Raw genomic sequence first — 47,963 nt, forward strand, 5'->3', positions numbered from 1 at the left:
CCAGCACAATATCCACTAGGGCATATCGCTACAAAAAATATAGCAAACGCTACTGACCTTGGCAGCGGGTTACGCCACGGCAGCCGAGCGCACCAGCCCCATCTCGGCGCTGCTGAGCAGGGATTCGATGTCCATCATGATGAGCATGCGCTCGCCGACGCTGGCAATGCCGGTCACGAAGGCCGAGTCCACCTCGCCCTGGAACTGCGGCGCGGGCCGGATGGCCTCAGCCTGCAGGGGAACCACGTCGGCCACCGCATCCACGACGGCGCCCATCACCGTGCCGCCCACGTTGAGGATGATGACGACCGTGAAATCGGTGTACTCGGCCTGCGCGCAACGCAGCTTCAGCCGCAGATCGACGATGGGGACGATCACGCCGCGCAGATCGATCACGCCCTTGATGAAGTCCGGCGCGTGGGCCATGCGGGTGGGTTGCTCGTACGAGCGGATTTCCTGCACGCGCAGGATGTCGATGCCGTATTCCTCCTGCCCCAGACGGAAGGTGAGGTACTCCGCTGCGTTGGCGGCGGCACCCGTGGCATGGCGGGGAGAGCGGAAGCGGGGGTCGACAGCATGGCAGGTCCTTCACAGATGAGGTTTCAGCACACGCAGACGACCGTCTGGCGCGCGCGGCAATGGGCCAGCATATCAGCCGCGCTGTTACTTGTGCTGACATTTAGCCGATTTCACCTATTCAAAGAAGGCCATTGCTGTGCTAGCAACGGCCTGCCCCGGGCTTCGGCAGCGCTCATGGCGGTTGCCTGTGGCGGCCCACAGGAAAGCCCGGGGGCCATCGAGACCCGGGCCGGCTGCGCGCCCTGTACGGCGTGCCGACAGGACAGCCTCAGGCCGGCAGCAACGTGACGCCCGTCTTGGCCTGCAGCGCTTCGAAAGTCACGCCCGGCGCGAGTTCGACCACCTGCAGCCCCTTGGGCGTGACGTCCATCACGGCCAGGTCGGTGATGATGCGATCCACCACGCCCACGCCGGTGAGGGGCAGCGTGCACTGGGGCAGGATCTTGAGGTCTTCGGTGCCGTCCTTCTTGCGCGCCACATGCTCCATGAGCACGATGACGCGCTTGACGCCGGCCACCAGGTCCATCGCACCGCCCATGCCCTTGACCATCTTGCCGGGGATCATCCAGTTGGCCAGATCGCCCTTCTCGCTCACCTGCATGGCGCCAAGGATCGACAAGTTGATCTTGCCGCCCCGGATCATGGCGAACGACTGGTCGCTGCCGAAGATGGAAGAGCCCTTGATGGTGGTGACGGTCTGCTTGCCGGCATTGATGAGGTCGGCGTCCACGGCGTCTTCGGTGGGGAACGGGCCGATGCCCAGCATGCCGTTCTCGGACTGCAGCCACACTTCCTTGTCCCCCGTGAAATTGGCCACCAGCGTGGGGATGCCGATCCCCAGGTTCACGTAGAAGCCGTCTTCGAGTTCTTGTGCCGCGCGCGCGGCCATCTGGTCTTGGGTCCAGGGCATCTCAGGCTCCTTCTTTCTTGTTGACGGGCACCGTCACCGTGGGCACGGCTTCGCTGGTGGCAGCGGCCTGCGCGATCACGGCCTGGGCCTCGACCTTGGCAGCGGCCACATCGACGGGCGCGGCGGTCACGGTGCGCTTTTTCGATGCGCTTTTCAGGGTTGGGGTTGTGCACGATGCGGTGCACGTAAATTCCGGGCAGGTGCACATCGTCCGGCGCGATGTCGCCCGTCTCCACGACCTCTTCCACCTCGACGATGCAGACCTTGCCGGCCGTGGCGGCCGCGGGGTTGAAGTTGCGCGCGGTCAGGCGGAACTGCAGGTTGCCGGACTTGTCGGCGCGCCATGCCTTGACGAGCGACACATCGGGCACCAGCGAGCGCTCCATCACATAGGTTTCGCCGTCGAATTCGCGCAGTTCCTTGCCCTCGGCCACCATGGTGCCGACGCCGGTCTTGGTGAAGAAGGCCGGAATGCCGGCGCCTCCCGCCCGCAGCTTCTCCGCCAGCGTGCCCTGCGGCGTGAATTCCAGCTCCAGCTCGCCGGCGAGGTATTGGCGCTCGAATTCCTTGTTCTCGCCCACGTAGGAAGAGATCATCTTCTTGATCTGGCGCGTTTCCAGCAGCTTGCCGAGGCCGAAGCCGTCCACACCGGCGTTGTTGGAGATGACGGTGAGGTCCTTGACGCCGCTGTCGCGCAGGGCGTCGATCAGCGCCTCGGGAATGCCGCAGAGCCCGAAGCCGCCGACGGCCAGCATCTGGCCGCCGGCCACGACGCCCTTGAGCGCCCCGGCCGCGGTGGGAAAAAGCTTGTTCATTGGAGACTCCTCAACATCAGGTTGGATGGCCGCTACGATACTACGTACCCCGCTACGTAGTTCTCCCTAAATACTTCCATGGATGTCGCCGATTACCGCCTTGCTTTCGAAATGGCCCCGGTGGGTCTGGTCATTTCGCGCAACCGCACCATGGTCGATTGCAATCGCCAGGTGTGCGAGATGTTCGGCGCCTCGCGCGAGGTGCTGATCGGCCAGTCCTTCCGGATTCTCTATCCCAGCGCGGATGAATACGAACGCCTGGGCAAGCACATGGAGCCCATCCTGAATGCGCGGGGCCACTATGCCGACAACCGCATCATGAAGCGGGCCAGCGGCGAGGTGTTCTGGTGCCATGTCTCGGGCCGGGCGCTCAACCGCGAGGCTCCTCATGAATCGGGCATCTGGAGTTTCGAAGACCTCAGCTCGCAGCGGTCCGTCAAGGCTGAACTGACCGGCCGTGAGCGCGAGGTGGCGGCGCGGCTGCTGGACGGCCTGACCTCCAAGGAGATCGGCCGCGCGCTCGACATCAGCCACCGCACGGTGGAGATCTACCGCGCGCGCCTCATGCGCAAATACGCAGCCTCCACAGCGGCCGACCTGGTGCAGAAGCTGATGGCAGGATGACGGCCGGCAATCAGGGATACCCCTACTAACACTTGCTTTCATCTGCGCTCCCTGGGTGGGGTACCGCGGCAAGGAGGCCACGGATACCGTCTGCACACCCCAACCTGCCAGCCGGCGGTGCGGCGCATGGTGCGCGGCGCCGCGGAGCGGCGACCCATCCCGAGACCCCATGCCCACCAGTTTCCATTCATTCCGCGCTACCGCCGCTTTCGCAGCCCTCGCCGCATTGACCGCCGCCTCCCTGACCGCATGCGGCGGTGGTGGAGGTGGGGGCGATGTGACCACGCCGCCCGGCGGCACCCCAGCTCCAGCGCCCACGCCAGCCCCATCGCCATCGCCATCGCCGGCACCGTCACCCGCTCCAGCACCTGCCCCCACGCCCGCACCCGCACCTTCGAGCGGGAGTTCCGCCGCCTGCTACAACGCGGCGGATTTCAACGAAGGGACGGTGCTCGTCGAAGAGGGCCTCACGAAGATGGACGGGCAACCCGACCTCACGACCACCAGCACCACGACGACCGGAGGCCGGCAGGATTTCGCCGGCGCGAAACCGGTCATGTTCACGCCGCAGTCCACCGGCTCCCTGGGCAACAACCGGCTGTTCCGCGACCGCACGGCCAGCAGCGAACTGGCGTACGGCGTCGTATCCGACACGTCCACCCAGGTACTGACGCAGGTCTACGATCCACCCGTGTCCACGCCCTTGGACATGCAGCCCGGCCAGACCGTCCAGCGGGACCACAAGAACCAGTTCACGATCGTGCCCAAGGCGGGCTCGGCGCCCAGCTCCTATTCGGAAACCGTGGAAGACCAGTTCACGTACGTGGGCAGGGAGTCGCTGCAGACCGCGATGGGTACCTTCAACGTTTGCAAATTCAACAACGACTTCGTCACGGTGGGGCCGACCGGGCGCGTCGTGGCCAACTTCCAGACCTGGGTGGTCGCAGAAGGCCCTTACCAGGGCCGGACGATCAAGATCGCCACGTCCAGCTCCAACGGCAGGCCCTCGACTTACGAGGTAACGAAGATCACCTATACCCCCAAGTAAGGCGCGCAAGCGGGCCGCAGGACGGTGGCGGGCGGCCGGGTCGGAACCGGCATGCCTGCCCAGCTCCTTGCAGCCACGCGCTCAGTGGAGCTTCAGCCGTCCGGACACGCGCTGCTGCAGCAGCCGCGCCAGGGCGAGCACAGCCGTCTTGCCCAGGCCCAGGATGGCCCGGTGGTGATTCAAGTGCAAGGAGATGTACATCCACTTCGCGATGAGGCCTTCCACGAAGAAGTTGCGTCCCATCAGGCCGCCCATGAGGTTGCCCACGCCCTTGTTATCGCCCAACGACACCAACGAGCCGAAGTCGCGGTACACGAACGCCTCGGTCACTTCGCGCTCGCGCAGCATCGCGCCGAGCACCTTGGCCAGGTAGTCGGCTTGCTGGTGCGCGGCCTGGGCCCGCGCCGGAACGGTCTTGCCGCCCTCCCACGGGCAGGCGGCGCAGTCGCCGAATGCATAGACGCCGGGCACCGAGGTGCGCAGGCGGTCGTCCACCACGAACTGGTTCAGACCGTTCACGGCCAGCCCCATGCGGGCATTGGCATCAGCAGCCTTGATGCCCGCGGCCCACACGATCATTTCGGCGGGAATGCTGCCTTCGGAGGTGACCAGCGCGCCACGGCGCACCTCGGTCACACGCGTGCCGGTGCGCACGTTGACCTGCTTGCGCTCCAGCGCCAGCCGGGCCTGGGCCGAGATCTTTTCGGGCAGGCCGCCCAGGATGCGCGGGCCGCCTTCCACCAGCGTGATGTCGAGCCGAAAGCGCTGGCCATCGCCCATGCTTTCCTGCAGTTCGGCATGGGCCTCCAGCAGTTCGGCCGACAGTTCCACCCCGGTCGCCCCACCGCCCACGATGGCCACGCCCAGCGCACGGCTCTCGGAGAAAGAGGCACGGGCGCACGCGGCCAGCCAGTCGGCATGGAAACGCTGCGCATCGCGCACGTTCTCCAGCAGGTACGCGTGCTCCACGCCAGGCGTGCCGAAGGCATTGGAGCCGCTGCCGATCGCCAGCACCAGGCGCGTGTAGCTCACGGTGCGCCGGGGCACCACGGCTTCACCCTGCGCATCGCGAATCTCCGACAAGGTGATGCCTTTGCGCTCGGTGTCGAGGGTCGCCATCTCGCCCATGGCAAAACTGAAATGGTTGCGCCGGGCCAGCACGGTGTAGGACAGCCCTTCCTGGTGCGCATCGAGCGTGCCGGCGGCCACCTCGTGCAGCGTGGGCTTCCAGATGTGGAACGGGCTGCGGTCGACCAGCAGCACCTTTTCCCGCCCTACCCGGGGCCCCAGGCCCCGCCCGAGGCGTGCCGCCAATTCCAGGCCGCCCGCGCCGCCGCCAACGATCACGATGTCGAAATGCATTCCATCTCCCGCTTTTTGTGCGATGCAGCAAGTTTAGGGCGCGCAGGCCTTCCCCGCGCCCAAAAGGGCTCCTTTGCCGCACGCGGATGCGAAAAAGCCCGCGGCGTCGAAGCCACGGGCTTTTCCCGGAGAAAGCGCGCCGGCTCAGCAGAGCCGACGCGGCAGGTCAGGCCAGATCGAAGCGATCGAGTTCGGTGACCTTGGTCCAGGCCGCAACGAAGTCGTCCACGAACTTGCGTTTGGCGTCCGCCCCGGCATACACCTCGGCCTGCGCCCTCAGCAGGGCGTTGGAGCCGAACACGAGGTCCACGCGCGTGCCGGTCCACTTGACCTCGCCGGTCTTGCGGTCGCGGCCTTCGAACACCCCGGCGTCCTGGGCCGATGCCTTCCACTCTGTGCCCATGTCGAGCAGGTTGACGAAGAAGTCGTTGGTGAGCGCGCCAGGCGTTGCGGTCAGGACACCGTGGCGGGTTCCGTTGGCATTGATGTTGATCGCACGCAGCCCGCCGATCAGTACCGTCAGCTCGGGCGCAGTCAACGTCAGCAGCTGGGCCTTGTCGATCAGCAGCACCTCGGCAGGCACGCTGTAGCGGCGCTTCTGGTAATTGCGGAAACCGTCTGCCACGGGCTCGAGCACTGCGAACGATTCCACGTCGGTCTGGTCCTGCCGCGCATCGGTGCGGCCCGGGGAGAACGGTACCGTCACCTCGACGCCCGCGCTCTTGGCCGCCTGCTCCACGCCCGCCGCACCTGCCAGCACGATCAGGTCGGCCAGCGAGATGCGCTTGCCCCCTGCGGCGCCGCGATGGAAGTCGCTCTGGATGCCTTCAAGCACCTGGAGCACCCGGGCCAGTTGCGCCGGCTGGTTGACGTTCCAGTCCTTTTGCGGCGCCAGGCGGATGCGGGCGCCATTGGCCCCGCCGCGCTTGTCCGAACCGCGGAAGGTGGATGCCGAAGCCCAGGCCGTACCCACCAGTTCGGACACCGACAGGCCGGAGGCCAGGACCTGTGCCTTGAGGGCCGCCACATCGGACGCATCGACCAGCGGATGGTCCACCGCGGGAACGGGGTCTTGCCAGATCAGCACTTCCTTCGGCACTTCGGGGCCGAGGTAGCGCGCGCGCGGCCCCATGTCGCGGTGCGTGAGCTTGAACCAGGCCCGCGCGAAGGCTTCGGCGAAGGCCTGGGGGTTGTCCAGGAAACGGCGCGAGATTTTTTCATAGGCCGGGTCCATGCGCAGTGACAGGTCGGTGGTCAGCATGGTCGGCATGCGCTTCTTGGTGGGGTCGTGCGCGTCGGGAATGATGGCTTCGGCGTTCTTGGCCTGCCATTGGTGCGCGCCGGCCGGGCTCTTGGTGAGTTCCCATTCGTACTTGAACAGGTTCTCGAAGAAGTTGTTGCTCCACTGCGCGGGCGTGGTGGTCCAGGTCACTTCCAGGCCGCTGGTGATCGCATCGCCGGCCTTGCCGGAGCCGAAGCTGCTGGCCCAGCCCAGGCCCTGCTGCTCGATGCCTGCGGCTTCGGGCTCAGCCCCCACATGGTCGGCGGCACCGGCCCCATGGGTCTTGCCGAAGGTGTGGCCGCCGGCGATCAGGGCCACGGTTTCCTCGTCGTCCATCGCCATGCGGCCGAATGTTTCTCGAATGTCGTGCGCGGCGGCGATCGGGTCGGGATTGCCTTCGGGGCCTTCCGGGTTCACATAGATCAGGCCCATCTGGACCGCGGCGAGGGGGTTCTCCAGGTTCCGCCCCTGGCTGTCCGTGCGGTCGGTTTCCTGGCCGTGCATGGCGGGGTCGGCCACCAAGGTGCCGTCGCCGGGAGTGCCCTTGCCATAGCGGGCATCGCCGCCCAGCCACGTCTTCTCGCTGCCCCAGTACACGTCCAGGTCGGGTTCCCACGTGTCTTCACGGCCGCCGGCGAAGCCGAAAGTCCGAAAGCCCATGGTTTCCAGCGCGACGTTGCCGGTCAGCACCAGCAGGTCGGCCCAGGAAATTTTTTGACCGTATTTTTGCTTGATGGGCCAGAGCAGGCGGCGCGACTTGTCGATGTTGACGTTATCGGGCCAGCTGTTGAGCGGCGCGAAGCGCTGCTGCCCACGGCCCGCACCGCCACGGCCGTCGCCCGTGCGGTAGGTGCCGGCGGCGTGCCACGCCATGCGGATGAACTGCGGGCCGTAGTGTCCGAAGTCGGCCGGCCACCAGTCCTGCGAGTCGGTCATGAGCGCGCGCAGGTCTTTCTTCAGGGCTTCGTAGTCGAGCTTCTTGAACTCTTCGGCGTAGTTGAAGCTGCTGCCCAGGGGGTCGGACTTGGACGAATGCTGATGCAGCAGGTCCACGCGCAACTGGTTGGGCCACCAGTCCTTGTTGAGGGTTCCACCATTGACGGCGGCGGCATGGAACGGGCACTTGGTCTCTTGGCTCATGGGGCATTCCTCTTGCGGCTGATTGATGGGTGAATGCTAGAGAAAAGACTCCCGCCGGAAAAGGCAATTAATCACATGCCTGGAATAGTTTTTCGAAATGATCAGCCGCACCCGAGCCCTCGCCAACAAGCGCGCGGCAAGCGGCGGGCGTATGGCTCTCCCCGCCCTGCTCCTTGCTCTGGCAGGATCAGCCGTCGAGCGCTGCGCCGGTGTGCAGCGGCAGCCCCGATGCCTCCATTCCGGCGCGCAGGATGCGGCCATGGGTGGAGTCGGTCACATACAGCGTGCGCAGGTCCGCACCGCCGAACGCCAAGTTGGTGGTGGAGCTTCCCGGCACACCGCGCAGCACCTGCACCGGCTCGGCCCGGCCATTGAGTACCCAGACCCAGCCAAGACCGGGATTGGCCACGAGCAAAAGGCCCAGCGCATCCACCGCCAGTCCGTCCGGGCCGCTCGGGCCGTAGGAGGTGAAGAACTGGCTCACCTTGGCCACGCTCCCGTCGGGCAACAGCGGGACGCGCCACACGCAGTTGCCACGCGTCACGGCCAGGTAAAGCACGCGGCCATCCGGCGACAGTGCCACGCCGTTGGGACTGGGGACATTGTTCAGCAGCAGATCGAGCTGGCCGTTCGGACGCAGGCGGTACAGGCGGCCCGACGGGTCGTGCAGGCCGCTTTGCCCCTGGTCGGTGAAGTACAGGTTGCCTTCGGCATCGAACACCAGATCGTTCACGCCCTTGAAGCGCTCGCTGTTTCGGCGCTCCAGATAAGGCGTGATGGTGCCGCTCGCCACATCCAGTCGCACCAGGCCGTTCTTGTAATCGGTGATGAGCAACGTGCCGGCGTCCAGGAACTTCATGCCATTGGGTTCGCCGTCGTACTCGGCGACCAGGCTCCAGCCGCCCTGCGGGTCGATGCGGAAGATGCGCCCCCATGGAATGTCGGTCACATACAGGTGGCCGGCGGTATCGAACACCGGGCCTTCGAGGAATGAATCGGTGATGGTGCCGCCGCGGTTGGCATCGGCCCATGCGCTGCGCGCCCGGCGGCGGAACGCATCGGGCAACGAGGTGAACGGCTCCAGTTCACGGACCTGTGGGGCCTGTAGCAAGAACATGGGATCGGCTTTCTTTGAAAAAGGGCCCGTCCCGGCGAAATCCTGGGCCAGGGCGGTAAACGGAATGCGATTTTCAGACGGCTTCGAACCCGTACAGCTGCGCAGGGTTGTCCACCAGGATGCGGTCCACCGCCGCGGCCTGCGACCCTGTCCAGGCGTGCAGCAGATCCACCAGATCGGCATCGTTCACCGTGCCGGGCGGCTCGGTGGTGTGGGGCCAGTCGCTGCCCCATACCAGCCGCTCGGGCACGGCCTGCACCAGCGCGCGGCCCAGAGGCAGCGTGTCGGCGTAACTCGGGCCTCGCACCGTGGAACGCATGTAGGCGCCGGAGAGCTTGACCCAGGTGTTGCCCCCGTCGAGCAGCCTACGCAGCACGCCGTAGGCCTGCGCGGACGGGCCTTCCGTCGGGTCGATGCGGCCCAGATGATCGATCACCAGCGGCACGAGCAACGCCTGCAGCACCGGCCGAAGCGCGACGATCTGCTCCGCATCCGCGAAGACCTGGATGTGCCAGCCACCACAGTGCGGATGGCGCGCGACGCGGCTCGCCAGCGTGGTGAGCATCTCGGGCGTGGTCGCACCCCAGGACTGCGGCGATACGAAGTTCACCCGCAGGCCGCACACGCGGCGCGCGGCCAGGTGTTCCAGCTCGGCATCGCTCACGTCCGTGCCCACGACCGCCACGCCCCTCGCGGTGTCGCCAAGCTGCTCCAGGGCATCCAGCGTGCAGGCGTTGTCCGTGCCATAGGTGGAAGGCGTCACCACCACCGAACGCGCCGTGCCCAGGCGCTGCTGCAGCCGACGGTAGGCAGCCACCGGTGCATCGGGGGGCAAGCGCTTCCAGTGCACCGATGGTGCAAAGCGCGGATCGAAAATGTGCATGTGGCTGTCGCATGCCATCGCGGGCAGCAAGCGCAACGGGCGGCTCACTCCCATGGAATGCGGCACTGGGATGGGAAGCGCAGGCAGGTGCATGGTGCCCGTCAGTCCAGTTTGATGTCGCCCTTGCGTACCACCTCGCCCCACTTGGCGTCTTCCTTCTTGAGGAAGGTGACGAACTCCGCGGGCGTGGAACCGATCGCCTGGGCGCCCAGATCCGCGAGGCGCTGCTTCACCTCGTCTTCCTTCAGTACCTCGACCAGTGCCTGCTGCAGCTTGGCGGCCACCGGCTCGGGCGTGCCCGCAGGCAGGAACACGCCGTTCCATTCATAGGCCTCATAGCCGGGAATGACGGTCTCGGCCACCGTGGGCACATCGGGCAGGCGCTTGGACCGCTGGGGGGCCGATACCGCCAGTGCACGCAGTTTGCCGCCCGACACCAGCGGGTACGAGGCCGCGATGGTGCCGAACATGAAGTCCACCTGCCCGCCCATCACATCGGCAATGGCGGGGCCACCACTCTTGTAGGGCACGTGCACCATGTCCAATTGCAGCTTCTGGCGGAACAGCTCCGCCGCCAGCCGCTGCACGGTGCCGCTGCCGCCCGACGCGAAGTTCAGCTTGCCAGGCTCGGCTTTCGCCTTGGCGATCAGGTCATTCACGTTTTTGAAGGGCGAGTCGGCTTTCACGATCAGCGCGTTCGGAGCCAGCAGTACCAGGGACAGCGGCTGCAACGCCGTGCTGGCGTAAGGCATCTTGGGGAACAGGTGCGGATTGATGGAATACGGCGTGGCGTCGTACAGCATGGTGTAGCCGTCGGCAGTGGCCTTGGCCACATAGCTCGCGCCGATCGTGCCGCTGGCGCCGGCCTTGTTGTCCACGATCACACTGGCACCCAGCCGGGCGCCCAAGCGCGTGGCCAGCACCTGGGCCACGGCATCGGCAGCACCGCCGGGGGCGTAGGGCACGACGATCGTGATCGGGCGGTCCGGGAAAGCGGCATGTGCCACGGTGGCGGCAAGGGCGCAGGCGGCGATCAGGGGGGAGATGACAAAAGCACGCATGAGGTCTCCTGGTTCAATGGCAAAGCGACAGAGAAAAAGCAACCGCAACCCGCCGCGAGCCACGCGGCCCGGGCCCAGGACAGTTGCGTTGGAAGGCACGCCGGTGGTCAGTCGGCCTTGAGGTTCAGGTCGAGGGCAATCTGCGTATAGGTGGCCACTTCACGCCCGACCCGCGCCACGAAGGCAGCGCCGCAGGTCGACTCGGCGTCCAATCCCAGGCCACGCAGTTTTTCGGCGGCAGCCTCGCTCTTGGCGAAGTCAGCGGCCACGCGTTCCAGCGCCTGCGCGACCGGCTCGGGAACGCCGGCGGGCGCCAGCACGCCGTACCATGCGTCGGCCGAGTAGTTGCCACCCCCGATTCCGCGAAGGTGGCGACGTCGGGCAGCAGGCCGGAACGCTGTGGAGACGCCACCGCCAACGCCGCCAGCTTGCCACTGCGGATCTGCGGCAGGACCGAGCCCAGCGTGGCGAAGGAGCTGTCGAGCTGGCCGCCCATCAGGTCCGTCACCACCGGTGCGGCGCCTTTGTAAGGCACATGGTTGAGCTGCAGGCCATTGGCGCGGGCGAACATCTCGGTCGCGAAGTGGCCCGAGCTGCCGATGCCAGCCGTTCCGGCAGTGATGCGGCCGGGCTCCTTGCGGGCCTTGGCCATGTAATCGGCCAACGACTTCATCGGCAAGCCCGGCCCGACCACCAGCACCGTCGGGCTGGTCGCCACCGTGCACAGCGGACGGAAGGAGCGCACCGCATCGAACTTCACCCGGTTGCTGTACAGCCCGGGAATCATCGTGTGGTTGGTCGCACCGAACAGCAGCGTGTAGCCATCGGCCGGCGCGCTGGCCACCGCCTGTGCAGCCAGGATGGTGTTGGCACCCGGCTTGTTGTCGATGATGAATGGCTGGCCCAGCGCGCGGCTGGCGTGGTCAGCAAACGCCCTGGCCACCACGTCGGTGGGGCCGCCTGCCACAAATCCCACCACCAGCTTCACGGGCTTGGAAGGATAGCCACCGGCCTGCGCGAAAAAGGTGGCGGACACCATGCACAGCGCAACCGCCAGCGCCTTGCGCACCGGCGCTGCCAGCCTTCTGGTTTCGAAACTCTCGCTCATTGAATGTCTCCTGTCAGGGGCCGCACTGGCGGCGGCTTCTTGTTCTGGCGCAACCGGCATCCCACACCGGTCGGGGAAAAGCGGACACGCAACGCTGGCGTGCCCAGCCTCGGGTCTTGGCTACGAGGCTGCGGCAACGGCAGCCGGGGCGCGGGCCAACACCTCCAGCAGGTTCTTGGCAGCCCCCACGCCCATGTTCACGTAGGCATCGCCCGTCACGCCGCCGATGTGCGGGCTCAGGATGAAGCGTGGCTCGCCCTGGAACGGGTGGTTGGCCACCATGGGCTCCACGGCGAAGCTGTCCAGGCCCGCCGCCATCACCTGGCCCGATCGCACGGCAGCCAGCAGGGCAGCTTCGTCGACGAGTCCGCCACGCGCGGTGTTCACCACGATCACGCCGCGCTTGCACTGTGCCAGCGTGGCGGCATTCAGCATGCCGCGGTTATCGTCGGTCAGCGGGCAGTGCAGCGAAATCGCGTCGGACTCGCGCCAGATCGTCGCCAGGTCCACGCTCTGCACGAAGGCCGGCAGGTCCTTGGCGAAGGGATCGAAGCCGATCACGCGCATGCCCAGTGCATCGGCCATCCTGGCGAAGCGCAGGCCAATGGCGCCCAGGCCCACGAGGCCCACCGTGCGCCCACCCAGTTCCAGGCTCTTGTGCGTGGCCTTGTCCCAGTGGCCGGCGTGCATGCGGGCATCGAGTTGCACCACCGACTTGGCACAGGCCAGCAACAGGGCCAGCGCCTGCTCGGCCACCGCCGCGGCGTTGGCACCTGCAGCGGCCACGACCTCTACGCCACGGGCCTTGGCGGCCACCTTGTCGATGGTATCGGTGCCGCTGCCGTGCTTGGAGATCACCTTGAGCGATGGCGCCGCGTCCATCACGGCGGCGCCCACCTTGCCGTAGCGCACGATGATGGCCACCGGGTCATGCTGCCGACACAGCGCCACCAAGTCGTCTTCGGTGGGTGTCTTGCCGGCATAGACGACCTCGAAATCCTGAAGCAGATCGAGTGCCTGCTGCGCCAGATCGGCGCCGGTCACGAGGATGGCGCTCACAGCGATTCCCCTTCCTTCAGCACGCCGGCGGCGCGCAGCGCGGCGGGCAGCCATTTGGAGGCCGTATCGCCACGGGCAATCGCCTCGATGCGCGCGGCCTCATCGGCCACCTTCTTGTCGGCCAGCGCCATCATGGCGGGCGCCTTGGCACGCTCGATGACCACCACGCCATCGGCATCGCCCACCACCAGGTCGCCCGGGTTCACCACTGCGCCGCCGGCCGAGATGGGATGGTTGATGCGGCCCGGCACGTACTTGGTGGGGCCGGCAGGATTGAAACCAGCGCTGAACACCGGAAAACCGAGTTCCAGCAGTTCCAGCTTGTCGCGGATCGCACCGTCCACGATCACGCCGGCCAGGCCGATCTTCTTGCAGGCGCTGAGCATCAGCGTGCCCATGAGCGCGGCGGTCTGGTCGCCCTTGCCGTCAATGACCAGCACATCGCCCGGTTTCGCCAGCGCGATGGCCGCGTGGATCATCAGGTTGTCGCCCGGGCGCACTTCGACCGTGAAGGCGGGACCGGCCACCTTCATGTCCTGGTGGACGGGCGCCACGCGGGCATGCATGGTGCCGCGGCGTCCTGCCACATCGGACAGGATGGCGGCCTGGAAGGTCGCGGCCTTGGCGACGACCTCGGCGCTGACGCGCTCGATGTCACGAATGACTTCTGGGAGTTGGCTCATGGTGGTTCCAATGGGGTTGGGAAGAAATAGAAAAACGGAAGAAAACAATGGCCTGCAGCGACCTCACTCGGCCTTGATGTTTCCGTCCTGGATGACCTTGGCCCACTTGGCGGAGTCGGCCTTCTGCAGATCGCCCAGTTGCCGGGGCGTGCCGCCGACCAGCGTGACGCCCAGCTTGTCGGCCAGCGCGACCACGCCCGGGTCCTTCAGCGCGTTGCCGATCTCCTGGTTCAGGCGCTGCACGATGGCGGCGGGGGTCTTGGCTGGTGCAAACACCGCCTGCCACTGCTCGACGACAAAGTCGTTCATGCCGACTTCGCCCATGGTGGGCACGGACGGCAGGGACTTCAGGCGCTGCGCCGACGTGACGGCCAGCGCGCGCAGCTTGCCCCCCTGCACATGCGGCAATGCAGCCGCGGCAGGCGCAAACATGAATTGAACCTGTTCAGCCAGCGTGTCCTGCAGCGCCGGGGTGTCGCCCTTGTACGGCACGTGGATGAAGCGCGCGCCCGACTGCTGCTGCAGCAACTCCCCCTGCATCTGCAGGATGGTGCCGTTGCCGCCGGAGGCGAATGCCAGCTTGCCGGGCTGCGCCTTGGCCGCAGCCACCAGATCGGCCACGGTCCTGAACGGCTGGTTGGCGCCGACCACGAGGATGTGCGGAATGGTGCCGATGGTGATCACGGGCTCGAAACCGCCGATCGGGTCATAGGGCAGCCTTCCCATGAGGTGCGGCGCGATGGCCTGGGGACCGATGGAGGTGCCCAGCAGGGTGTAGCCATCCGGCGGCGCCTTGGCGACGAACGCCGCGCCGATGGTGCCCGTGGCACCGGCCTTGTTGTCCACGATCACGTTCGTGCCCAGCGCTGCGCCGACGCGCTGCGCCACATTGCGGCCGAGCACATCGGTGCTGCCGCCCGGCGGGTACGGAACCACCCAGGTGATGATCTTGCCGGCAGGCCAGTCGCCCTGCGCCAGCGCGGGGCAGGTGAGCAGCGGGCCGAGCAGCGCGGCGCCTGCGGTGGCCAGTAGGCTGCGGCGTGCGAGCCGCGCCTTTGGAGAAGAAAGGATCGAAGTGGTCATGGGCTTGTCTCTTGTGGGTCAGGCGAAAGAGGAAGGCGGCGTGAAGCCGTACAGCGCGGCGGGGTTGTCCACCAGCACGCGATGCAGGATGGCCGCATCGCCGGTCTGGCCGGCCCAGTCGACGAGCCGATCCACCTGTCGGGCGTCGTCCGGCATGGGGTGCGCACCGGACGATGCGGTGGCGTGGGGCCAATCGCTGCCCCAGACCACGCGCTCGGGCGCGCAGCGCAGGTAGCTTGCGGCCAGCGCATCGAGGGCAGGGTCTTCGGGCGAGTGGTGTTCGCTCACGATGTAGCCGCCGGACAGCTTGATCCACGCCTGTCCGCGCTGCAGCAGGTCCTGCAGCAGCGCGTGTGCGGGATGTTGCCCGGCCTGCGCCGGCGAAATGCGGCCGAAGTGGTCGAAGACCAATGGAACGGGCAGCCGGCGCAGCACCTCGCTCTGCGCCGCCAGCAGATCCGGCGCCATCAGCAATTGCAGGTGCCAGCCCAGCGGTGCGATGCGGCAGGCCAGCGGCATCAGCGATTGCACGGTGCCCGATACGCCGAGCGACAGGTTCAGGCGCACGCCGCGCACGCCGGCGTCATGCAGGTGCTGCAGTTGGGCGTCGCTCTCGCCGCCGTCGATCACCGCCACGCCACGTGCCTGCGGGCCCAGCGCCGCCAGGCCTTCGAGCATGCAGCGGTTGTCGGTGCCATAGGTCGAGGGTGTGACCAGCACGGTGCGCGCGGTGCCGATGCGTTGCTGGAGCGCGCGGTAGTCCTGCGCCAAGGCGTCCGGCGGCAGCAGCCTGGCGCCCGCTGCAGCGGGAAAGCGGCCGTCATAGACATGCACGTGGCAGTCGCAGGCGTCTTTCGGCAGCACCGTGCGCGGCGCGGCGCTACCGGCCGAGAAACGCACAGGCGTGGCAGAGCTTTCGCGGTGCATGGCGAGGGCTCGATGGGCGTGGGAAATCAAACGTTGCGGGGCGCCGCGTCAATCCAGGCTGGCGCCCGAGTCCTTGACGATCTTGGCCCAGCGGGGCACTTCGGACTTCAGCAGTGCGCCGAACTTTTCGGGGGTGCCGCCCAGCACATCACCGCCTTCGGAGCGGAGCTTTTCCGCCACGTCGGGCTGCGCCAGCGCCTGGTTGATGGCCTTGTTCAACTGCTGCACGATGGGGGCGGGCGTGCCGGCCGGGGCCAGCACGCCATACCAGGAAGCGGCCTCGAAATCCTTGTAGCCCGACTCGGCCAGCGTGGGCGTCTGCGGCAACTGGTCGGATCGCTTGAGCGAAGTGATCACCACCGCACGCAGCTTGGCATTGCGCACCTGCCCCAGCAGCGTGGGCACGGCCGACATGTACAGGTCGATCTGCCCGCCCACCAGGTCGGTCATGGCCTGGGCAGCGCCCTTGTAGGGCACGTGGCGCAACTTGATGCCGGCGGCGTTCTCTGCCAGTTCACCGGCCAGATGGGCGACGGTGCCGTTGCCGGAGTAACCCAAAGTGATGCCGTCCGGCTTGGCCTTGGCGGCGGCGACCACATCGGCGAACGTCTTGTAAGGCGAGTTGGCGGGCGCGGCCATCACGATGGGGGCCGACGACACCAGCGCCACCGGGACCAGATCCTTCAAGGGGTCGTAGGGCAGCTTGGCATACAGCGAGGGGTTGATGGCCAGGTTGCTGGTCTGGCCCATCACCAGCGTGTAGCCATCGGGCGCCGACTTGGCCACGGCATCCACACCCAGGTTGCCGCCCGCCCCAGGGCGGTTGTCCACCACCACGTTCCACTTGTGCTGCTCGGTCAGCTTCTGCGCCACGGTGCGCGCGATCATGTCGGTGCCGCCGCCGGGCGGGAACGGCACGATCAGGCGGATTGGCTTGTTCGGGTAGCCGGACTGCGCTTGCGCAGTGCCGGCAGAAAAGGCCAGAACCGCCATGCCCAGCAGGGCGATGGACAAAGGTGCGCCCAGGGCGCGCCGGGTCAGCGAGAAAGTTGGCATGGTTTGTCTCCGTTGTGATGGCGTGTCGCGCCTTGTTCCCAGGCGTTGCCAAGACTTTACGAAAACGTTTCAACCCATACAATATAGTTTCATACAGCGAAACATATTGCACCATGAGCAACGCAATAGGCGGCAACCCGAACGCCTCATCCACACCGCCGCAGGGGCCTGGCGAGGTCGCATCCGCCGCCCCGAGGTCCTCCTCTTCAGCCACGGCGAAAGAAACCGGTGGGGTCATCGCCGTGACGCGCGCCCTCCAGTTGCTGGAGGCGTTCTCCCTGGGCGAATCGCATCTGCCGCTCGCAGAGCTGAGCCGCCGCTGCGGGTTGCACAAGACCACCGTGCTGCGCCTGGCGCGCACGCTGGCGCAGTCCGGCTTCATGGTGCAGCGCGAGGACGGCGACTGGCGCCTCGGGCCGGCGGCGGGCTGGCTGGGGGCGCGCTACCAGGCGGGGTTTGACGTGCAGAACGTGCTGGAGCCGGCCTTGCGCGAGCTCACCCAGGCCACGGGCGAAAGCGCGGCGTTCTATGTGCGTGAAGGCAACGTGCGCACCTGCCTCGTGCGGGTGGAAGGCCCACAGGCGCTGCGCCACCATGCCCGCATGGGTGAAGGCCTGCCGCTCGACAAGGGCTCGCCGGGCCGCGTGATACTGGCCTTCTCGGGCGAACCTGGTGCGGACTACGAAGACATCCGCCAGCGTGGCTACCACTGGTCCATCGGCGAGCGGGAGCACGGCGTGGCCACCGTCTCGGCGCCCGTGTTCGGCATGCATTGGCGGCTGATGGGCTCGGTGTGCATCTCGGGGCCGGAATCACGCCTGCCCGAAGCCCGTCTGCAGGCGCTGGCCAAGACGGTCACCGCAGCGGCCACACGGCTGTCCTATGCGCTGGCGGGCAGTTCCGCGCCCCCCTCCTCCACCGGGATGCGCGCGACCCAGTGGCATCCGTGATAAGTTGCAGGCGACCATTCGCGCCAGCCACAACACAACGGAGACAACCCTTGAGCCGCTACCCCTTCCCCGACCTCGCTGCCCTGCCCGACGACATCCGCGCCCGCATTCTCGAAGTGCAGGAAAAGGCCGGCTTCGTGCCGAACGTGTTCCTGGCATTTGCTCGGCGACCCGCCGAATGGCGTGCGTTTTTCGCCTACCACGACGCCTTGATGCTCAAGGAGGAAGGCAGCCTGACCAAGGGCGAACGCGAGATGATCGTCACCACGACCAGCGCCGCCAACCAGTGCCTCTACTGCGTGGTCGCGCACGGTGCCCTCCTGCGCATCTACGAAAAGAAGCCGCTGGTGGCCGATCAGGTGGCGGTCAATTACCGCAAGGCCGACATCAGCCCGCGCCAGCGGGCCATGCTCGACTTCGCGATGAAGGTGTGCAGCCAGTCGCATGCCATCGAGGAAGCGGATTTTCCCGCCCTGCACGCCCACGGCTTCGATGACGAGGACATCTGGGACATCGCGGCCATCACGGCATTCTTCGGCCTGTCGAACCGCATGGCCAGCTTCGCGGGCATGCAGCCCAATCCCGAGTTCTATCTGATGGGCCGCGTACCGCGCCCAAAATAGCGCCCTCGAAATGCGTTGACCCGCCCCAGGCGCCTCCGCCATACTGGGACAAAGCAATCACACGGCAAGAGCTGCAGCCAGCAGCCGCCTCGGCTTTGCAATACCCGCAAGAGGGGGAGGAAAACCATGGAACTCGCGTTTCGGAATGCGTGCGCGTCTGCGTCTGCAACCGCCTTTGCCATTGCGTTGGCATGCAGCGCCGCACTGCCCGCACAGGCCCAGTCAGACACCTCGCGGCGGGTGTCCAACCCACCCCTGCTGGAGTTGCAGCGCAAGGCGCCTCGCAGGCTCCAGCTGGCAGCGGGCCCGGCCACGCGCGCCGTGTCCCACGAAGCCTCGCTGGACCTGAACGTCGTCTACACCGACGGCAAGCTCTGGAACCCGGCCGAGCAGCGCTTCGACAAGGTGCGCCTGCGCAGCTACCAGGGCACCCGCGTCGATCCCAAGGCGCCTTTCGTCTCGCCCATGCTGGAGATCCGCCCCGGCGACACCATCCGCATCCGCCTGAACAACCAGTTGCCGCCCGACCCGAGCTACACCACGTTCACCGGCGGGGTCAATACGCCGCACTGCTTCAACGGCACCAACCTGCACACCCACGGCCTGTGGGTGAACCCGGCAGGCAATGGCGACAACGTGCTGATCTCCATCAACCCAACGGTGAGCTTCGAGTACGAATACAACATTCCCTCGGACCATCCCGCCGGCACCTTCTGGTACCACACGCACCGCCATGGCTCCACCGCGCTGCAGGTGGCCAGCGGTATGGCGGGCGCACTCGTCATCCGCGGCGACCGGCCGCCCACTCCCACGCAGACGGGCGATGTGGACACCCTTCTGCGGCCCACTGCCCGCCAATCGTTCAAGGAACGGGTGCTGGTGCTGCAGCAGATCCAGTACGCCTGCCGCGACAAGAACAACCGCATCCAGTTCAACCCGGACGGAACCTACCGCTGCAACGAAGGCGACGTCGGTGGCATCGAGCACTACAAGGCCGTGGACAAGGAGGACAAGGACCAGTTCGGCCCCGGGTCCTGGCCGGCCTCCGGGCGCTACACCAGCATCAACGGCGAGGTGCTACCCACCTTCGAGGGCGCGAAGGCCGGGCAGATCGAACGCTGGCGCACCATCCATGGCGGCGTGCGCGACACCATCAACCTGGAGTTCCGCAAGCTGCGGCCGGGCGCACGCAGCGCACAGGCGCTGCGCGCCAGCGAGCACGATGCCTACATCGAACAAAATTGCACGGGCGCCCCGCTGCCCCAGCACCTGATCGCAGCCGACGGGCTGACCACCGCTGCGGCGATCCCCAGCACGCAGACGGTGTACCAGCCGGCTTACCGCTGGGACACCTTGATGGTGTTTTCCGAGGCGGGCGGCTACTGCGTGATCGACGCCGCCTCGCCCGCTTCGGCCAGCGTGAACCAGGCGCCCCCGTCGCGCCAGTTGCTGGGCACAGTGAGCAAGGTCGCCCCTGGCAATCCCGTTCCTCAGAACATTTCGGCGTACCTCGCAGCGGAACTGGCTGCCGCTGCCGCCATCAACCTGCCCTCGGACGTGCGGGCCCAGGTCAGCGCTGAATTGAAGGATGGACTGAAGCTCACCAGCTTCGTGCCCCACCCCACCGTGCAGGACAGCGAAGTCACGGGCACGCAGACCCTCGCATTCAACATCGACCTGAACGCCCAGCCGATCCAGTTCCAGGTGAACGGCAAGCCCTTCGATCCGAACCGCGTCGACCGCGTGCTGACCTTGGGCGGGGTGGATGAATGGACGCTGCAATCGGACTTCGTGAGCCACCCGTTCCACATCCATGTGAACCCGTTCCAGATCGTCAAGATCCTCGACCCGGACGGCAAGGACGTGTCCGGACCGGACGGCGACGACAAGGCGGACGGCACCGTCGACCCGCAATACCGCGCGCTCAAGGGCGTGTGGAAAGACACGCTCTGGGTGAAGAACATCGCAACCAAGGAAAAGCCCAATGGCAAGTACACGCTGATCGTGCGAACGCGCTACCAGCGCTACATCGGGGACTACGTGCTGCACTGCCACATCCTGGACCACGAAGACCAGGGAATGATGCAGATCGTGCGGGTGGCCTTGCCGGACGGCGCTGGCGGGGCCAGCAAGGGCCACCACTGACCTCAAGGCCCGACGCCCCCCCGACACCGGAGAACCTCCACATGATCAGCGAAAGAAACGCACTGAAAACCGCGGTCGCCGCCGGCCATCACCCCGTTCTCGGGCCTGATGCCCCGAGGGAACTGATCTTCAGGATGCACCGGCAACCTCGACCGCATCTGCCCGTCCGGGAACGCGCGTGGCCGACGGGAGATCACCGCGCTTCGCGGTGCACCCGCTGCGCGCCTTCACCGCGGCGCAGCCACAGCGCAGCCAGCGGTTTCTCGTCTCCCTGGCAGGTGATGCCCCCTGCCCCCGGCGGGGCAGCCGGTATGCCTGCTGATCGGTTGTTCTATCGACGGCATCCCCCACGAGTGCGGGCGAGCCGCCCTTGCCATTGAACTCTTTCCCACCAAATGACCATGCCTGCAGCATCCCGTTCCACACCTGCCACGGCCTTTCCACGCACCCAACGCATCGGGATCTTGGTGTTTCCCCAGTTCGAGCCGCTCGACGTGTGGGGCTTCATCGAGGCGTTTTCCATCGCGCGCTTCATCGGTACCTCCTATGCCAACGCGCCGGCCCTGCCGTTCGAGATCGTGCTGATCTCCAACGAGTGCAGGCCGGCCGCGAACGGTGCCAGCCCTGCGCCGGTTCCCGCGCCGGTGGCCAGCTTCAACGGCCCCCGCGTGGCGCCGGATCTGTTCCGCGACGAGGCGCTGGAGCAGCCGCTGGACCTGCTCATGATTCCCGGCGGACAAGGGGTCGGCACCTTGCTGATGGACCCGGACACCGCAGCCGTCCAGGCCTTGGTGCAATGGGTGCAGGCCATGGACCAGCACGTGGCCGTGGTCACTTCGGTCTGCACCGGCGCGGCCATCCTGGCGCAATCCGGCCTGCTGGATGGGCGGCCGGCCGCCACCAACCACCAGGCCTTCGGCTGGGTGGCGGGTTTCGGTCCCGCGGTGCTGTGGGACAACGTTTCGCGCTGGGTGGATGCGGGCAAGTACGTGACCTCGGCGGGCGTGTCCGCAGGGACCGACATGGCCTGGCACCTGGTTGCTCGCCTGGCTGGCCGTGCCGTGGCCGAAACGGCCGCCCTCGCCGCCGAGTACGACTGGCACCGCGATCCGGCGCAACCCATCTTCTACCCCCAGCAGGCTGCGGTGCCTTCTTCCTGAGCCCTCTGCCGACGTCAGCAGAAGGGGGGAGCGCTAATCCCCCGCGTCGGCGCGCAGCATGCCCCACAGCATGCGCACCAGTTCGTCCTCGAACGCGGGCTGGCCCAGCAGGGGCGAGTCCTCCAGCGCGGCGCTGCGGATGGCGCCCATGATGGCGCGCGTGGCAACGAACATCATGGCCGGCGTGGGAGCGCGCACCGAGGTGTCGCCCACCTCGATCAGCGGGCCAGCGCCAGGGCATTGCGCTCCGCCCCTTCGCGCAGCGCGGCCGTCACGCGGTCGTGGTGATCGATGCGCCAGCCCAGCCGCACCATGCCGCGCCGAACCCGCGAATGGCCGCCGGTGCCGAAGGCCGCCACCAACAGCCGAACCACGTCGCGCAGCACGGCCTGCACCTCACGCCGCTGGGCCACGGCCTCGTCCAACAGCTCGCGCAATTGCTGCTGCACGCGGTTGCGCTCGCGCTCCACCATGGCCAGCACGATGGCCTCCTTCGAGGGGAAATACTGGTAGAGCGTGCCGATGGAAAAGCCCGCCACCTGCGCGACCTTGTTGGTGGTGACGCCCTCCTCGCCTTCCTTTTCCACGATCTGGGCGGTGGCGCCGAAGATGGCCTCGATGGTCTGGCGCGCCCGCGCCTGCGTGGGCTGGCGGCGCATGCCGGAGGAACTGTCGGGGGATGGAGATTTCTTCAAAGGCGGCTTTCGAGCGGTGGACGCGGCACGGCAGGGCCAAGCCCTGGAAACTGAATGGTGCTCAGAAACGGTGGCGGCGGCAAGGGTGCCAGCGTCACTTGGCCCCAACCATCCGCCCCTTCAGCCGGCGGATGCCGTCGATTGCCGCTCGATCAGGCGAAAGCCAAGATCAAAGATGGTTTGCGGGCCCGCGTTGCCCCGGCAACGGTCGATGACCAGTTGCGCCGCCAGCCGGCCGATCTCCGGGCCATCGACATGCACAGTGGTGATCGAAGGCAGCATGTGCTCGCTGAAGTCGGCATTGCCAAAGCCGCAAATGGCGAGGTCCTGCGGCACCCGCAGCCCGCGGGCCGCGGCCTCGACGAGCACGCCATGCGCCAGCGTGTCCGAACTGCACGACACGGCCTGCAGCCGCGGCTCTTGCTCCAGCAGCTCCGCCAGGGCCCTTCGCCCCAGCGCCAGGCTGCTGGGTGCGGGTACCGTGGCGGTCGGCACGTCTCGCCCCAGGGTGGCGACGAAACCCTCGCGGCGCAGCATGGCTCGGTGATCGCCGCCCGTGGCAATTCCCACGCGCTGCCAGCCCCGGGACAGAAAGAACCCTGCCACCGCGCTGCCCACTTTCAGGTGCGAAAAGCCCACCACCATGTCCACGGGGCGGTCGCTCAGGTCCCAGGTTTCCACCACGGGAATGCCGGATCGGCGCAGCCGGTCGCGCGCGCGCTGCGATTGCACCAGCCCGGTCATCACCAGCCCGTCGGGCTGGCGGCCGATCATGGTGTTCAGCACGGCCTCTTCGCGCTCGGCGTCGTAGGCGGTCTGGCCCAGGATGAGCTGGTACCCCTCGGCAGCCAGCGTGGTCGTCAGGCTTTGCACGGTGGGCAGGAACTGCGACACCGACAGCGCCGGTACCACGGCCGCCACCATCAGGCTGCGGCGGGACTTGAGCCCCCCCGCCAGCAGGTTGGGGATGTAGCCCGTCGCCTCGACGGCCTGCTGCACCCGGGCCTTTGTCTTCTCGGACACCACCCCCGGATTGCTCAGCGCACGCGAGGCGGTGATCAACGACACGCCAGCGGCCTTGGCCACGTCGTGAAGCGTGGCCGCCTTGAAGTTGGAGGGGGCGTTCATGGGGGTTTCGGAGCACACCGGTCGGGCGAAAGACGAGGACCATACCGCATTCCACGGCACCGCCCGTGGCGAGTGCACCGCTGCATTCCAGAGCACGTCCCGGACGCCAGCGGCGGTCACGGACAAGGGGAAAACCCCCAGCAGAAAAGCTTGCCGACCGGAAATGACAACGATATCATTTCCAATGCGCGCACACAGCGCACCTGGAAAAATCATAAAAACATGTCGATCCTGTAATGTTTTTGGCGGGGCTTCACCTTCCAACCAAAAATGACAACGTTCGCATTTCCATTAGGAGACAAATCATGAAACGATTCCTGGCAGCCATTTCCCTCGGCATTCTGGCTCTCGGCGCCCAGGCACAGGCCTGGCCCGAAAAACCCGTGACCCTGGTCGTGCCCTTCCCGCCTGGCGGCTCGACCGACCAGGTCGCACGCGCCGTGGGGCCCCGGTTGACGGAGAAGTTCAAGCAGTCCTTCCTGGTGGACAACAAGCCCGGCGCCACCGGAACGATCGGCGCCACGTTCGTGCAGCGGGCCGCGCCCGATGGCTACACCTTCCTTGTGACCTCCCTGGGGCCGCTGGTCATCGTGCCGCACCTGCTCAAGGGCCTGCAGTACGACGCGCTGCATGGTTTCGACCTGATCACCGTGGCGGTGCAGTCGCCCAACGTGCTGGTGGTGCCGGCCAACTCCCCGCACAAGACCGTGGCCGACGTCATCGCCTACGAGAAAGCCAACCCCGGCAAGATGAGCTTCGCCTCGGCCGGCAACGGCTCGAGCGACCACCTCACCGCCGAGCTGTTCTGGCAGCAGACGGGCACCAAGGGCGTGCACATTCCCTACAAGGGCGGCGCACCGGCCCACACCGACCTGATCGGCGGTCAGGTGGATGCCTCGTTCCAGAACATCAACGCCGTGTCGCAATACATCAAGGCCGGCAAGATGCGCGCGCTGGCCATCACCAGCGCCAAGCGCTCGCCGGTGCTGCCCGACGTGCCCACGCTGGCCGAAGCGGGCGTGCCCAATGTCGAGGTCGCTTCGTGGCAGGCCATCGTCGCACCCAAGGGGCTGCCACCGGCCGTGCGCGAAAAGGCCCATGCCGCGTTCGTCGAGGCGCTCAAGGACCCGAAGGTGCGCGAGCAGTTCACGTCGATCGGCTTCGAGATGGTCACCAACACGCCCGAGCAGTTCGCCGCCTTCCAGCAGCAGGAGTTCGCCCGCTGGAAGAAGGTGATCGAGACCGGAAAGATTTCGATCGACTGACCCTCGCCCTGCCTGCCTGGCGCCTGCCCCCCGGTTTGCCCGAATGACCTGCACTGCACCATGACCGCTTCCTCGTCCCCCTCCTCTTTCAGCGACAGCATCGCCTGGGTCCGCATCTCATCGTGCTACCTGCCCCTGGCCAACCCCATCAGCGATGCCAAGGTGCTGACCGGACGGCAAAAGCCCATGACCGAGATCGCCATGCTGTTCGCCGAGATCGAGAGCAAGGACGGCCACCGGGGCCTGGGCTTCAGCTACTCCAAGCGGGCGGGCGGGCCGGGGCAGTTCGCGCACGCCCGGGAGGTCGCGCCGGCGCTGCTGGGCGAAGACCCGAGCGACATTTCCCGGCTGTGGACCAAGCTCTGCTGGGCCGGCGCGTCGGTGGGGCGCAGCGGCATGGCGGTGCAGGCCCTCGGCGCCTTCGACGTGGCGCTGTACGACCTCAAGGCGCACCGCGCGGGCCTGTCGCTGTCCAAGCTGCTGGGCTCGCAGCGCGACTCGGTGCGCTGCTACAACACCTCGGGCGGCTTCCTGCACACGCCGCTGGACCAGCTGCTGCGCAACGCCAGCGCCTCGCGCGAGCGGGGCATCGGCGGCATCAAGCTGAAGGTGGGCCAGCCCGACCATGCGCTCGACATCCAGCGCGTGGAGGCGGTCCGCAAGCACCTGGGCGATGCCATGCCCATCATGGTCGATGCCAACCAGCAGTGGGACCGCCCCACCGCGCAGCGCATGTGCCGCGTCTTCGAGCCCTTCAACCTCGTGTGGATCGAAGAGCCGCTGGACGCCTATGACTTCGAAGGCCACGCCGCGCTCGCCGCCCAGTTCGACACGCCGATCGCCACCGGCGAGATGCTCACCAGCGCGGCCGAACACGGCGAGCTGATCCGCCACCGCGCGGCCGACTACCTCATGCCCGACGCACCCCGCGTGGGGGGCATCACGCCGTTCCTCAAGATCGCCGCGCAGGCCGAGCACGCGGGCTTGAGCCTGGGCCCGCACTTCGCGATGGAACTGCACGTGCACCTGGGCGCGGTCTATGCCACCGAGCCCTGGGTCGAGCACTTCGATTGGCTCGAGCCGCTGTTCAACGAGCGCCTGGAAATCCGCGACGGCCGCATGATGGTGCCCACGCGCCCGGGCCTCGGCCTGAGCCTGAGCGAGCAGGCCCGCGGCTGGACGCGCGAAACAGCGGAGTTCGGCACCCGCGCGTGAGCCCGGCGCCATCGACAATCGAGCGGCATGCCGCATGCAAAGCCCCCAGAACATCGCCCCACCCACGACGACTGCCCCATGACAGATTCCGCTTCACCCACCCGCCCGCCCCTGACCGTGCAGATGCACGCGGCAGACAACGTGGCCATCGTCGCCAACGACGGGGGCCTGCCCGCAGGCACGGTGCTGGCCTCGGGTCTGACGCTCGTCGACCGCGTGCCCCAGGCCCACAAGGTCGCCCTGGAAGACATCCCACAGGGCGCCGCCGTGCGCCGCTACAACGTGCCCATCGGCTACGCCATCCAGCCCATCCCCGCCGGCAGCTGGGTGCATGAGCGCCTGCTGCACATGCCCGAGGCCCTGTCGCTGGAGGGCCTGCCCCTGGCCACCGTGCGCCCCGAGCCCCTGCCCCCGCTCACCGGCTACACCTTCGAGGGCTACCGCAACGCCGACGGATCGGTGGGCACCCGCAACATCCTGGCTATCACCCAGACCGTGCAGTGCGTGGCCGGCGTCACCGAATTCGCCGTCGCGCGCATCAAGGCCGAACTGCTTCCCCGCTTTCCCAATGTGGACGACGTGGTGGCGCTGGAGCACACCTACGGCTGCGGCGTCGCCATCGACGCGCCGGACGCCGTCATTCCCATCCGCACCCTGCGCAACATCAGCCTGAACCCCAACTTCGGCGGCGAGGTGATGGTGGTCAGCCTGGGCTGCGAGAAGCTCCAGCCCGAGCGCCTGCTGCCCCCGGGCAGCATCCCGCTGGTGGACGAGCGCAGCGTGGCCGACGTGGGCACCAGCGCCGAACCCAAGCTGGACGTGGTTTGCCTGCAGGACGACGCCCATGTGGGTTTCATGTCCATGATCGACTCCGTCATGCGGCAGGCGGAAAAGCACCTGGAGCGCCTGAACGCCCGCCGCCGCGAGACCGTGCCCGCCGCCGAGCTGGTGGTCGGCGTGCAGTGCGGGGGCAGCGACGCCTTCAGCGGCGTCACCGCCAATCCGGCCGTCGGCTTTTGCACCGACCTGCTGGTGCGCGCGGGCGCCACCGTCATGTTCTCGGAAGTGACCGAGGTGCGCGACGGCATCGACCAGCTCACCTCGCGCGCCAGCACCCCGGAAGTGGCCCAGGCCATGATCCGCGAGATGGCCTGGTACGACGCCTATCTGGACAAGGGCCGGGTGGACCGCAGCGCCAACACGACGCCGGGCAACAAGAAAGGCGGCCTCTCCAACATCGTGGAAAAGGCCATGGGCTCCATCGTCAAATCGGGCAGCGCCCCGATCTCGGGCGTGGTCTCGCCCGGGGACAAGGCCACGCAGAAAGGCTTGCTGTATGCCGCCACGCCGGCCAGCGACTTCATCTGCGGCACGCTGCAGCTCGCGGCCGGCATGAACCTTCACGTGTTCACCACGGGGCGGGGCACGCCCTACGGGCTGGCCGAGGTGCCGGTGATCAAGGTGGCCACGCGCAGCGATCTGGCGCGGCGCTGGCACGACCTGATGGACATCAACGCCGGGCGCATCGCGGACGGGCAGGCGACCATCGCGGACGTGGGCTGGGAGATGTTCCACCTGATGCTGGAGGTGGCCAGCGGGCGCAAGAAGACCTGGGCCGAGCAGTGGAAGCTGCACAACGCCCTCGTGCTGTTCAATCCCGCGCCCGTGACCTGAGCGGCCCGGCGGCACCGGCCGCCGAATGCGATGACGGCCGCGTCACGCGCCGACCAGCGCGCGCACCCAGGCCGGCAGGTCCACGGCTTTCTTGCGCGGAAAGTCCACCCAAATGGTCGTGGCACCGCCCGCCGCGCACACCACGCCCGGCCGGTCCACGCGTTCCATCGTGCCCCAGGTCTCGAACGTGGTGCGCCCCGGGTCGCTCACATAGAGCTTAAGCAGCACCTCGGCCGGGTACTCGAGCTGCTGGTAGAAATTGCAGAAGGCATTCACGATCACTGGCCCCTGGCCCTGCGGGTCGGGATTGCAGCCCGCCGCGACCAGCCAGTCGATGCGGGCCGTCTCCAGATAGCGGAAGTACACGGTGTTGTTCACATGGCCCATGGCGTCCATGTCGCCCCAGCGCACGGGAAAGCGCATCGTGTGCACGAGCGTCTTGGCTTCGGGAATCTCGATCTTCATCGGCGGCCTCGGTTGGTGCCGGGCGTGCGGGGCGGAATGCGCTGCAGACGGCCCGGCGAAGACTAGCGTCCACCCGCACAGCGTATCGCACGGCAGTCCCTGCACAGCGACCTTTTCCCAAACATGAGCACGGCGGCCAAAGCGGGACGGTCGCTCGACCACCTCACGGCTGAAACGCAGCATCCACGCGGTCCCGAGGCCTGGCTGCAGGCGATCGGGCTGCCCCGGAAAACCTGAGCGGTAGGCGAGTAGCGCGTCCGGTCTAAAACTGAATAATCCTCAGAAAACGGAGCCCGGCGGTGTTGCCGGGCCACCGCCGTTTCTGGAAAGCCGCCTCCCATGTCCGAGATCCCCGCCTCCCCCGACCCCGCAGCCGCCGCCGCAGCCACCCTCCCCGTGCGCAAGCTCGAAGTGGACCTGCAAAAGGGCTTCGCCCGCCACTGGCATGGCGGCGATGCCTTCCGCACGCAGTTCTTCAATGCGCTGTCGATGAGCTTTCCGGTGGGCGAGCAATTCTTCATCGATTCCGTGCGCGATGCCACGCCGTTGCTGGGCAATCCCCATGGGCCGCTGGCCACCCGCTTCCAGGCCCTGTTGCGCGGCTTCATCGGGCAGGAAGCCACGCACCGGCATCTGCATGGGCTCTACAACGCCGAGCTGGAGCGCCAGGGCCTGCAGAACCACTGGCAGCACTGGGCGCGCGGACGCATCGCCCGCCTGCACCTGCGCACCAAGAATCCGCTGCACGCCCTGGCGGTCACCTGCGCCTACGAACATTTCACGGCCCTGCTGGCCGATGGCACGCTGCGCCATGGGCGCTGGCTCGATGGCGCCGACGCCACGCTGCAGACCGTGTGGCGCTGGCATGCGGCCGAGGAGACCGAGCACCGTGCCGTCGCCTTCGATCTCTACCGCGCGGCGGGCGGCAGCAACGCCTGGCGGGTGCGCTGGTACTTGTATGTGGCGCTGGTATTCACCGTCGATGCGATGCGCCAGACGGTACTGAACCTGCAGCGCGACGGCACGCTGTGGCGCCCCTCAACGGCCTGGAGTGCGCTGCGGTTCTTCTGGGGACGCGATGGCGTGGCCTGGCGCTCGGTGCCGGCGCTGGTGCGCTACCTGCGCAGCGACTTCCACCCCGATCAGGAGCACGCATCGCCCACGGCCGCGGCGCTGGCCCAGCAATGGCTGCAGGCGAACGCCGAGCGCTTTCGCGTGGTGGGGCGCAGCTGATCTCATTACTATTATTTTTATAGCAAAACGCCCTAGTTCCCATTGCGCTGGAGGGCGATTTGGCTTGAAGACCCGCGAAGGCTCATCGCGCGGGTGAACCGGCAAATTCGCCGCGCTGCAGCTGCGACACATCGTTGCCCCGCGCGTCCCTGGCGCCGAGGTCCGCGCCCTTGGCGGCCAGGGCCTGCAGCAGTTCGGTCCGCTGGAACAGGGCGGCGTACATGGCAGCGGTCTGGCCGGCGTTGTTGCGCTGATCGGGGGCGCAGTCGGCCTGCACCAGCCGCCGCGCGATCGCCACCTCGCCCTTGAAGATCGCGCCCATCAGGGCAGTGTTGCCGCGCAGGTCCTGCACGCAGGGGTCGGCGCCGGCCTTGAGCAACTGCTCCACCACCTCGCGGTGCCCGTGGTAGGCCGCGAGGATGAGCGCGGTGTAGCCTTTTTCATCGCGGACATTGAGGTCGTAGCGGGCGGCGATGAACTCGCCGAGCATGTCACGCCGGCCCTCGCGGGCCGCATCGAAGAAGTAGCGGCGCAACTGCCGCTGGACCTGGGCCGGATCGGTCGGGGCTGCCGGCTCGGCCCCCGCCGCGGCTGCGGGTGGCGACGCAGATGCCGCCGCTGCCGTGCCTGGGACCGCACTGGGGGCCGCGCTGGGGGCCGCACCCGCTGCGCCAGCCGCCATCGCGCCCATGCACAGCACTGCCAGCACCCAGGGGCGCGATCGATGGGAAAGGGACATGCCGATCTCCTGGAAATGGGGGGACGGTCGTGGGAGGGGCACCGCCAGCGGCGCCCCTCAATGGATGCAGCACGCGGGCGCCAGAACGGCCCCCACGCGTGCATCGCATGCCCCGCGTCAGTCCTGCAGCGCCGAGGCCAGTTGCTTCACGCGGGCCAGGTCGCCCTTGGCCACGCGGGCCACGCCCGTGCCGTACTCGGGATCGGCCTTGTACAGGAACGACAGGATGATGTGCTTGCTCTCGGCATCGGCGCCGGCCAGCGATTCGCCGAAGCTCTGGATCAGGTCCTCGCGGTCCTTCTTGCCGTAGCTGCGGTACAGATCACCGGCCTGCTTGAAGTTCTGCTCCTTGCCGATCTTGGCCTGCTGCGTGGTGCCGGACAGCGGCAACTGGCTGTAGCGCGCCGCCGAGACCTGCGGGCGGGGCTCCAGGCGGCTGGGCTCGTAGTTCACGCCGCTGGTCGTCTGCCCGAAGTTCAGCGTGCCGTCCTGGTTGCCGTTGTTCACGCCGACGCGGGGGCGATTCACCGGCAGGCTCAGGCCGTTGGTGCCCACCCGGTACAGCTGCGTATCGGCGTATGAGAACACGCGGCCTTGCAGCAGGCGGTCTTCCGAGGGCTCGATGCCGGGCACCACGTTGGCGGGCGCCATGGCGACCTGCTCGGTTTCCTGGAAGAAGTTGTCCACGTTCTTGTTCAGCACCATCTGGCCGATCTTGCGCTCAGGCACATCGGGCCAGATCTTGGTGGCGTCCAGCGCGTTGAACTCGAACTTGTTCAGGTCCTCGGGCTTGAGCACCTGCACGTACAGGTCCCACTTGGGGAAATCGCCCTGCTTGATCGCGTTGACCAGGTCGTTGGTCATGTGGCTGTAGTCCTTGGCCTGGACGGCGGCGACCTGCTTGGGGTCGAGGTTCTTCAGCCCCTGCAGGCTCTTCCAGTGGAACTTCACGTAGTGCACCTGGCCCTGGCTGTTGACCAGCTTGTAGGCATGCACTCCGTTGCCGTCCATGAACCGGTAGCCGGCGGGCGTGCCCTCGTTCGAATAGAGCAGCGTGAGCGTGCGCGTGGCCTCCGGCACGTGCGAGAAGAAGTCGAAGCGGCGGGAATCGTCGTCCAGGTTGGTGCGGGGGTCCGGCTTGAACGCATGCACCATGTCGGGAAACTTGATGGCGTCGCGGATGAAGAAGGTGGGGAAGTTGTTGCCCACCAGATCCCAGTTGCCCTGGCTCGTGTAGAACTTGGTCGCGAAGCCGCGGGGGTCGCGCAGCGTCTCGGGAGAATGGTTGCCGTGCACCACGGAAGAGAACCGCACGAACACCGGGGTGCGTTCGCCGGCGCTGAACACCTTGGCCTGGGTCAGCGAAGACAGGTCTTCCGTCGCCACGAACTCGCCGCGCACGCCGGTGCCGCGGGCATGCACGACGCGCTCCGGAATGCGCTCGCGATCGAATCGCTGCAGCTTCTGGATCAGCTGCACGTCCTGCAGCAAGGTGGGGCCGTTCGGGCCGGCGGTCTGCGAATTCTGGTTGTCGCCCACCAGGGCGCCGTTGTCGCGCGTGAGGGCGGATTGGGCGAACGCCGCAGGCGCTACCAGCACGCCTTGCAGCACCAGCGCTGCGGTGAAGATTTTTCTGGTTGTCATGGAAACTCCGCTCCAGTCGTTAAGGGAAGCGAATGATCCACGTGGCGGAATGTCGCTCACAAGGGGGGTTTGGCTATGGCCGCGATGAATATTGCCGATGGGCCCCTCACAACCCTTTGGATGGAATGCCGTCAATGCCGGAAAGCGCGCGGACGGGCGCTATTAAAAAAATAGCAATTTACGAATCAAAACACCCCGCCGGTCGCTTTTTATTACATATCCGAAGCGCTTTCCGGGGTCTTTCGGTTAATTGCAGTCAGTCGAGCCAGCCCAGCAACGCCGCCTTGACCGCGGCCGCCGTCTTGTTGGGCGTCTGCAGTTTGGCAGTGGCGTTTTTGAGGTGAAACCGCACCGTGTTTTCGGAAACGTCCAGAATCTGCGCAATATCCGCCATGGTTTTCCCATCCGCCGTCCATTTGAGGGCTTCCAGTTCGCGCGGGGTCAGGAACGCCTTCTGGCGGGTGCCGTGCAGGGCTTTCATGGCACGGCCCATGGCCTCGTACGAGGCGCTTGCAAGGAACGACATGCGGGGCTCGTTCGCCTTGAGTTCCTCCTCTGCCAGGGGGACACGGGAGCGCACCAGGGTCAGAACGCCGCGCAGGCTGCCCACGCTCTGGTTGGCCTGCGACCAGCCGACCTTCAACCCATGGGACTGCGCTTCACGCCACAACTCGGGCGCCGAGGCGAAAAGCTCGTCGCTCCAGACCACGGGCCGCTCGGATTTGCGGCAATGGGCCACGGTGGGGTCGATATGGTGGTATTCGGCGACGGAATATCGCCTTTGCCACGCTTCCGGAAAATCGTCCACCTGGACCACCTGCGGGCGGGAGATGGGGACGGGAATGTAGAGGGTATACGCGCATCGCTCGAAACCCAATTCCGTCGCCGCGGACTTGATTTTGCCGAAGATTCTGTTCTTGCACGTCTCATTGGAGAAACATTCAGAAACCTTGTGCTGCCACGACTGCACTGCCATCACCACCCCTTTTTGATTAACTATTTATTAATCAGTCTACCCAGCAATGTTTTGGGAGGGCGCCCTTTTGCCATGCCGATTGGGATGCGCAATATGAAAACCGTGCATAACCCCACCCGATTCCAAGGACGCGCGGGGGGGCTGAACAGGGCTCAGCGGTGGGCCTGGATGGTCGCCAGAATGCCCAGGGTGAACATGCCGCACGCGGCCCATTGGGCAGGCGCCGGCCAGTGGCCGTCCCAGGCGAAGGAATAGAAGAGAGCGAACAGGGTCTCGCTCACGATCAGCTGGCCGCACAGGCTGGCGGACAGGCGCTGGCTGGCCACATTCCAGAGGATGGTGGCCAGCCAGGTCGCGCCCAGCCCGATCGCAAGGCAGACCAGCACAAAGGCGCCGAAACCTGGCTGCGCCGCCAGTTCTGCCAGAGGCGTGCCCTTCACCCCCCACAACAGCCATCCCCCCAGGCCCGTGGCCACGCCCAGCCAGTTGGCCCATTGGGTTGCGCCCACCTCCGGGTGGCGCTGCACCCAGGCCGAATTGAGGATGGCGAACGCCGTCCAGAAGACCAGTGCCACCAGCACGATGCCGATGCCGCGCCACCAGTACGCCCCGCCACCCGCAGCTGGCGATCCGCCCTCCCCGTGCGGCGCGAACGCCATCAGCGCCAGGCCCGCCAGGGTCAGGGCCAGCCCCGGCACCAGGGCCACCCAGCGCAGCCCCTTCGGCTTGCCCAGCAGCATGACCCACACCGGGATGGTGCCGATGATGAGGGCCGGCACCTCCACCCCCGCATCGCGGATCGCCAGCACCAGCAGCAGGTAGTAGCCAGTGAATCCCAGCACGCTCAGGCCCAGGGCGGCCCCGGCCTGGCGGGCGGTGGGCCAGCGCACCGCTCGGCGCGTGCCGGGGCGCAGGCCCCAGAGCAGCATGCCCACGGCCATGGCGCCGTAGGCCACGAAACGGCCAGCGGTGAGGTCCACCGACGCGAACCCGGCCGCCATGCGCGGCGCGACGAACACCAGCCCCCAGAGCGCGCCCGCGGCGAGCCCTGCCAGGATTCCAGTCAGCATCGGCCGGCGGTCAGACCGCGAAACCGTCGTCGGCGGCGATCACCGCGCCGTTCACGAAGTGGCTCTGGTCGCTGGCCAGCATCACGATGAGCGCATCCAGGTCCTTGGGCTGTCCCACGCGCTTGCGCGGCAGCATGTCCAGGAGCTTGCGGCCCTGCTCGGTCTGCCAGTGGTGGTGGTTGATCTCGGTGTCGATGTAGCCCGGGCACAGGGCGTTGACCGTGATGCCGAAGCGGCCCCATTCGAGCGCCATGGCACGCGTCATGTGCACCACGGCCGCCTTGCTCATGCAGTAGGCACCGATCTGCGGCAGCACCTTGAGGCCGGCCATCGAGGCGATGTTGATGATGCGCCCGCCGGTGAAGCTGCCCGGCGCCGCCCCGCGCGAGCGCGCCAGCATGCGCTTGCCGACCTCCTGAGCCACGAAGAAGGCGCCCTTCACGTTGGTGTCGAAGATGAAGTCGAAATCCTCGGGTTCCACGTCCTGCAGGCGCTGGGTGGTGGAGACGCCCGAGTTGTTGACCAGGATGTCGATGGAGCCCATCTCCGTCTCGGCGTGGGCCACGGCCGCCTTGATGGAGTCGTGGTCGGTCACGTCCAGCTCGATCACATGGGCGTCGCCGCCCTCGCCTTCGATGCGCGCGCGCAGCTCCTTGAGCTTTTCCACGCGCCGGCTGGCCAGCACCACGCCGGCCCCTGCGGCGGCCAGCGTGCGGGCGAACTGCGCGCCGAGCCCGCTCGATGCCCCGGTCACGAAGGCGACGCGCCCTTCCAAATCGATGCTGTAAGCCATGGGATGTCTCTCTTGTCAGAAAATAGAACGATCGTTCGATTGTCGGTTTTCCGTGAATACAATCTGTCCGACCGACGGACTGCGCGCAGGCCAGTCGCCCGCGGCGGATCACCCATTATCAAACCACCACGAGACACCCATGACCCCAGAAGAAATCCTCGCCCAACACGGCCCCCGCGAAGCCATGGAGTACGACGTGGTGGTCGTCGGCGGCGGCCCCGGCGGCCTGGCCACCGCCATCCGGCTCAAGCAGCTCGCCACCGAAAAAGGCCAGGACATCTCGGTCGTGGTGCTGGAAAAGGGCTCCGAGACCGGCGCGCACATCCTGTCGGGCGCCATCATGGACCCGAAGGCGCTGACCGAGCTGATCCCCAACTGGAAGGAACTGGGCGCGCCGCTCAACCAGCCCGTCACCGACGACGCCATGATCTTCCTGGGCGAAAAGTCGTCCTGGCGCACCCCCAATTTCCTGCTGCCGCAGTGCTTTCAGAACCACGGCAACTACATCGTGAGCCTGGGAAACGTGGTGCGCTGGCTCACCACCCAGGCCGAGAACCTGGGCGTGGAGATCTTCCCCGGCTTTCCGGCCGCCGAAGTGCTCTACAACGAAGACGGCTCGGTCAAGGGCGTGGCCACCGGCAACCTGGGCGTGAGCAAGGAAGGCGAGCCCACCGCCGACTTCCAGCTGGGCATGGAACTGCACGCCAAGTACACGATCTTCGCCGAGGGCGCGCGCGGCCACCTGGGCCGCCAGCTCATCAGCCGCTTCAAGCTGGACCAGGGGCGCGACCCGCAGGCCTACGGCATCGGCGTGAAGGAACTGTGGGAAATCGACCCCAAGCGCCACCAGCCCGGCTTCGTCATGCACACGGCCGGCTGGCCCATGGACAGCGACACCTACGGCGGCGCGTTCCTCTACCACGCCGAGGACAACAAGGTCACGCTGGGCTTCATCACCGGGCTGGACTACTCCAACCCCTACCTGAGCCCTTTCGAGGAATTCCAGCGCTGGAAGACGCACCCCAACATCCGCTACTACCTGGAAGGCGACGAGGCCAAGGGCATCAAGCCGGCCAAGCGCATCGGTTACGGCGCACGCGCCATCACGGCCGGCGGCCTGCTGTCGCTGCCCAAGACGGTGTTCCCGGGCGGCGCGCTGGTGGGCTGCGAGGCGGGCTACCTCAACGTGAGCCGCATCAAGGGCAGCCACGCGGCCATCAAGACCGGCATGCTGGCGGCTGAAGCGGCCTACGACGCGGTGCAGGCGGGACGCCAGCACGACGAACTCACGGCCTACCCCGAGGCGTTCGAAAAGAGCTGGCTCTACGCGGAGCTGAACAAGGCGCGCAACTTCAAGGCGTGGTTCAAGAAGGGCCTGGCCACCGCCACACTCATGAACGGCATCGAGCAGTTCGTGCTCAAGGGCAACATTCCCTGGACGCTGCATCGCGACAAGCCCGACCACGCCTACCTGAAGCCCGCGGCCGAGTGCAAGCCCATCGTGTACCCCAAGCACGACGGCAAGCTCACCTTCGACCGGCTGTCCAGCGTGTTCATCAGCAACACCAACCATGCCGAGAACCAGCCGGCACACCTGACGCTCAAGGACCCGAGCGTGCCGGTCAATATCAACCTCGCCAAGTACGCCGGCCCCGAGGCGCGCTACTGCCCCGCCGCCGTGTACGAGTTCGTGCCCGACGAGGCCAAGGGGGGCAATGCCCAGCGGCTGCAGATCAACGCGCAGAACTGCGTGCACTGCAAGACCTGCGACATCAAGGATCCGACGCAGAACATCGTCTGGGTCACGCCCGAAGGGGGCGGCGGCCCGAACTACTCCGGCATGTGAAGCCTCCCCCGCCCTCGCCAGGGCGACCCGAAGGGCCTGCGTTGCAGGCCCTTTTTTCGTGGCGATTCCGACGGCCTTTGCAGGAACGCGCCTACAGGACCCTCCTGACCCGCGGGCGAGACTGTCTGGCCTTTCCGCGCCGCGCACTGCAGCGCAGTATCAAGAACCACCACGCCATCGAAGCAGGAGACCCCATGGCCCGTTCCCCCGCCCCACGCTACCGCACCCACCGTCGCCCGCTCTGGCCCCTGGCCTTGGGCGCAGCCGCCGTGGGGGCAGCGCTGGCATTCTCGGCCAGCGCATCCGTGCGGGCCCCGCGGGGCATCGAGGTGGTGGAGGATTTCAACGTGGACCGCTATGCCGGGCACTGGTACGAGCTGGCCCGCATCGACCACCGTTTCGAAAAGGGCCTGGTCCAGACCAGCGCCCACTACAGCCGGGGCCCGGACGGATCGGTGCAGGTGCTCAACCGCGGGTTCGATCCGGCCCGCAAGCGCTGGCGCGAATCGCGCGGCCGGGCGGTGTTCATCGGCCGCCCCGACCAAGCATCGCTCAAGGTGTCGTTCTTCGGCCCCTTCTACGGCGGCTACCACGTGGTGGCGCTGGACGAGGACTACCGCTGGGCCATGGTCGTGGGCGCGAGCCTCGACTACCTGTGGATCCTGTCGCGCACCCCCACCCTGCCCCGCGGCGTGCGCCCCCGCCTGCTGGCCCAGGCACGCGCGATGGGCGTGGACATGGACCGCATCGTCTGGGTGCCGCAGGACGAGGACGGTGCTGTGCGCATCGCAGCCTGACGCGGCACAGCGCCAACGTCGCACCCCATTGCTCCCGAATTAATAGCATCCAAGGCAATAAGATCTAGGGCAATCGGCACTTTTCAGCACAAACCGATTGCCTTGGCCCGTCCAAGCCCCCCGGCACCTCCACGGTCACTGCGCGAACAAAGGCAGGTCGGCCCGCTTGAGCGTGCGCAGCACGAAGCTCGACCGGCTGTGGCGAATGCCCTTGATCTTGTAGAGCTTCTCGCGCAGCAGCCGCTCGTAATCGCGCGTGTCCTTGACCACCACGCGCAGCAGGTAGTCGTAATCGCCCGACACCAGGTGCGCCTCGATGACCTCGGGAATGCTGGCCAGGGTTTCGCCGAACTTCTCCAGCGTGTTGTCCGAATGGCTGTCGAGCGTGACCTGAACCAGCACCGTGTCGTTCAGATCGAGCGCCTTGGGGTTCAGGCGCACGGTGTAGCCCTCGATCACGCCCGCCTCCTCCATCTTCTTGATGCGGCCCCAGCAGGGCGACGGGCTCAGGCCCACGGCGTTGCCGATCTCCTGCAGGCTGGCGCGGGCGTCGGCCTGCAGGACGGAGAGGATTTTTCTGTCGAGGCGGTCCATGCACTGCATTGTTCTCCCAATTCACATATTTCAGAAGAATTTTCTGCAAATCTGGCATTTTTGAAGAAATTCAGAAAATCCATCCAGTGCCCGCACCGCATACTTCATCGATCAAGGCGCCCTTACCGGGGCGCACGAAACAGGCAGGGCCCCGGCGGATTACCGTTCGCCGGGGCGCTTGGCTTTCGAAAGCATGGCCTTCTGGATACACGGCAAGCCCCCGCGCACACCGCGGTCGGATCGCCCGGCGCGCACCGGCGCTGCAGTTAGAATCCGCCCGGTCAGGAGAGAGCGCCGCCCCGTCACCGGGATTGCCGGCGCCGCCGAAGGCGCAGGGTGACCCCGAACGCTCAGGCAAAAGGACTGGCAAAACGCCCGCAGGGATGCGGGCGTTCCCCTTGCTGGAGAGAGGTCCGCCGCGTGCGCGGGCCCACCGAAGGAGCAAGCCCCGCGCCGCCTTGGCACGTGGGTGAATCTCTCAGGTAAAGCGGACAGCGGGGCAAAGGCGTGGCCATGGGGCCGCGTTCCCATTTGCCCTTGCTGGAGATTGCCATGTCCGCCGCCGACGCCGCCCTGCTCACCACCCCGCTGAATGCCCTGCACCTCGAACTCGGGGCCCGCATGGTGACGTTCGCCGGCTATTCCATGCCCGTGCAGTACCCCGCCGGCCTGATGGCGGAGCATCTGCACACGCGCCAGGCCGCCGGCCTGTTCGACGTGTCGCACATGGGCCAGTTGCGTCTGGTGGGCAGCGATGCCGCGGCCGCCTTCGAATCCCTCATTCCCGTGGACGTGATCGACCTGCCCGTGGGCAAGCAGCGCTACGGCCTGCTGCTGAACGACGAGGGCGGCATCATCGACGACCTGATGTTCATCAAACAGGGCGAGGGCGACATCTTCGTGATCGTGAACGGCGCCTGCAAGGCCGGCGACATCGCCCACATCCAGGCCCGCATCGGCCAGCGCTGCGAGGTCGTCCCCATGCCCGACCATGCGCTGCTGGCGCTGCAGGGCCCGCAGGCCGTCGCGGCGCTGTCGCGGCTGGCGCCCGGCATCGAGCAGCTCGTCTTCATGACCGGCGGGCGCTACGATATCGCGGGCTGCGAGGCCTTCGTCACCCGCAGCGGGTACACGGGCGAGGACGGGTTCGAGATCTCGGTGCCCGCATCGCAGGCCGAAGCGCTGGCGCGCGCCCTGCTGGCGCAGCCCGAGGTGAAGCCGATCGGCCTGGGCGCGCGCAACTCGCTGCGCCTGGAGGCGGGCTTGTGCCTGTACGGCAACGACATCGACACCACCACCACGCCCCCCGAAGCCGGCCTGAACTGGGCCATCCAGAAGGTGCGCCGCACGGGCGGTGCGCGGGCCGGCGGCTTTCCCGGCGCTGCCAAGGTGCTGGCGCAGATCGACGACCCGGCCACCCTGGCGCGCAAGCGCGTGGGCCTCACGGCGCTGGAGCGCGTGCCCGTGCGCGAACACACCCCGCTGCAAAGCGCCGAGGGCGAGGCCCTCGGCGAGGTCACCAGCGGCCTGCTGGGGCCGAGCGTGAACCAGCCCATCGCCATGGCCTACGTGCCCCCGGCGCTGGCCGCCATCGGCACCCGCGTGCAGGCCATCGTGCGCGGCAAGCCGGTGCCCATGCAGGTGTGCGCGATGCCTTTCGTGGCGCCCCGCTACTACCGCGGCTGAAACGGGCAGCCGGGGCCACCGCCAAGGCGGCGGCCACCGCTACATTCCAGATTCCTTTTCTTCATTTTTCAGGAGCCCCCATGACCGTTCAATACTCCCGCGATCACGAGTGGATCGACGCCGCCGATGCCAACGCCGCCGTGGTCGGCATCACTGTCCATGCCCAGGATGCCCTGGGCGACGTGGTGTTCGTGGACCTGCCCGAAGTCGGCAAGACCTTCTCGCAGGGCGGAGTGGCCGGCGTGGTCGAGTCCGTCAAAGCCGCCGCCGATGTGTACATGCCCGTCTCGGGCGAGGTGGTGGAAGTGAACGAGGCGCTGCGCGCCGACCCCTCGCTCGCCAACTCCGATCCCTTGAACGCCGGCTGGTTCTTCAAGGTCAAGCTGTCCGAGCCGGCCCAGTTGTCCGGCCTGATGGACGAAACGGCTTACACCGATTTCGCCAAGAACGCCTGAGCCTTTTCCTTCCCCTTTCTTTTTCCGTCCACGGTCCTCTTCCATGCTGATGCAATCCGCCCTGCCGCTTGGCGCGCTTGAAAACGCCACCGAGTTCCTGCCCCGCCACATCGGCATCGACGGGGCGGACGAACAGCACATGCTCTCCGCCATCGGCGAGGCCTCGCGCCGCGCGCTGGTGGACGGCATCGTGCCGCGCTCCATCGCACGCAGCCGGGCCATGGACCTGCCGCCCGCCACGACGGAAGCCGCGGCACTGGCCGAGCTGAAGGCCATCGCCGCACAGAACCAGGTGCTGCGCAGCTTCATCGGCCAGGGCTACCACGGCACGCACACGCCCGGCGTCATCCTGCGCAACATCCTGGAGAACCCCGCCTGGTACACGGCCTACACGCCGTACCAGGCCGAGATCTCGCAGGGCCGCATGGAGGCGCTGGTCAACTTCCAGACCATGGTGTGCGACCTCACGGCCATGCCCATCGCCAACGCCTCCATGCTGGACGAGGCGACCGCGGCGGCCGAGGCCATGACGCTGGCCAAGCGCTCGGTCAAATCGAAAAGCACGCGCTTCATCGTGGCCGGCGACGCGCACCCGCAGACCATCGAGGTGATCCAGACGCGCGCCGCGCCGCTGGGCATCGAGGTGGTGCTGGCCAATTCGCTGGCCGAGTGGAATGACGCGCTGGACGGCGACTACTTCGCCGTGCTGGCGCAGTACCCCGCCACCAGCGGCCGCATCGACGACCTGGCGGCCGATGCCGCCAAGGCGCATGCCAAGGGCGCGGCCTTCATCGCCGCGGCCGACCTGCTGGCCCTCACCCTCATCACGCCGCCCGGCGAATGGGGCGCGGACATCGTGGTGGGCACCACGCAGCGCTTCGGCATGCCCATGGGCGCGGGCGGCCCGCACGCCGCCTTCATGGCCTGCCGCGACGAGTACAAGCGCTCCCTGCCCGGCCGCCTGGTCGGCGTGAGCGTGGACGTGCACGGCAAGCCCGCCTACCGCCTGGCGCTGCAGACGCGCGAGCAGCACATCCGCCGCGAAAAGGCCACCTCCAACATCTGCACGGCCCAGGTGCTGCCTGCCGTGGTGGCCAGCATGTACGCCGTCTACCACGGGCCCCAGGGCCTGATGCGCATCGCCCAGCGCGTGGCCGCCTACACCGCCATCCTGGCCAAGGGGCTGGAGCAACTGGGTGCGCCGCTGCGCCCGCAGGCCGCCTTCGACACGCTGTCGCTGCACACCGAAGGCGCAACGCAAGCCATTGCGGCCCGCGCCGTCTCGCTGGGCGCCAACCTGCGCGTCTATTTCGAGAACTACCTGTGCATCTCGCTGGACGAGACCACCACGCGTGCCGACATCGAGCTGCTGTGGAAGGTGTTCGCCCGGGACGGCCAGGCGCTGCCCACTTTCGCCGCCTTCGAAAAGGGCGTGGAGCCGCTGATCCCCACGGGGCTGCGCCGCACCAGCGCCTTCCTCACGCACCCGGTGTTCAACACCCACCATTCCGAGACCGGCATGCTGCGCTACATCCGCCAGCTGTCCGACAAGGACCTGGCGCTGGACCGCAGCATGATCCCGCTGGGCAGCTGCACCATGAAGCTGAACGCGACCAGCGAGATGATCCCCATCACCTGGCCCGAATTCGCGAATGTGCACCCCTTCGCCCCGGCCGACCAGCAGCGGGGCTACCGCCTGCTCGACGAGCAACTGCGCGCCTGGCTGTGCGAGGCCACGGGCTACGCCGGCATCAGCCTGCAGCCCAACGCGGGCTCGCAGGGCGAATACGCCGGCCTGCTGGCCATCAAGGCCTACCACGCGGCCCAGGGCGAGGGCCACCGCAACATCTGCCTGATCCCCAGCAGCGCGCACGGCACCAACCCCGCCAGCGCCCAGATGGTGGGCATGCATGTGGTGGTGACGGCCTGCGATGCCAACGGCAACGTGGACCTGGCCGACCTGCGCGCCAAGTGCGAGCAGCACAGCGCGCACCTGGCCTGCGTGATGATCACCTACCCCAGCACGCACGGCGTGTTCGAGACGCAGGTGAAGGAACTGTGCGCGCTCGTGCACCAGCACGGCGGGCGCGTGTACGTGGACGGCGCCAACATGAACGCCCTGGTGGGCGTGGCCGCCCCCGGCGAATTCGGCGGCGACGTGAGCCACCTGAACCTGCACAAGACCTTCTGCATCCCGCACGGCGGCGGCGGCCCCGGCGTCGGCCCCGTGTGCGTGGTGGCCGACCTGGTGCCCTACCTGCCGGGCCACCGCACCGCGGCCGCGCAAGGCGCCCTGGGTGCCGACGCGAACGCTGCCAACGGCGTGGGCGCGGTCAGCTCCGCCCCGCTGGGCAATGCCGCCGTGCTGCCGATCAGCTGGATGTACATCCGCATGATGGGCGCCGAGGGCCTGCAGGCCGCGACCGAGACGGCCATCCTGTCGGCCAACTACATCAGCGCGCGCCTGAAAGACCACTACCCCACGCTGTACGCGAGCGCCAACGGCCACGTGGCCCACGAATGCATCCTGGATCTGCGGGGCCTGAAGGAAACCAGCGGCGTGATGGCCGAGGACGTGGCCAAGCGTCTGATCGACTACGGCTTCCATGCGCCCACGCTGTCGTTCCCGGTGCCCAACACGCTGATGGTGGAGCCCACCGAAAGCGAAACGCTGTCCGAGCTGGACCGCTTCATCGACGCGATGATCGCCATCCGCGAGGAGATCCGCCAGATCGAATCTGGCGCCTGGCCGCAGGACGACAACCCGCTCAAGCACGCGCCCCACACGGCCGAGAGCCTGCTCGCCCCGGAATGGACGCGGCCCTACGCCCGCGAGACCGCGGCCTTTCCGGTGGACGCCTTGCGCCGCAGCAAGTACTGGTCGCCGGTCGGCCGCGTGGACAACGTCTGGGGCGACCGCAACCTGTCGTGCAGCTGCATTCCGGTCAGCGACTACGCGTGACGGCGAGGGGTGCGCCGGCCGCGCCACGGGCCCGGCCGGCCTGGCCCTCAACATGGGGTGACAGGGCCGCGGGCAGACTCTTTAAGATCGCGGGCTACCTTTTTTCAGGAGATGCTTTCGTGCGAAATTCCTTGTGCGCCCTGCTTGCCGGGCTTGTGATCGTTCCCGCCGCCATGGCGCAGACCGCCCCCGTCACCCTGCCCAGCGGGCTGGTGTACGAGTCGCTGAAAGAAGGCACCGGCACCTCGCCCAAGGCCACGGACACCGTCAAGGTGCACTACAAGGGCACGCTGCCGGACGGCAAGGAGTTCGACAGCTCCTACAAGCGCGGCGAGCCCACCGAGTTTCCGCTCAACCGCGTCATTCCCTGCTGGACCGAAGGCGTGCAGCGCATGAAGCCGGGCGGCAAGGCCAAGCTGACCTGCCCGCCGGCCATCGCCTACGGCGAGCGCGGCGCGGGCGGCGTCATTCCCCCCAACGCCACGCTGAACTTCGAAATCGAACTGATCTCGGTCCGCTGACCCGTCCGAGGGCCCGCCATCCATGCTGCTCCAGGTCGGCGAGCTGGCCCGGCGCACCGGCCTCACGGTGCGCACGCTGCACCATTACGACGAGGTGGGTTTGCTCAAGCCCTCGGGCCGGTCCGAGGCGGGTTACCGCCTCTATAGCCCGTCCGACGTGCAGCGGCTGCACGGCATCCAGACGCTGCGACAGATGGGCCTGCCGCTCAGCGACATCGCGGCCCTGCTGGCGGGCGACGACATGGCGCCCGAGCAGATCATCGGGCAGCAGATCCGCGCGCTGGACCAGCAGATCGCGCAGGCCACCGAGCTGCGCGGCCGCCTGTCGCTGCTGCGCGACGGGCTGGAGGCCGGCGCCGAGCCCGACATGGGCGACTGGCTGCAGGCGCTGGCGCTCATGGCCACCTACGGCAAATACTTCAGCGCGGCCGAGCTCAAGCACATCTTCTCCCATTGGCACCGCATCGAAGCGGACTGGCTGGTCGTCAGGGACCAGGTGCGCCAAGCCATGGACGAGGGCCTGCCGATCGATGCGCCCGCAGTCCAGGCGCTGGCCTACCGATGGATGGCGCTGATGCTGCACTGGATGGACGGCGACATGGACCTGCTGGAACGCTGGGGCCACATGTTCCGCACCGAGCCCAGCACCCAGGGCCGCAACCATGCGCCGCCGGGCGACATGATCCGGTACATCGAAGGCGCCATCCAGTTGCGCATGGACCTGCTGCTGCGCTACCTGGACCGTGACGACCTGCGCCGGCTGGGCCAGGTACACCACACGCAATGGCAGCACCTGGAACAGGAAGTGCAGCAGTTGCTGGACCAGGGCATTCCCCCAGGCCATCCGCGCGCGCGGGCGGCCGCCGCGCATTGGGACACCCTGTTCGGCACCCTTTGCCGCCAAGACGCCGGGCTGCGCGCCAAGCTGATGCGCGCATCAGCCAGCGAGCCCCTGCTGCGCGCCGGCTCTCCCTTGAGCGAGCCCGTGCGCAACTACCTGCACGCCGTGCCGCGCCTGCCAGCCGCCGCGCCATCGCCCTGAAAAAAATGGCTTGACCCTCACGCTACGTGAGGCTTCACAGTCGGCCCCCATCGCTGCCCCTGCGCAGCCAACGGACCGACCCATGACCCCTTCGCCCCACCACCCGCGCGCCGCATTGCTGCAGGACTCCAACTTCCGCTGGATGGTCAGCGGCACGGCCCTCACTCTTCTGGGCGACCAGTTCACGCTCATCGCCCTGCCCTGGCTCGTGCTGCAGATGACCGGCGACACCCTGGTGCTCGGAACGGTGCTGGCACTCATGAGCGTGCCGCGCGCGCTGTTCATCCTGATCGGCGGCGCCCTGGTGGACCGCCACTCGCCCAAGCAGGTGCTGATGCGCACCAAATACGCCAACCTGGCCTTGCTGGGCCTGCTCAGCGGGCTGGTGCTGACGAGTGCGCTCACGCTGTGGATGGTCTATGCCCTGTCGCTGGCCATCGGCCTGGCCACCGCCTTCAGCATCCCGGCCGGCACGGCCATGCTGCCGCACGTGGTGCCGCGCACGCAGCTGCAGGCGGCCAACGGCATCAGCATGGGCCTGCGGCAGCTCACGATGTTCCTGGGGCCGCTGCTGGCCGGCCTGCTGATCGCCCTGTTCGGCGACGGCAGCCGTGCGGACGGCGCCGGCACCATGGCCAACGCAACGGGCATCGGCATTGCCTTCGGGCTCGATGCGCTCAGCTTCGGCGTGTCGGCCTGGACGCTGTCGAAAGTGCGCCTGCTGGCCACGGCGCCAGCCACATCCGCCAGTCCCGACCGCCCCGCCGGACAGGGCACCGCCCCGCCCGCGGTGCTGGCTTCGGTGGCGCAGGGCCTGGCGCACTTCTGGCGCGACCGCGAATTGCGCACCTGCTTTCTCTACTGGAGCGCCGTGGCGGTGCTCATCATGGGGCCGCTGCACATCGCCATGCCGGTGCTGGCGAGCAGCCTGCCCCACCTGGGCGCCGCCGCGTTCGGCGCGCTGGTGGGCGCCCACGGTGCCGGCACGCTCGCGGGCATGGTGGCCTCGGGCATGCTGCCGCGCCTGCGCTGGGGCAGCCTGGGGATGACGCTGCTGGCATTCGACGCCACCATCGGCCTGCTGTTCATGCCCATGGGCGTGATCGGCGCCCTCTGGCAAGGGGTTGCGCTCATGCTGGCCATCGGCCTGCTGGGCGGCTTCATGCAGGTGCGCATCTTCACGTGGATCCAGCAGCGGGTGCCGCCGGCACTCATCGGCCGGGCGATGGCGCTGTTCATGTTCATCTTCATGGGGCTGGCGCCGATCTCCGCCGCCGCCACGGGTTGGGCCATGAAGGGCATCACGCTGGCCCAGCTGTTCGCGGCCTGCGGCGGCGCGCTGGTGGCGGTGGCGGCGCTGGCCTTCCTGCTCACGCCGCTGCGGCAGGTGAACGACGCGCCGGGCACCGTGCCGCGCTGAACCGCGGCGTGGCGTCACCGGCCCGGTGGACGCTTGCCGATGGCCGGAAAGGGCTTCGCCGCGCCGCCGCGTGAAAGGCACTTCCTGCAGCAGGCCACCGGCTGGCCGGCACCCAGGGGCGGGCGTACACTGAGCCCCTTCCGTGCGGCGCTGGCGCCGCTGCCGCTCTGCCTGCCGTCGCTGTCCCGCCCATGAGCCGTCCTGATCTTTCCCTGCTCCTGCCCCCGGGCTCGGAGAACCCGCCCGCGCCCATTCCGCCCGAGCGCCGCGCGCCCGCGAGCCGGGCTGAGGGCCCCGTGGCCGCGCTGATCGGCGAATTGCGCGCCTACCAGGCCGAGCTGGAGGTGCAGAACAAGGTGCTGCGCTACAGCCAGGCCGCGGCGGAAAGCGCCTCGGAGCGCTTCGAGACGCTGTTCGCCAGCGTGCCGCTGTCGCTCATGGTGCTCGACGAACATGACATGGTGGTGCAGGCCAACTCCATGGCGCACCGCTCCTTCCAGCCCACCGAGGCCGACCGTCCCGTCACCTCGCTCATGCCGTTCGTGAGCGCGGCCGACGCCGAACGCGTGCGCGAGGCTTTCGCGCAGGCGCGCGAACTCGGCCACAGCGAGGCGACCGAGGTGGTGTTTCCCGTGGGCTCGGGCGGCACCATCACCGGCGACCTGCACATCGCCCGCATTGAGGCGCCCCAGGAAAGCGGCCCGCCGGTGCTGCAATTCCTGTGCGCCGTGATCGACCAGGGACCGCTGCTCACCGAGCGCCAGGCGCTGCAGCAAAGCGCCCAGGCCCTGCAGGAGCGCAATGCCCAGCTGCACGCCAGCGAGCGGCGGCTGGAGGCGGTGATCAACTCCGCCCTCGATGCCATCCTGTGCGTGGACCAGCACCAGCGCATCACCGTCTTCAACCCCACGGCGGCCGCGCTGTTCCAGTGCGCCACGGCCGACGCCATGGGCAGCCGGCTCGACCGCTTCCTGCCCGATGCGGCGCAGGCGCTGGCGTTCGCGCAGCTCACCACGCAGGCCGTGCTGGGCGAGATGGTGGCCTGCACCGCCAGCGGCAAGGAGCTGGCGGTGGAGGTGAGCATGTCGTTCGAGCGCCATGCCGAGGGCGAGACCACCACCGTCTTCGCGCGCGACCTCACCGGCCGCAAGAAGGCCGAAGCCCACCGCAGCGAGCTGGAAGCGCAGCTGCGCGAGTCGCACAAGATGCAGGCCGTGGGCACCATGGCCGGTGGCATCGCCCACGACTTCAACAACATCCTGAGCGCCATCCTGGGCAATGTCGAACTGGCCAAGGCCGACTGCGACGCCGCCTCGCCCGTGCTGGAGAGCCTGCGCGAGATCGACAAGGCCGGCCGGCGCGCGCGCGACCTGGTTCGCCAGATCCTCACCTTCAGCCGCAACGAGCCGCCGCAGCGCACCGCCGTGAGCGTGCACGACGCCATGCACGACACCGAGCGGCTGCTGCGCGTGACCCTGCCGCCCGCCATCGAGCTGCGCATGCGCCTGGATGCGGGGCTGCCGCCCGTGCTGGCCGACGCCACCCAGGTCGAGCAGGCGCTGCTCAACCTGTGCACCAACGCCATCCATGCGATCGGCGAGGCGCGCGGCATCGTCAGCATGGAGGCCTCGGCCCTGGAGCCCGACCTGCGGCTGTGCGAGCGCCTGGGCCTGCCCCTGGGCGAGTACGTCGCGCTCACCGTGGTGGACAACGGCCCGGGCATCGACGCGGCCACGCAGCAGCGCATCTTCGAGCCCTTCTTCACCACCAAGCCCGTGGGCCAGGGCACGGGCCTGGGCCTGGCCGTGGTGCACGGCGTGATGCGCACGCACGGCGGCGCGGTGGATGTGCACAGCGCTCCCGGCGAAGGCAGCCGCTTCACGCTTTACTTCCCCGTGGCGCCGGATTCGGCACCGAGCGCGCCGCCGCACGCCCCCCAGCCCGCCCGCCCCGCCGCCCCGTGCAGAGCGCGGACGAGCGCACGCGCACGTGATGTACGTGGACGACGACGAGGCGCTGGTCTTCCTCGTGCGGCGCCTGCTGCGCCGCCGCGGCTACCAGGTGACCGGGTTCACCGATCCGCACGAAGCCACCGAGGCCCTGCGCGCCGACCCGCGCAACTACGACC

At 67.6% G+C, this 47,963-nt stretch carries 40 protein-coding genes, 3 pseudogenes and 2 riboswitches; of the genes and pseudogenes, 19 read left to right on the forward strand and 24 right to left on the reverse strand.

Annotated elements, in window-relative coordinates:
* Positions 1-69 precede the first annotated feature (69 nt).
* The 3 genes and pseudogenes from AC27KI_RS03190 to AC27KI_RS03200 all read right to left on the reverse strand — a co-directional run.
* Positions 70-498, reverse strand: a complete 429-nt coding sequence (locus AC27KI_RS03190) for a chemotaxis protein CheW (protein ID WP_487112581.1) — start codon at positions 496-498, stop codon at positions 70-72.
* Between the two features lie 349 nt (positions 499-847).
* Positions 848-1,489, reverse strand: a complete 642-nt coding sequence (locus AC27KI_RS03195) for a 3-oxoacid CoA-transferase subunit B (RefSeq protein WP_284400194.1) — start codon at positions 1,487-1,489, stop codon at positions 848-850.
* A gap of 137 nt (positions 1,490-1,626) precedes the next feature.
* Positions 1,627-2,304: pseudogene (locus AC27KI_RS03200) on the reverse strand (CoA transferase subunit A); the annotation flags it as partial.
* Positions 2,305-2,382: 78 nt separating this feature from the next.
* Here AC27KI_RS03200 and AC27KI_RS03205 point away from each other — a divergent pair.
* Positions 2,383-2,928, forward strand: a complete 546-nt coding sequence (locus tag AC27KI_RS03205) for a PAS and helix-turn-helix domain-containing protein (protein WP_272569447.1) — start codon at positions 2,383-2,385, stop codon at positions 2,926-2,928.
* A gap of 169 nt (positions 2,929-3,097) precedes the next feature.
* Complete coding sequence (locus AC27KI_RS03210) at positions 3,098-3,976, forward strand: hypothetical protein (protein WP_487088758.1); 879 nt, start codon at positions 3,098-3,100, stop codon at positions 3,974-3,976.
* 81 nt (positions 3,977-4,057) lie between these two features.
* Here AC27KI_RS03210 and AC27KI_RS03215 read toward each other — a convergent pair whose 3' ends face one another.
* The 11 genes and pseudogenes from AC27KI_RS03215 to AC27KI_RS03265 form a co-directional block, all read right to left on the reverse strand.
* Positions 4,058-5,338 carry an NAD(P)/FAD-dependent oxidoreductase gene (locus AC27KI_RS03215; RefSeq protein WP_487088756.1) on the reverse strand — a complete coding sequence of 427 codons (1,281 nt, stop codon included), beginning with the start codon at positions 5,336-5,338 and terminating at the stop codon, positions 4,058-4,060.
* Positions 5,339-5,504: 166 nt separating this feature from the next.
* Positions 5,505-7,760, reverse strand: coding sequence for a catalase/peroxidase HPI (gene katG / locus AC27KI_RS03220; RefSeq protein WP_487088754.1), 2,256 nt, complete (start codon positions 7,758-7,760; stop codon positions 5,505-5,507).
* 187 nt (positions 7,761-7,947) lie between these two features.
* Complete coding sequence (locus AC27KI_RS03225) at positions 7,948-8,877, reverse strand: SMP-30/gluconolactonase/LRE family protein (RefSeq protein WP_487088752.1); 930 nt, start codon at positions 8,875-8,877, stop codon at positions 7,948-7,950.
* 73 nt (positions 8,878-8,950) lie between these two features.
* Complete coding sequence (locus AC27KI_RS03230; protein ID WP_487088750.1) at positions 8,951-9,853, reverse strand: amidohydrolase family protein; 903 nt, start codon at positions 9,851-9,853, stop codon at positions 8,951-8,953.
* Positions 9,854-9,861: 8 nt separating this feature from the next.
* Positions 9,862-10,821, reverse strand: a complete 960-nt coding sequence (locus tag AC27KI_RS03235; protein WP_487088748.1) for a Bug family tripartite tricarboxylate transporter substrate binding protein — start codon at positions 10,819-10,821, stop codon at positions 9,862-9,864.
* Between the two features lie 107 nt (positions 10,822-10,928).
* Positions 10,929-11,860, reverse strand: a pseudogene (locus AC27KI_RS03240) (Bug family tripartite tricarboxylate transporter substrate binding protein).
* A gap of 189 nt (positions 11,861-12,049) precedes the next feature.
* Positions 12,050-12,988: an NAD(P)-dependent oxidoreductase gene (locus tag AC27KI_RS03245; RefSeq protein WP_487112555.1), complete on the reverse strand. Its 939-nt coding sequence runs from the start codon at positions 12,986-12,988 to the stop codon at positions 12,050-12,052.
* Complete coding sequence (locus tag AC27KI_RS03250) at positions 12,985-13,671, reverse strand: RraA family protein (protein WP_284430905.1); 687 nt, start codon at positions 13,669-13,671, stop codon at positions 12,985-12,987. The genes AC27KI_RS03245 and AC27KI_RS03250 overlap by 4 nt, the downstream gene beginning before the upstream one ends.
* A 63-nt stretch (positions 13,672-13,734) precedes the next feature.
* Positions 13,735-14,754, reverse strand: a complete 1,020-nt coding sequence (locus tag AC27KI_RS03255) for a Bug family tripartite tricarboxylate transporter substrate binding protein (protein ID WP_317358947.1) — start codon at positions 14,752-14,754, stop codon at positions 13,735-13,737.
* 18 nt (positions 14,755-14,772) lie between these two features.
* Positions 14,773-15,681 (reverse strand): amidohydrolase family protein, encoded by a 909-nt coding sequence (locus tag AC27KI_RS03260; protein ID WP_487112557.1) that lies wholly within the window; start codon positions 15,679-15,681, stop codon positions 14,773-14,775.
* A gap of 48 nt (positions 15,682-15,729) precedes the next feature.
* Positions 15,730-16,737, reverse strand: a complete 1,008-nt coding sequence (locus AC27KI_RS03265) for a Bug family tripartite tricarboxylate transporter substrate binding protein (RefSeq protein WP_487088740.1) — start codon at positions 16,735-16,737, stop codon at positions 15,730-15,732.
* 113 nt (positions 16,738-16,850) lie between these two features.
* Here AC27KI_RS03265 and AC27KI_RS03270 point away from each other — a divergent pair, with 113 nt between their 5' ends.
* The 4 genes from AC27KI_RS03270 (at position 16,851) to AC27KI_RS03285 (ending at position 21,615) form a co-directional block, all read left to right on the forward strand.
* Positions 16,851-17,687, forward strand: a complete 837-nt coding sequence (locus tag AC27KI_RS03270; protein ID WP_487088738.1) for an IclR family transcriptional regulator — start codon at positions 16,851-16,853, stop codon at positions 17,685-17,687.
* A gap of 50 nt (positions 17,688-17,737) precedes the next feature.
* Positions 17,738-18,310, forward strand: a complete 573-nt coding sequence (locus tag AC27KI_RS03275) for a peroxidase-related enzyme (protein WP_487088736.1) — start codon at positions 17,738-17,740, stop codon at positions 18,308-18,310.
* 240 nt (positions 18,311-18,550) lie between these two features.
* Positions 18,551-20,455, forward strand: coding sequence for a multicopper oxidase family protein (locus AC27KI_RS03280; RefSeq protein WP_487112559.1), 1,905 nt, complete (start codon positions 18,551-18,553; stop codon positions 20,453-20,455).
* 401 nt (positions 20,456-20,856) lie between these two features.
* Positions 20,857-21,615, forward strand: a complete 759-nt coding sequence (locus AC27KI_RS03285) for a DJ-1/PfpI family protein (protein ID WP_487112561.1) — start codon at positions 20,857-20,859, stop codon at positions 21,613-21,615.
* Positions 21,616-21,648: 33 nt separating this feature from the next.
* Here the strand turns inward: AC27KI_RS03285 and AC27KI_RS03290 are convergent, their stop codons facing one another.
* The 3 genes from AC27KI_RS03290 to AC27KI_RS03300 form a co-directional block, all read right to left on the reverse strand.
* A complete protein-coding gene (locus AC27KI_RS03290; RefSeq protein ID WP_487112563.1) occupies positions 21,649-21,828 on the reverse strand; it encodes a hypothetical protein in 180 nt (59 codons plus the stop codon).
* A gap of 5 nt (positions 21,829-21,833) precedes the next feature.
* The gene (locus tag AC27KI_RS03295; protein ID WP_487112565.1) at positions 21,834-22,310 is read right to left on the reverse strand and encodes a TetR/AcrR family transcriptional regulator; all 477 of its coding nucleotides are present in this window, start codon (positions 22,308-22,310) and stop codon (positions 21,834-21,836) included.
* A 120-nt stretch (positions 22,311-22,430) separates the two neighbouring features.
* Positions 22,431-23,438, reverse strand: coding sequence for a LacI family DNA-binding transcriptional regulator (locus AC27KI_RS03300; RefSeq protein WP_284430896.1), 1,008 nt, complete (start codon positions 23,436-23,438; stop codon positions 22,431-22,433).
* A gap of 305 nt (positions 23,439-23,743) precedes the next feature.
* On the opposite strand from AC27KI_RS03300, the gene AC27KI_RS03305 reads away from it, so the two are divergent.
* The 3 genes from AC27KI_RS03305 to garD all read left to right on the forward strand — a co-directional run bounded on the left by AC27KI_RS03305 (position 23,744) and on the right by garD (position 27,592).
* A complete protein-coding gene (locus AC27KI_RS03305; protein WP_284400249.1) occupies positions 23,744-24,703 on the forward strand; it encodes a Bug family tripartite tricarboxylate transporter substrate binding protein in 960 nt (319 codons plus the stop codon).
* A 60-nt stretch (positions 24,704-24,763) separates the two neighbouring features.
* The gene (locus AC27KI_RS03310) at positions 24,764-25,918 is read left to right on the forward strand and encodes an L-talarate/galactarate dehydratase (protein ID WP_317358928.1); all 1,155 of its coding nucleotides are present in this window, start codon (positions 24,764-24,766) and stop codon (positions 25,916-25,918) included.
* Positions 25,919-25,996: 78 nt separating this feature from the next.
* Positions 25,997-27,592 carry a galactarate dehydratase gene (gene garD / locus AC27KI_RS03315; protein WP_317358925.1) on the forward strand — a complete coding sequence of 532 codons (1,596 nt, stop codon included), beginning with the start codon at positions 25,997-25,999 and terminating at the stop codon, positions 27,590-27,592.
* A gap of 42 nt (positions 27,593-27,634) precedes the next feature.
* Here the strand turns inward: garD and AC27KI_RS03320 are convergent, their stop codons facing one another.
* Positions 27,635-28,057 carry an acyl-CoA thioesterase gene (locus AC27KI_RS03320; protein ID WP_317358922.1) on the reverse strand — a complete coding sequence of 141 codons (423 nt, stop codon included), beginning with the start codon at positions 28,055-28,057 and terminating at the stop codon, positions 27,635-27,637.
* A 339-nt stretch (positions 28,058-28,396) separates the two neighbouring features.
* Between AC27KI_RS03320 and AC27KI_RS03325 the strand changes: the two genes are divergently transcribed.
* On the forward strand, positions 28,397-29,290 hold the full coding sequence (locus tag AC27KI_RS03325; protein WP_487112569.1) for a metal-dependent hydrolase: 894 nt from the start codon (positions 28,397-28,399) through the stop codon (positions 29,288-29,290).
* 82 nt (positions 29,291-29,372) lie between these two features.
* Here the strand turns inward: AC27KI_RS03325 and AC27KI_RS03330 are convergent, their stop codons facing one another.
* The 5 genes from AC27KI_RS03330 to AC27KI_RS03350 form a co-directional block, all read right to left on the reverse strand.
* A complete protein-coding gene (locus AC27KI_RS03330) occupies positions 29,373-30,029 on the reverse strand; it encodes an ankyrin repeat domain-containing protein (RefSeq protein ID WP_284430890.1) in 657 nt (218 codons plus the stop codon).
* 117 nt (positions 30,030-30,146) lie between these two features.
* A complete protein-coding gene (katB, locus tag AC27KI_RS03335; protein WP_487090559.1) occupies positions 30,147-31,673 on the reverse strand; it encodes a catalase KatB in 1,527 nt (508 codons plus the stop codon).
* A 256-nt stretch (positions 31,674-31,929) separates the two neighbouring features.
* Positions 31,930-32,649 (reverse strand): autoinducer binding domain-containing protein, encoded by a 720-nt coding sequence (locus tag AC27KI_RS03340; RefSeq protein WP_487090558.1) that lies wholly within the window; start codon positions 32,647-32,649, stop codon positions 31,930-31,932.
* Positions 32,650-32,801: 152 nt separating this feature from the next.
* Complete coding sequence (locus AC27KI_RS03345; RefSeq protein WP_487112571.1) at positions 32,802-33,719, reverse strand: DMT family transporter; 918 nt, start codon at positions 33,717-33,719, stop codon at positions 32,802-32,804.
* Between the two features lie 10 nt (positions 33,720-33,729).
* The gene (locus AC27KI_RS03350) at positions 33,730-34,512 is read right to left on the reverse strand and encodes an SDR family oxidoreductase (RefSeq protein WP_272563733.1); all 783 of its coding nucleotides are present in this window, start codon (positions 34,510-34,512) and stop codon (positions 33,730-33,732) included.
* 139 nt (positions 34,513-34,651) lie between these two features.
* Here AC27KI_RS03350 and AC27KI_RS03355 point away from each other — a divergent pair, with 139 nt between their 5' ends.
* On the forward strand, positions 34,652-36,358 hold the full coding sequence (locus AC27KI_RS03355; protein WP_487089670.1) for an electron transfer flavoprotein-ubiquinone oxidoreductase: 1,707 nt from the start codon (positions 34,652-34,654) through the stop codon (positions 36,356-36,358).
* Between the two features lie 194 nt (positions 36,359-36,552).
* Entirely contained in the window at positions 36,553-37,155 is a 603-nt protein-coding gene (locus tag AC27KI_RS03360; RefSeq protein WP_284430885.1) for a lipocalin family protein, read from the forward strand.
* Positions 37,156-37,290: 135 nt separating this feature from the next.
* On the opposite strand, the gene AC27KI_RS03365 is transcribed toward AC27KI_RS03360, so the two are convergent.
* The gene (locus AC27KI_RS03365) at positions 37,291-37,749 is read right to left on the reverse strand and encodes an Lrp/AsnC family transcriptional regulator (protein ID WP_272563736.1); all 459 of its coding nucleotides are present in this window, start codon (positions 37,747-37,749) and stop codon (positions 37,291-37,293) included.
* Between the two features lie 280 nt (positions 37,750-38,029).
* Positions 38,030-38,117, forward strand: a riboswitch (glycine riboswitch).
* Between the two features lie 23 nt (positions 38,118-38,140).
* A riboswitch (glycine riboswitch) is annotated at positions 38,141-38,254 on the forward strand.
* Positions 38,255-38,301: 47 nt separating this feature from the next.
* Here AC27KI_RS03365 and gcvT point away from each other — a divergent pair.
* From gcvT to AC27KI_RS03400, 7 genes and pseudogenes are all read left to right on the forward strand, one after another.
* Positions 38,302-39,435, forward strand: a complete 1,134-nt coding sequence (gene gcvT, locus AC27KI_RS03370; protein ID WP_487112573.1) for a glycine cleavage system aminomethyltransferase GcvT — start codon at positions 38,302-38,304, stop codon at positions 39,433-39,435.
* Between the two features lie 80 nt (positions 39,436-39,515).
* Complete coding sequence (gene gcvH / locus AC27KI_RS03375; RefSeq protein WP_487112575.1) at positions 39,516-39,890, forward strand: glycine cleavage system protein GcvH; 375 nt, start codon at positions 39,516-39,518, stop codon at positions 39,888-39,890.
* 43 nt (positions 39,891-39,933) lie between these two features.
* Positions 39,934-42,852 (forward strand): aminomethyl-transferring glycine dehydrogenase, encoded by a 2,919-nt coding sequence (gene gcvP / locus AC27KI_RS03380; protein WP_487089671.1) that lies wholly within the window; start codon positions 39,934-39,936, stop codon positions 42,850-42,852.
* Positions 42,853-43,025: 173 nt separating this feature from the next.
* Positions 43,026-43,373 carry an FKBP-type peptidyl-prolyl cis-trans isomerase gene (locus tag AC27KI_RS03385; RefSeq protein WP_442867280.1) on the forward strand — a complete coding sequence of 116 codons (348 nt, stop codon included), beginning with the start codon at positions 43,026-43,028 and terminating at the stop codon, positions 43,371-43,373.
* A gap of 22 nt (positions 43,374-43,395) precedes the next feature.
* Positions 43,396-44,415: a MerR family transcriptional regulator gene (locus AC27KI_RS03390; RefSeq protein ID WP_487112577.1), complete on the forward strand. Its 1,020-nt coding sequence runs from the start codon at positions 43,396-43,398 to the stop codon at positions 44,413-44,415.
* A gap of 82 nt (positions 44,416-44,497) precedes the next feature.
* Positions 44,498-45,835, forward strand: coding sequence for an MFS transporter (locus AC27KI_RS03395; RefSeq protein ID WP_487112579.1), 1,338 nt, complete (start codon positions 44,498-44,500; stop codon positions 45,833-45,835).
* A gap of 191 nt (positions 45,836-46,026) precedes the next feature.
* Positions 46,027-47,963: pseudogene (locus AC27KI_RS03400) on the forward strand (PAS domain-containing sensor histidine kinase); the annotation flags it as partial.

Source organism: Acidovorax sp. KPB24-03 (assembly GCF_057546605.1).

Bases quoted from the DNA above. Each gene is read 5' to 3' on its own strand.
- AC27KI_RS03195 (WP_284400194.1), bottom strand. From the start codon at position 1,489: ATGCCCTGGACCCAAGACCAGATGGCCGCGCGCGCGGCACAAGAACTC.
- AC27KI_RS03205 (WP_272569447.1), top strand. From the start codon at position 2,383: ATGGATGTCGCCGATTACCGCCTTGCTTTCGAAATGGCCCCGGTGGGT.
- AC27KI_RS03210 (WP_487088758.1), top strand. From the start codon at position 3,098: ATGCCCACCAGTTTCCATTCATTCCGCGCTACCGCCGCTTTCGCAGCC.
- AC27KI_RS03215 (WP_487088756.1), bottom strand. From the start codon at position 5,338: ATGCATTTCGACATCGTGATCGTTGGCGGCGGCGCGGGCGGCCTGGAA.
- katG (WP_487088754.1), bottom strand. From the start codon at position 7,760: ATGAGCCAAGAGACCAAGTGCCCGTTCCATGCCGCCGCCGTCAATGGT.
- AC27KI_RS03225 (WP_487088752.1), bottom strand. From the start codon at position 8,877: ATGTTCTTGCTACAGGCCCCACAGGTCCGTGAACTGGAGCCGTTCACC.
- AC27KI_RS03230 (WP_487088750.1), bottom strand. From the start codon at position 9,853: ATGCACCTGCCTGCGCTTCCCATCCCAGTGCCGCATTCCATGGGAGTG.
- AC27KI_RS03235 (WP_487088748.1), bottom strand. From the start codon at position 10,821: ATGCGTGCTTTTGTCATCTCCCCCCTGATCGCCGCCTGCGCCCTTGCC.
- AC27KI_RS03250 (WP_284430905.1), bottom strand. From the start codon at position 13,671: ATGAGCCAACTCCCAGAAGTCATTCGTGACATCGAGCGCGTCAGCGCC.
- AC27KI_RS03255 (WP_317358947.1), bottom strand. From the start codon at position 14,754: ATGACCACTTCGATCCTTTCTTCTCCAAAGGCGCGGCTCGCACGCCGC.
- AC27KI_RS03260 (WP_487112557.1), bottom strand. From the start codon at position 15,681: ATGCACCGCGAAAGCTCTGCCACGCCTGTGCGTTTCTCGGCCGGTAGC.
- AC27KI_RS03265 (WP_487088740.1), bottom strand. From the start codon at position 16,737: ATGCCAACTTTCTCGCTGACCCGGCGCGCCCTGGGCGCACCTTTGTCC.
- AC27KI_RS03270 (WP_487088738.1), top strand. From the start codon at position 16,851: ATGAGCAACGCAATAGGCGGCAACCCGAACGCCTCATCCACACCGCCG.
- AC27KI_RS03285 (WP_487112561.1), top strand. From the start codon at position 20,857: ATGCCTGCAGCATCCCGTTCCACACCTGCCACGGCCTTTCCACGCACC.
- AC27KI_RS03300 (WP_284430896.1), bottom strand. From the start codon at position 23,438: ATGAACGCCCCCTCCAACTTCAAGGCGGCCACGCTTCACGACGTGGCC.
- AC27KI_RS03305 (WP_284400249.1), top strand. From the start codon at position 23,744: ATGAAACGATTCCTGGCAGCCATTTCCCTCGGCATTCTGGCTCTCGGC.
- AC27KI_RS03310 (WP_317358928.1), top strand. From the start codon at position 24,764: ATGACCGCTTCCTCGTCCCCCTCCTCTTTCAGCGACAGCATCGCCTGG.
- garD (WP_317358925.1), top strand. From the start codon at position 25,997: ATGACAGATTCCGCTTCACCCACCCGCCCGCCCCTGACCGTGCAGATG.
- AC27KI_RS03320 (WP_317358922.1), bottom strand. From the start codon at position 28,057: ATGAAGATCGAGATTCCCGAAGCCAAGACGCTCGTGCACACGATGCGC.
- AC27KI_RS03325 (WP_487112569.1), top strand. From the start codon at position 28,397: ATGTCCGAGATCCCCGCCTCCCCCGACCCCGCAGCCGCCGCCGCAGCC.
- AC27KI_RS03330 (WP_284430890.1), bottom strand. From the start codon at position 30,029: ATGTCCCTTTCCCATCGATCGCGCCCCTGGGTGCTGGCAGTGCTGTGC.
- katB (WP_487090559.1), bottom strand. From the start codon at position 31,673: ATGACAACCAGAAAAATCTTCACCGCAGCGCTGGTGCTGCAAGGCGTG.
- AC27KI_RS03340 (WP_487090558.1), bottom strand. From the start codon at position 32,649: ATGGCAGTGCAGTCGTGGCAGCACAAGGTTTCTGAATGTTTCTCCAAT.
- AC27KI_RS03345 (WP_487112571.1), bottom strand. From the start codon at position 33,719: ATGCTGACTGGAATCCTGGCAGGGCTCGCCGCGGGCGCGCTCTGGGGG.
- AC27KI_RS03350 (WP_272563733.1), bottom strand. From the start codon at position 34,512: ATGGCTTACAGCATCGATTTGGAAGGGCGCGTCGCCTTCGTGACCGGG.
- AC27KI_RS03355 (WP_487089670.1), top strand. From the start codon at position 34,652: ATGACCCCAGAAGAAATCCTCGCCCAACACGGCCCCCGCGAAGCCATG.
- AC27KI_RS03360 (WP_284430885.1), top strand. From the start codon at position 36,553: ATGGCCCGTTCCCCCGCCCCACGCTACCGCACCCACCGTCGCCCGCTC.
- AC27KI_RS03365 (WP_272563736.1), bottom strand. From the start codon at position 37,749: ATGGACCGCCTCGACAGAAAAATCCTCTCCGTCCTGCAGGCCGACGCC.
- gcvT (WP_487112573.1), top strand. From the start codon at position 38,302: ATGTCCGCCGCCGACGCCGCCCTGCTCACCACCCCGCTGAATGCCCTG.
- gcvH (WP_487112575.1), top strand. From the start codon at position 39,516: ATGACCGTTCAATACTCCCGCGATCACGAGTGGATCGACGCCGCCGAT.
- gcvP (WP_487089671.1), top strand. From the start codon at position 39,934: ATGCTGATGCAATCCGCCCTGCCGCTTGGCGCGCTTGAAAACGCCACC.
- AC27KI_RS03385 (WP_442867280.1), top strand. From the start codon at position 43,026: ATGGCGCAGACCGCCCCCGTCACCCTGCCCAGCGGGCTGGTGTACGAG.
- AC27KI_RS03390 (WP_487112577.1), top strand. From the start codon at position 43,396: ATGCTGCTCCAGGTCGGCGAGCTGGCCCGGCGCACCGGCCTCACGGTG.
- AC27KI_RS03395 (WP_487112579.1), top strand. From the start codon at position 44,498: ATGACCCCTTCGCCCCACCACCCGCGCGCCGCATTGCTGCAGGACTCC.